Below are 56547 nucleotides of genomic sequence, written 5' to 3' on the forward strand. Positions count from 1 at the left end.
CCGGCACTGGACGCCGCCAAAGTCCGCATGCTGGCGGCACGCAGTAAACGCGCGGGCCTGCAGTCTTCCAGCCTTGCGCTGCGCTTGTCGGCGTTGCGCAGTTTTCTCGACTGGCAGGTTAGCCAGGGCGCGTTGATCGCCAATCCCGCCAAAGGTATCCGAACGCCACGCAGCGGTCGTCATCTGCCGAAAAATATCGATGTCGATGAAATAAACCAGCTGTTGAATATCGATCTCAACGATCCGCTGGCGGTGCGCGATCGCGCCATGCTGGAGGTGATGTACGGCGCCGGGTTGCGTCTGTCGGAGCTGGTGGGGCTGGATTGTCGCCATGTCGATCTGGCCGCCGGTGATATCTGGGTGCTGGGCAAGGGCAGCAAAGAACGCAAACTGCCGATTGGCCGCACCGCCGTTACCTGGCTGGAGCACTGGTTGGCGATGCGTGACCTGTTCGGCCCGGCTGACGACGCGATGTTCCTGTCCAATCAGGGAAAACGCATCTCGACCCGCAACGTGCAAAAGCGTTTTGCCGAGTGGGGCGTCAAGCAGGGCGTCAACAGCCATATTCATCCACACAAGCTGCGCCACTCGTTTGCGACCCATATGCTGGAGTCGAGCGGCGATCTGCGTGCTGTGCAGGAACTGCTCGGCCACGCCAATCTCACCACCACCCAAATCTATACCCACCTCGACTTTCAACATCTGGCGAACGTGTACGATGCTGCGCATCCGCGCGCCAAACGGGGGAAATCCTGATGCATTTTTATCGTCCGCTGCGCCCGCTGGCGGCGCTGACCTTCGATCTGGACGACACGCTGTACGACAACCGCCCGGTGATCAGGCAGACCGAGCTGCAGTCGGTTGCCTTTCTGCAGAACTATCATCCGGGGTTGAATCACTTTCAGTCGGCGGATTTTCACCGCCTGCGTCAGGAGCTGCGCGAGCAGGATCCGGAGATTTATCATGACGTCACCCAGTGGCGCTGGCGTGCCATTCATCTGGCGCTGAGCCGTCAGGGGTTGCGGGATGCCGAGGCTGCCCTCGGCGCCGACGCGGCAATGCAGAACTTTGCGCTGTGGCGCAGCCGCATCGAGGTGCCGGAGGCGACTCACGCCACGTTGAAAGCGCTGGGGGAGCGTTTCCCGCTGGTGGCGATCACCAATGGCAATGCCGATCCGGCGCTGTGCGGGTTGGACGGTTACTTCCAGTTTGTGCTGCGTTCCGGCCCTGATGGCCGCGCCAAACCCTATCAGGACATGTACCGGTTGGCCGCGGAACGGTTAGGGGTCCCCGTCGAACGTATTCTGCACGTTGGCGATGATTTGACCACCGACGTCGCCGGGGCGCTGCGCTCAGGCCTGCAGGCCTGCTGGATCAACGACCGCCAACGCAACCTGATGCAGGTCGCGGACAGCCGCCTGCTGCCACATATTGAGATTTCGCAGTTGGCATCGCTGACAGCATTGTTATAATCCCTGCCAGAACTCTGTATAAATTCCCAGTGGAAAACGCGTCCCAGGCGCGTTTTCCCTTACCAATTAATGGTGCCTATGGACGTTTCCGATCTGCTCGACAGCCTGAATGAAAAACAACGCGAAGCCGTGGCGGCGCCACGCTGCAACCTGTTGGTGTTGGCCGGCGCGGGCAGCGGTAAAACCCGGGTGCTGGTGCATCGCATCGCCTGGTTGCTGTCGGTAGAGAACTGTTCGCCGTATTCGATTATGGCGGTGACGTTCACCAACAAGGCGGCGGCGGAAATGCGCCATCGTATCGAACACCTGATTGGCACCAGCCAGGGCGGCATGTGGATAGGTACTTTCCACGGCCTGGCTCACCGGCTGTTGCGCGCTCACCATATGGACGCCAACCTGCCGCAGGATTTCCAAATCCTCGACAGCGACGACCAGTTTCGCCTGCTGAAGCGCATCGTTAAGGCGCTGAATATAGACGAAAAACAATGGCCGCCGCGTCAGGCGATGTGGTACATCAACGGCAAAAAAGACGAGGGCCTGCGTCCGCAGCACGTTGAAACCTATAACAACCCGGTGGAAGCGACCTGGTTGCGCATCTATCAGGCCTATCAGGAAGCTTGCGACCGCGCCGGGCTGGTGGATTTTGCCGAGCTGTTGTTGCGCGCCCATGAGCTGTGGCTGAACAAGCCGCATATCCTCAATCACTACCGCGAGCGCTTCACCAACGTATTGGTGGACGAGTTCCAGGATACCAACAGCATTCAGTACGCCTGGATCCGCCTGCTGTCCGGCAATAACAGCAACGTGATGATCGTCGGCGACGACGACCAGTCGATCTACGGCTGGCGCGGCGCTCAGGTGGAAAACATCCAGCGTTTCCTGAAGGATTTCCCCGGCGCGCAAACCGTGCGCCTGGAACAGAACTACCGTTCGACCAGCAATATTCTGAAGGCCGCCAATACCCTGATCGCCAACAACGGCGGGCGCATGGGTAAAAACCTGTGGACTGAGGGGGCCGAAGGCGAACCCATCTCCATCTATTGCGCGTTCAACGAGCTCGACGAGTCGCGCTTTGTCGTCGGCCGCATCAAAACCTGGCAGGAAAACGGCGGTGCGCTGAATGACTGCGCGATACTCTACCGCAGCAACGCCCAGTCGCGCGTGCTGGAAGAGGCGCTGTTGCAAACCGCCATGCCGTACCGCATTTATGGCGGGCAGCGCTTCTTCGAACGCCAGGAAATCAAGGATGCGCTGGCCTATTTGCGGCTGATCGCCAACCGTAACGACGACGCGGCGTTTGAGCGCGTGGTGAATACCCCGACGCGCGGCATTGGCGACCGAACGCTGGACGAAGTGCGCCGCACGGCGCGCGATCGCCAACTGACGCTGTGGCAGGCTACCCGTGCGCTGTTGCAGGACAAAGTGCTGGCCGGGCGTGCGGCGTCCGCGCTGCAACGTTTTACCGAATTGGTGGATTCCCTGGCGCACGAAACCGCAGATATGCCGCTGCATGTGCAGACCGACCGGGTGATCCGCGACTCGGGGCTGTTCATCATGTATGAGCAGGAAAAGGGTGAAAAAGGTCAGGCGCGTATCGAAAACCTTGAGGAACTGGTGACGGCAACGCGGCAGTACAGCTATCAGGATGAAGATCAGGATCTGATGCCGCTGCAGGCGTTTTTGTCACATGCCGCGCTGGAAGCGGGCGAGGGGCAGGCCGATGCCTATCAGGATGCGGTGCAACTGATGACCCTGCACTCCGCCAAGGGGCTGGAGTTTCCGCTGGTGTTTATCGTCGGTATGGAAGAGGGGATGTTCCCGAGCCAGATGTCGCTGGACGAAGGCGGCCGGCTGGAAGAAGAGCGCCGGCTGGCCTACGTTGGCCTGACGCGCGCCATGCAGAAATTGACGCTGACCTATGCCGAAACGCGCCGTTTGTACGGCAAAGAGGTTTATCACCGGCCTTCGCGTTTTATCGGCGAACTGCCGGAAGACTGTGTGGAAGAAGTGCGGCTGCGCGCCAGCGTATCGCGGCCGGTGAATCATCGCCGGATGGGCACGCCGATCAGCGAAAACGACACCGGCTACAAGCTTGGCCAGCGGGTGCGCCATCCCAAGTTTGGCGAGGGTACCATCGTCAATCTGGAAGGCAGCGGCGAACACAGCCGGTTGCAAATTGCGTTTCCGGGCGAAGGCATCAAGTGGCTGGTGGCGGCCTACGCCCGGCTGGAGACGGTGTAAGGCCGGCGAGTTGCAGGGGAAAGTCCCCTGCAATCAGCCAAATCAGTGAGCGTAACTGTCGCCGATTTGTGCGGTCGCATACCAGCGCATCACCGCTTCGGTGCCCTCACCGCCTTCCGCCGGCGCCCATGACATGCAGTCTTCTTCCGCCAGCGGCTGATACGGCCCTTGTTTCACTTCAAACACCACGCCGCCCGCATCGACCGACAGCACTGCATGCCAGGTAAACGCCGGCATCTCCAGCACTTTGGTTTCTTCGCCGAGCAGCGTGCGTTGGGTGACGACGCCGTCATCGTTGAACTGCAGCACGACAAAACGGCCGCGCAGCGGCGCCAGCAGCTCCCAGGTTTGCGGATGGCGGTGCGGACGGATATAGGTGCCCGGCTCCATGGCAATCGCCAAGCGCTGTACCGGATCGCTTAACTCTTCGTGTAACGTACGGTGCGCGCGCAGGCGCGCCACTTTGGCAGCCTGTTCGCTCATCGCGGTCAGGTCGTGGGCGGTAATCTGTTTCATCGGCTAAGTCCGCAGGTTTATAGTGGCCTAATCTTAGCAACTTTCCCGGATGCGGTGAGAGATTGCCGCAGACTTTTTCTGCACGCTTTACTTCGGGTTAAGCGCGCTTTTGGTCATTTGTCATGGTGATCAGTTGTTGCGCAATTATCCTGTCTAACGTGTTGACAGGCTTTTTCTTCTCGGCGTAACATGCGCGCACGATTATCAATGAGGACATACGCCTTGGACACACCCAGTAGATACTGGCTCACTGACCTGGACAACAACAGGTACAACTTCTAAGGCTATCCCATTGAGCTGATGGCCTTCGTGGTTGTCGGCGACCCGCAAAGCGTCGCTACGAGTCAGATCCTTCATGGTCTGAAACAAGCTGGTGATGCAACACCCCTCTGTTTCTGTGCTTCCACGCGTTGTCTGCACCTGTCACCGATAGGGAGTTTTGGCACATGCTAAGCGCGTTTAAATTAGATAACAGTCGCCTGTCCCGTCTGGAGTTGGATGACTCGGATGATCTCACCTCGTCACTGTGGGTTGATCTGGTTGAGCCGGAAGAGGGCGAGCGTGAGCGCGTGCAAAACGAGCTGGGCCAAAGCCTGGCGACACGCCCGGAGCTGGACGACATTGAAGCCTCCGCGCGTTTCTTCGAAGACGAAGATGGCCTGCATATTCACTCCTTCTTCTATTTTGAAGATGCGGAAGATCACGCCGGCAACTCGACCGTGGCCTTCACCATTCGCGACGGCCGGTTGTATACCCTGCGTGAACGCGAACTGCCGGCGTTTCGTTTGTACCGCATGCGCGCCCGCAATCTGACGATGGTCGACGGCAATGCCTACGAGCTGTTGCTGGATCTGTTCGAAACCAAGATTGAGCAGTTGGCGGACGAGATCGAAAATATCTATAGCGATCTGGAAAAGCTCAGCCGGGTGATCATGGAAGGCCATCAGGGCGACGAATACGATGAAGCGCTGTCAACCTTGGCGGAACTGGAAGATATCGGCTGGAAAGTGCGCCTGTGTCTGATGGATACCCAACGCGCGCTTAACTTCCTGGTGCGCAAGGCGCGCCTGCCGACCGGCCAGTTGGAACAGGCGCGTGAAGTGCTGCGCGACATCGAATCCCTGTTGCCGCATAACGAATCGCTGTTCCAGAAGGTGAACTTCCTGATGCAAGCGGCGATGGGCTTTATCAATATCGAGCAGAACCGCATCATCAAGATTTTCTCGGTGGTCTCGGTGGTGTTCCTGCCGCCGACGCTGGTGGCTTCCAGCTACGGGATGAACTTTGAGTTCATGCCGGAGCTGAAGTGGTCGTTCGGTTATCCGGGTGCCATCAGCCTGATGATCCTCGCGGGGCTGGCTCCTTACCTGTACTTCAAGCGCAAGAACTGGCTGTAAGCCGGCGGGCGACCCGGTCGTCCGTTATTTCTGCGTTACCTCAACGCTTAGCCTGCTAAATAGGGGTACAATGACGCCTCGTCTCATCTGCCCGTAAGGCGTGAGTTTGATGGAGAAGTTGCCCCGCTGGTCTCAATGGCTGCTCCTGCTGCTGGCTTCGCTGGCGCTGGGGTTTGGCCTGCAAACATTTCATATTCCCGCGGCGCTGTTGCTGGGGCCGATGATCGTCGGCGTGGCGATGGGGCTGTTGGGTGCTACGGTGCGCATTCCCACGCGCCTGTTTATCGTCGCCCAAGCGGTGCTGGGCTGCATGATCGCGCAAAGTCTTTCCCCCGCTATCCTCACGCCGTTACTCGACGACTGGCCACTGGTGCTGCTGGTACTCTTTGCCACGCTGGCGGCCAGCGGCGTTTCCGGCTGGTGTCTGGTGCGTTTCAGCGGGCTGCCGGGGCCGACCGGTGCCTGGGGTTCATCGCCCGGCGGCGCTTCGGCGATGGTGGCGATGGCGGGAGATTTCGGTGCAGATGTCCGGTTAGTGGCATTCATGCAGTACCTGCGGGTGCTGTTTGTCGCCACGGCGGCGGCCATGGTGGCGCGGATTGGGCTGGGGGATGAGGCGGGCCACGGCAGCGCCGCGCTGGAATGGTTCCCCCCGCTGGATTGGCGTTTTCTCGCGACGCTGGGTATCGCCGTTGCCGGCGCCTGGCTGGGCCCCCGGCTGCGCATCCCTTCCGGTGCGCTGCTTTTACCGATGATTATCGGCGCCGCGCTGCACTCCAGCGGCGCGATGGCGTTGCAGGTGCCGGAATGGTTGCTGGCGCTGGCTTATACCCTGATTGGCTGGAGCGTAGGGCTACGTTTTACCCGGCCGATATTTTTGCTGGCGTTGCGTACCTTGCCGCAGATGGTGGCGTCGATAGCGGCGCTAATGCTGTTTTGCGGGCTGCTGGCATGGATGCTGACCCGCTTCCTGCCGGTGGATCTGATGACCGCCTATCTGGCGACCAGCCCGGGCGGGCTGGACACCGTGGCGATCATTGCGGCGGGCAGCCGGGTGGATATGTCCTTTGTGATGGCGATGCAGACGCTGCGGTTGTTCACCATTTTGCTGACCGGCCCGGCGATGGCCCGCTTCATTTCCAATCGGGCCTCGCCTGCGTCAACGTAATTTGCGTTGAGTGTAAAGCGCGTCGAGGATAAACAGCAGCAGCGCCGCCCAGATAAAGCCGAAGGTCACCAGTTTATCCTGGCCGATGGTCTCTCCGTAAAAAGTGACGGCCAGCAGGAACATCAGCGTCGGGCCGAGATACTGGAAAAAGCCGAGTGTCGACAGGCGCAGGCGGGTCGCCGCGGCGGTAAAGAACAGCAGCGGTATGGTGGTGACGACGCCGGCGGCGACCAGCAGCAGGTTCAGCGACCACGGGTTGGCGCTCAGATGGCTGGTCGGGCTGTCGGCGAACAGGAACAGGTACGCCGCCGCTACCGGCAATAACCACAGGGTTTCAATCAGCATGCCGGTCTGCGCGTCGATGGCGATCTTCTTGCGCAGCAGGCCGTAGAAGGCAAAGCTGAACGCCAGCCCCAGGCCGATAATCGGCAGCGAGCCGAATTGCCATAGCTGAATCAACACGCCGGCAAACGCCAACACCACCGCCAACCACTGCATGCGGCGGAAACGCTCGCCCAGGAACAGCATCCCCAACAGCACGTTAACCAGCGGATTAATGAAATAGCCCAGGCTGGCTTCCAGCATGTGGTGGTTATTCACCGCCCAGATAAACAACAGCCAGTTGCCGCCGATCAACACTGCGGTCACCGCCAGCAACAGCAGCCGTTTGCGGTTGCTGCAGGTGGCGCGAACCTGCGGCCAGTTGCGGCCCAGCGTGATCAGCGCCAGCATAAAGAAGAAAGACCAAATGACCCGATGAGTGAGGATCTCATCGGCGGGCACCTGTTGAATCAGTTTGAAATAGGCCGGGGCGATGCCCCAAATAAAATAGGCGGCCAGAGCAAAGAAGATGCCCTGCCGCGTTTGCTGTGCGTCCATGACGATACTCGGATGGGTAAAACGGAGATGCGGTGAGTGTACTTAAGACGCTCACCGCACACAATCACCCGACCAGGTAGGTGGCGGTGGCGCTGGCGATATGCAGGCCATCGTGGTTATGCAGTTCGACGCGGGCGACCGCCACTTTGTTGCCGCTGCGCAATACGCTGGCGGAGGCGACGAAATGCTCGCCGCGGCCGGGGCGCAGGTAGTCAACGCGCAGATCTATGGTTCCCATGCGCGACAGGCGCGAGGCCACTTCCTCTTCGATCAGCGGGTCCAGACGCATCAGCACGCTGCCGGCGCAGGCCAAGCCGGCGGCAACGTCCAGCACTGAAGCGATCACGCCGCCGTGCAGGATCTTCTGGGCGGCGTTGCCCACCAGTTTGGGCTGATTGGTGAAGCTCAGTTCAACGTAGTCATCTTCAAAACGGCGCAGTTCAAGGCCCAGTTCGCGGTTAAACGGCATGTGATAAACAAAGATTTCGCCGATTTTCTGGCGTGCAGCATCGAGTGTCAGTGGTGTAGTGGACATAAATACCCGTTCTTTATTCAATAGAGTGAGGAGGTTATTAACTGGTCAGTCCAGGTTAATCGTTTGTTGATTTTATGCCTATATTTTGTTGCTTGCCAGACTAATCCAATAAATGCACACCGCACTGCTGCAAAACCGCCTTTGTGTGTAAAATGGCCTGTTTTTATTTCAGAGTTTGTCATTTTTGTTGGAGTGGGGAACGTTATGCGCATTTTGTCAGGGATCGTTTTGGCCATGTTGGCGGCACCATTGCTGGTGCAGGCGGAAGAGGCCAAAGAGCAGCAAATTCATGATAAACCCGCGGTGCGCGGCAGCATTATCGCCAACATGCTGCAGGATCACGACAACCCGTTTACGCTATACCCGTACGACACCAACTATGTGTTGTACACCGATACCAGCAATATCAACAAAGAAGCCATCAAGACCTACAACTGGGCCGAGAAGGCGCGCAAGGATGAAGTGAAATACCAGCTCAGCCTGGCCTTCCCGCTGTGGCGTGGCATTCTGGGCGACAACTCGGTGCTCGGCGCCTCTTATACTCAGCGTTCCTGGTGGCAGCTTTCCAACCACGGGGAATCGTCGCCGTTTCGCGAAACCAACTACGAACCGCAGGTATTCCTCGGCTGGGCGACGGATTACCGCTTTGCCGGCTGGACGCTGCGCGACGTTGAAGTGGGCCTCAACCACCAGTCCAACGGGCGTTCGGATCCTACTTCCCGCAGTTGGAACCGCGGTTACGCGCGTTTTATGGCGCAGAACGGCAACTGGCAGGTGGATCTGAAACCCTGGTTCCGCTTCTCGGAAAGCGACAGCAGCGATGACAACCCGGATATCACCAAATACATGGGGTATTACCGTCTGAAAGTCGGTTACGCCTGGGGCGACAGCGTGTTCAGCGTCGACAGCCATTACAACTGGAACAGCGGCTACGGCGGTGCGGAGTTGGGCTGGAGTTATCCAATCTCCAAACACGTGCGTTTCTACACTCAGGTGTTCAGCGGCTACGGCGAATCGCTGATTGATTACAACTTCCGGCAGACACGGGTTGGCGTTGGTGTCATGCTTAACGATATTATGTAATACGGCCGTCATGATGGCGGCGCTATGCAGCAAAAAGTGGGGATGTGTGTGTCAACCGCAGCAGTGATAAACAAAGAGTTGCTGGCAGAGCAGGTATTGCGCGATACCTTTGGCTACCAGCAATTCCGACCGGGTCAACAAACGATTATCAACGCGGCGATCGGCGGGCTGGATTGTCTGGTGGTCATGCCGACCGGCGGCGGTAAATCCTTGTGCTATCAAATCCCGGCGCTGGTGATGGATGGCCTGACGTTAGTGGTTTCCCCGTTGATCTCGCTGATGAAAGATCAGGTCGATCAACTGCTGGCCTACGGCGTTTCCGCTGCCTGCTATAACTCGACGCAGACGCGCGAGCAGCAGTTGGAGGTCATGGCGGGTTGCCGCAGCGGGCAGATCAAAATGCTGTACATCGCCCCCGAGCGGCTGATGATGGACAGCTTCCTCGACTTGCTCGACCACTGTCCGCCGGCGCTATTGGCGGTGGACGAGGCGCATTGCATTTCGCAGTGGGGCCATGATTTCCGTCCTGAATACCGCGCGTTGGGTCAGTTGAAGCAGCGCTTCCCGACGATGCCGGTGATTGCCCTGACCGCTACCGCCGACGAGTCTACCCGTGGCGACATCGTGCGCCTGTTGGCGCTGCACGATCCGCTGGTGCAGATCAGCAGCTTTGACCGCCCAAACATTCGCTATACGCTGGTGGAGAAGTTCAAACCGCTCGATCAGCTGTGGCGCTTCGTGCAGGACCAACGCGGCAAGAGCGGTATCATTTACTGCAACAGCCGCGCCAAGGTGGAAGACACCACCGCGCGTTTGCAGAGCCGCGGGCTGAGCGTGGGCGCCTATCATGCCGGGCTGGACAACGATCGCCGCGCGCAGGTGCAGGAAGCGTTCCAGCGTGACGATTTACAGGTGGTGGTAGCCACCGTCGCCTTCGGCATGGGCATCAACAAACCCAACGTGCGTTTCGTGGTGCACTTTGATATTCCGCGCAATATCGAGTCCTACTATCAGGAAACCGGCCGCGCCGGGCGTGATGGCCTGCCGGCCGAAGCGATCTTGTTGTATGACCCGGCCGACATGGCCTGGCTGCGCCGTTGCCTGGAAGAGAAACCGGCCGGGCAGCAGTTGGATATCGAGCGCCACAAGCTGAACGCCATGGGGGCTTTCGCCGAAGCGCAAACCTGCCGTCGTTTGGTGTTGCTCAACTACTTTGGCGAGGGCAAGCAGCAAAATTGCGGTAACTGCGATATCTGCCTCGATCCCCCCAAGCGCTATGACGGGCTGGAAGATGCACGCAAGGCGCTGTCCTGCGTATATCGCGTCGGCCAGCGGTTCGGCCTGGGTTACATTGTCGAAGTGCTGCGCGGTTCCAATAACCAGCGCATCCGCGAATACGGGCACGACAAGCTGCCGGTGTACGGCATAGGTCGCGAGCAAACGACCGAGCACTGGACCAGCGTACTGCGTCAACTGATCCACCTGGGGTTTATTACCCAGAACATCGCCATGCATTCGGCGCTGCAATTGACCGAGGCCGCGCGCCCGGTACTGCGTGGTGAGCTGGAGCTGCAACTGGCGGTGCCGCGCATTCAAAGCCTGAAGTCGCGTGGCAGCGCCAATCAGAAATCCTACGGCGGCAATTACGATCGCAAGCTGTTTGCCAAACTGCGCAAGCTGCGTAAATCGATTGCCGACGAAGAAAATATCCCGCCTTACGTGGTGTTTAACGATGCCACGCTGTTGGAAATGGCGGAGCAAATGCCGATCAAGGCCGGCGACCTGCTTAGCGTTAACGGCGTTGGCCAGCGCAAACTGGAGCGCTTCGGCGCCCCGTTTATGGCGATGATCCGCGATCACCTCGATAATGACGAAGAATAAGGGCAATAAATCATGTTGATGCTGTTTCTGACCGTGGCGCTGGTGCACTTGATCGCGCTGATGAGCCCGGGGCCGGACTTCTTTTTTGTTTCGCAAACCGCCGCCAGCCGTTCGCGCCGCGAGGCGATGATGGGCGTAGTGGGCATTTCATTGGGTATCGTGGTGTGGGCGGGGGTTGCGCTGATGGGCCTGCACCTGATCTTGCAGAAAATGGCCTGGCTGCACCAGATCATCATGGTCGGCGGTGGGATTTACTTATGCTGGATGGGCTGGCAATTGCTGCGTTCCGCACGCTCCCAGAATGCCCAATCGGTGCCGGCGGACGAAGTGAAAGTGGCGTTGCCAAAGGCCGGACGCAGCTTTATCCGCGGTTTCCTGACCAACCTTTCAAACCCGAAAGCGGTTATCTATTTCGGCAGCGTGTTCTCGCTGTTTGTCGGTGACGACGTGGGCGCCGGCGCGCGCTGGGGCTTGTTCCTGCTGATTATCGCCGAGACCTTTGTCTGGTTCAGCCTGGTGGCGGTAGTGTTTGCGTTGCCGGCAATGCGCCGCGGCTATCAGCGTTTGGCGAAATGGATCGACGGGCTGGCAGGCGTGCTGTTCACCGGTTTCGGGTTGCACCTGATCTTTACCCGTTAATCGCAGGAAGATATCGCGAGGGCCGAACAGTGATGTTCGGCCCTTTTGCATTATGCTTTTCTGGCCGTAGCCAATAACCCGGCCACCAGAATAAACAGCGAACCGAAGATGCGGTTCAGCAACTGCATTTGACGCGGCGTCTTCAGCCAGCCGGCAATGCGGGTCGCCAGTGTGGCGTAGCCAATCATCACCACAATATCCACCGCCACGGTGGTCACGCCGAGTATCAGATACTGCTCGGTCTGCGGCTGGTTAGGTAAAATAAACTGCGGGAACAGCGCGGCCAGAAACACGATGCTCTTCGGGTTGGTCAGATTCACCAGGACGGCACGGCGGAACAAACGGCGGCGCGGCATGGTACCCGCCAGCGTATGCAGATCCAACGAACCGGCAGCGCGCCACTGTTGGATACCGAGCCACACCAGATAAGCGGCGCCGAGCCATTTCAGCAATTCAAACGCCATCAGCGACTGTGAGACCAACGCACCCAGGCCAATGCCCACCAGCACGATATGCAGACTCAACCCGACCTGCAGGCCGGCGATCGATGCCGCCGCACCGCGATACCCGTGGCTGATACCGGTGCTCATGGTGTTGATTGCGCCTGAGCCGGGTGAGAGGCTGAGGATAAGGGTTGTCAGCAGATAGGTTAACCACCAGTCCAAGGTCATCGTAAGGCTCCCTGAAAGTACCAATTTGTGCCAAAATGGGCCCGGTTCTTGTAAGAATTCAATCACAATACGCTAGTATTATTTCTTGTGCCAGAGGCCACATTTTTGCCGCTGGCGGCTCAGGGAAAAGCTCTCAATGACGTCGTTCACCCACAGCACCGATGACTGGTTAATGCGTGAAACGCAGTTCGCTGCTTTCGCCACCGGCCCGCTGCTGGATTTTTGGCGGCTGCGGGAAGAGGGCGAGTTCAGTGGCGTGGGCGGCGTGCCGATCCGCTTCGTGCGTTTTAGCTCATCGCGCCATCAGCGGGTGGTGGTGATAAGCCCCGGGCGCATCGAAAGTTACGTTAAATATCCAGAAGTTGCCTACGATCTATTCCATTGCGGTTTTGATGTGATGATTCTCGATCATCGCGGGCAAGGCCGTTCTGGCCGTTTGCTGGCTGATACGCATCGCGGTCATGTGGTAAACTTTGCCGATTATATTGACGATTTCACCCAGTTTTATCAGCAGCAAGTGGCACCGCGCGGCTACCGACACCACTTTGCGCTGTCGCATTCGATGGGCGGCGCGATACTGGCGCAGTTTCTGGCGCGTCAGCCGCAGGCGTTTGATGCCGCCGCGTTTTGCGCGCCGATGTTCGGCATTCATCTGCCGATGCCGGGCTGGATGGCGGACCGCATCCTTAACTGGGTGGAGAAACACCCGGCGGTGCGCGATTACTATGCGATAGGCACCGGCCAGTGGCGGCCGCTGCCCTACGTGGTCAACGTATTGACCCACAGCCGTGAACGCTATCGCCGCTGTTTGCGTTATTACGCCGATTATCCCGAGTTGCAGGTGGGGGGCCCTACCTATCACTGGGTAAGAGAAAGCATTCAGGCCGGGCGGCAGATTGTCGCGCAGGCGGCTAAAATCACCACACCGCTGTTATTATTGCAGGCCGGTGAGGAACGGGTGGTCGACAACCGTTCCCAGCAGGCTTTTTGTCAGGCACTGTCAGACGCGGGGCACCCTTGCGAAGGGGGGAAACCGCGGGTTATCCAAGGCGCACGCCATGAGATCCTGTTCGAGCGGGACGCGATGCGCGCCGAAGCATTGAACGCAATCCTGCGTTTCTTTGCTCAACACTTAGGTGGCGCCCCTGCCGCCGACCACTCCATCAGAGGTTAGAACATATCCTTATGTATCACGTCGTCGCTTCCGATTTAGATGGCACGCTGCTATCACCTGACCACACCCTGTCGCCTTATGCCAAAGAGACGTTGAAGCTGTTGACCCAGCGTGACGTGCACTTTGTGTTTGCCACTGGCCGGCATCACATCGACGTTTCGCAGATCCGCGATAACCTCGATATCAGCGCCTTTATGATCACCTCCAACGGCGCCCGCGTGCATAACACCGCCGGCGAGCTGATTTTCAGCCACAACCTGGCAGAAGACATTGCCCGCGATCTCTACGGCATGCTGCATGACGATGCGGACATCACCACCAACGTTTATCGCAACGACGACTGGTTCATCAACCGGGAAAGCCCGGAGCAGGAAGAGTTCTTCCGGGAATCGATCTTCCAGTATCAGCTGTTTGAGCCGGGCCTGCTGGAAACCGACGGTGTGTGCAAGGTGTACTTCACCTGTGACGACCATGAAAAGCTGCTGCCGCTGGAAGATGCCATCAATGCGCGCTGGGGCGATCGGGTTAACGTCAGCTTCTCGTTCCCGACCTGTCTGGAAGTGATGGCGGGCGGCGTATCCAAAGGCCATGCGCTGGAAGAAGTGGCCAAAATCATCGGCTATTCGCTGAAAGAGTGCATCGCCTTCGGTGACGGCATGAATGACCTGGAAATGCTGGCGATGGCCGGCAAGGGCTGCATTATGCGCGACGCGCACCAGCGCCTGAAAGACAAGCTGCCGGAGCTGGAAGTGATTGGTTCCAATGCCGACGACGCAGTGCCGCATTACCTGCGCAAGATGTACCTGGGTTGATATGAGCAGGATACCTTCAGACGGCTGACAAAGTCCGTTATTAGGGAGAGCGTGCCGAAGGGGTCGTAGCGGCTTGCCCGCCGACCAATTTGCCTGGAGCAAATTGGAACGACTTCATGTCGGCCCGCAGGGTGGGACACAGGGATGTGTCCCATAATGGCCCCTCGGTGCGCTAGGCCCGGGTATCTCGGGTTTAAAGACAACTTTGTCATCAAATTCAGGGCGCCTTGCGGCGCCCTTGTCCGGGTTACTTGTGCTGGCCCTGCTTTTGCAGGAACTGCACGCCCTTGTCGGGGAAGTCGGTGAACACGCCGTCAACGCCCGCCTGGTTGTAAATCACGTCATACAGCTGATTCACGTCGGTCACGTAGTTTGGCAGCGCATCGGCGCGGATGGTGAACGGATGCACCGCCAGCTTGTTGGCATGGGCTTCTTTCACCATATCGGTCAGCACCACGTGGCCCGGCTTGGATTTCTCCGCTTCCACCAGCATGTGGTAGTCCGGGCCGATACCGTCGGCGTACTGAGCAATCTGCTTCATCGCGCCCGGCTTGAACATCCAGTCATAGTCGTATTCCACCCATTTGCCGTCGGCTTTCTGCTCATAGGTTTCCTGCCACTTGTTGTAGGCGATCAGTTGGATCAGCTTCAGATCCATGCCCATCTTCGGTTCCAGCTCGGTTTTAATGCGTTTCAGTTCATTGGCGTCGAAGCATTGCAGATAAACGTTATCACCCTTGCCGGTATAACCATACTGCTTCAACACCGCCAGCACTTTGCTGGAGATATCCTTGCCTTCCTGCTTGTGGAACCACGGCGCCTTGATTTCCGGGTAAATACCGATGTTTTTGCCGGTCGAATGGTTCAGCCCCTGCACAAACTCGATCTCTTCCTGGAAGGTATGAACGCGGAAGTCCGATTTGCCCATCGGGAAGCGGCCAGGGTAGCCCTGTACCTTTTTGCCGTTTTCGATCTCAAAGCCTTCCGTGAACTTCAGCGATTTGATTTCCGCTAGGGTAAAGTCGATGGCGTAATAACGGCCGTCTTTGCGTGCCCGGCTCGGGAAGCGTTCGGCCACATCGGTGACGCGATCGAGGTAATGGTCATGCAGCACCACCAGCTCGTTGTCCTTGGTCATCACCAGATCCTGCTCGAGGAAGTCTGCACCCTGCGCGTAGGCCATAGCCTTCGCCGGCAGCGTGTGTTCCGGCAAATAGCCGCTGGCGCCACGGTGGGCGATCACCACCTTGTCCGCCGCCTGTGCGGCGCTGACCATTGAGGTGGCCAGGATGATCCCTGTCAGCAGGGCTTTGACGTGAGTCCGCATTTTGTAATTCTCCATGTTATAGGTGCAGGGTAAAAAGTAGTAAAAAGGCCGCAGCGCGGCCTTCAAATAATGCGAAATGTGTATGACGCTTAACCGCGTTTGTTGGCAGCGATTTCCGCGTGGTGCTTTTTCTCGCTCAGCATGGTCAGCAACAGCAGCACTACCGCGCCGATACTGCCGCCAATCATCACCATAAAGCCGCCGTCCCAACCGAAGTAGTCCACGGTGTAACCGACGATGGCGCTGGCCGCAACGGAACCGCCCAGGTAGCCGAACAGACCGGTGAAGCCTGCTGCAGTACCGGCCGCTTTCTTCGGTGCCAGTTCCAGCGCGTGCAGGCCGATCAGCATCACCGGGCCGTAAATCAGGAAGCCGATGGTGATCATGCAGGCCATGTCGATGCCAGGATTGCCGACCGGGTTGAGCCAGTAGACGACGGTAGCGATGGTCACCAGCGTCATAAAGAACACGCCGGTGGCGCCGCGATTGCCTTTGAACACTTTGTCCGACATCCAGCCGCACAGCAGGGTGCCCGGGATACCGGCATATTCGTACAGGAAGTAGGCCCAGGAGGACTTATCCAGCGCGAAGTGTTTCACTTCTTTCAGGTAAGTCGGTGACCAGTCCAGAATGCCGTAACGCAGCAGGTAAACGAACACGTTGGCCACGGCGATGTACCACAGCAGCTTGTTCGGCAGAATATACTGCATGAAGATCTGCTTGGCGGTCAGCTCTTCTTCCGCTTTCTCGCTGTAGTCGTCCGGGTAATCGTTTTTGTATTCTTCGATCGGCGGCAGGCCGCAGGATTGCGGTGTATCGCGCATCAGCGCAAAGGCGATCAGGGCCACCAGAATGGCGCCGAAGGCCGGCATATACAACGCCGCGTGCCAGTCGTTGAACCAGGCCATCCCCAGCAGGAACAACAGCGGCGGCAGGCCGCCACCCACGTTATGGGCGCAGTTCCAGACCGAAACGATACCGCCGCGTTCTTTCTGCGACCACCAGTGCACCATGGTGCGGCCGCAAGGCGGCCAGCCCATGCCCTGGAACCAACCGCACAGGAACAGCAACACGAACATGACCGCGATGCTCGATGTCGCCCAGGGCACGAAGCCCATGAACAACATCACTGCGGCAGCCAGAATCAAGCCGGCGGGCAGGAACACGCGTGGGTTGGAGCGGTCAGAAACCGACCCCATGATGAATTTGGAAAAACCGTAGGCGATGGAAATACCCGACAGCGCGAAACCGAGGTCGCCGCGGCTGAAGCCCTGATCGATCAAATAAGGCATGGCCAGGGTGAAGTTCTTACGCACCAAATAGTAGGCGGCGTAACCGAAGAAAATCCCCATAAATATTTGCCAGCGCAATTTACGGTACAGCGGGTCGACTTTGTCGACCGGCACACGGGAAATGTGTGCTGCCGGCTTAAAAATACTCAACATGAGTGCCTCCGATGGCTTTTAGTTATCACATCAATATGATTTTTTACGTTCATTTGATGATTGAGCGGATATCGAATGTGGTGTTTTTTTGTTCCATAACGAGCGTCATCCTAGTCAAAACAGCCTGGTGTCGCTGTGATGAATGGCGCAAATGTTACACTTTTATGAAACTCAGGCGGATTTTGAGCGATTAGTTAACGATATGAAATAGAAAAACGGTCAAAAATCGTGATTCTGATCACATTCATGGTTTTTTGTGGACATTTTATTTTCGTTTTGAGTTCGTTATTGTTCCTTATCAAACAAAGACCCCAGTAACTGTGGCCCAATAGCATAATAACCACGGATCCTGAGGGAGCGTAATGAGCAGCCATTCACCGGACAGCGAAACGGATGTGATAATCATTGGTGGCGGTGCGACCGGAGCGGGTATTGCCCGTGACTGCGCGCGGCGTGGCCTGCGTTGCATACTGCTGGAGCGCCATGATATCGCCACCGGCGCCACCGGCCGTAACCACGGCTTGCTGCACAGCGGAGCGCGTTATGCGGTGACCGACGGTGAGTCGGCGCGTGAGTGCATAGAAGAGAACCGTATCCTCAAGCGCATCGCGCATCACTGCATCGAGCGTACCGACGGGCTGTTCATTACCCTGCCGCAGGATTCGCTGGCCTACCAACAACAGTTTATTGCTGCCTGTCACGGTGCCGGCATCAACGCCGAAGCCATTGATCCGCAATTGGCGTTGCGCCTGGAGCCGGCGGCTAACCCGGCGCTGATCGGCGCCGTGCGGGTGCCGGATGGCACCGTCGACCCGTTCCGTCTGACCGCCGCCAATATGCTCGATGCCCGTGAGCATGGCGCGCAGATCCTTACCTATCACCAGGTGGTCGGCTTGTTGCGCGTGGGCGATCGCGTGACCGGCGTGCGCGTTTTCGACCATCAAGCTGCGCGCCGCTACGATATCCACGCCGAGGTGGTGGTCAACGCTGTCGGCATCTGGGGCCAGCAGATTGCGGAATACGCCGATCTGCGCATCCGCATGTTCCCGGCCAAGGGCGCATTGCTGATCCTCGGCCACCGCATCAACAACATGGTAATCAACCGTTGCCGCAAACCGGCAGACGCCGACATTTTGGTGCCGGGCGACACCATCTCGCTGATTGGCACCACCTCCACCCACATCGACTACGACCAGATCGACAACATGGTGGTGACGCCGCAGGAAGTGGACATTCTGATCCGCGAAGGTGCGCTGCTGGCGCCGGAACTGGCGCAAACCCGCATTTTGCGTGCCTATGCCGGGGTGCGACCGCTGGTGGCCAGTGACGACGATCCCAGCGGCCGTAACGTCAGCCGCGGCATCGTGCTGCTCGATCACGCCAGCCGCGATGGGCTGGAGGGATTTATCACCATCACCGGCGGCAAGCTAATGACCTATCGCCTGATGGCGCAGTGGGCGACCGATAAAGTGTGTGAAAAGCTTGGGCTGGATAGCCCATGCACTACCGCGGTGGAACCGCTGCCCGGCTCCCGGCAGACGGCGGAGGAAACGGTGCGCAGCGTGGTGGCGTTGCCGGCCAGTATTCGCGGTTCGGCGGTGTATCGCCATGGCGATCGCGCCAGCCTGGTGCCGGCCGGTAATCGGCTGGACAACAGCCTGGTCTGCGAATGCGAGGCGGTTACCGCCGGCGAGGTGCGCTATGCGGTGAACTCTCTCACCGTCAATAATCTGGTGGATCTCCGTCGCCGCACCCGTGTTGGCATGGGCACCTGCCAGGGTGAACTGTGCGCCTGTCGCGCCGCCGGGTTGCTGACGCGCTTTAACGTCGTCACCCCGCAGCAGTCGATCGATCAGTTGTCGCATTTCCTCAACGAACGCTGGAAGGGCGTACGCCCGATCGCCTGGGGCGATGCGCTGCGCGAGAGCGAGTTCACCAGTTGGGTTTATCAGGGATTGTGCGGGCTGGACGCACGGGAGAAACAGGAGGCGGATGATGCGATTTGACGTGGTGGTGATTGGCGGCGGCTTGGCGGGCATGGCTTGCGCCATCGGGTTGGCGGAACAGGGCAAGCGCTGCGCCGTGGTCAGCTCAGGCCAGAGCGCGCTTTATTTCTCCTCCGGCTCGCTTGATTTGCTGGCGCAATTGCCCGACGGCACGCCGGTCGACGCGCCGCTGGCTGCATTGCCGGAACTGGCGCGACAGGCGCCGCGGCACCCTTATTCCTTGATTGGCGCAGAGCGGGTGGCGCCGTTATCTGATCAGGCGGCCCAGCTGTTGCAGCGCTGCGGCCTGAACCTGCAAGGCAGCAATGAAAGGAATCATCTGCGCATTACGCCGCTCGGCACGCGGCGGGCCACCTGGCTCAGCCCACAGGCCATTCCGGTGACGCCGTTGGCCGGTGAATTGCCGTGGGAAAGCGTTGCGGTGATTGGCATCGAGGGCTTTTTGGATTTTCAGCCGCAGCTGGCCGCCGATTCACTTATGCAGGCACTGAGAGTACGCACCGAGGTCAACGGGTTGCATTTACCTGCGCTGGACCGGTTGCGCAACAATCCCAGCGAGTTCCGGGCGGTGAATATCGCCAGAGTGCTGGATTTGCCGGAAAATCGGATGCCGATGGCGGACGAGCTGCGCCGGCTGGCCGGCGATGCCGAGGCGATTTTCCTGCCGGCCTGTCTGGGGCTGGAGGAGGATGCCCCGCTGCTGGCTTTACAGGCGGCGGTGGGCAAGCCGGTACGTCTGTTGCCGACGTTACCGCCTTCGGTGCTGGGCATGCGCTTGCACCAGGCATTGCGCCGGCGCTTGCAACAGTTGGGCGGTGTTTTTATGCCGGGGGACAGCGTGCTGCGGGCGGATATCGACGCCGGGCGTGTTACCGGCCTTTATACCCGCAATCACGGCGATATTCCGCTGCAGGCGCAGCAGGTGGTACTGGCCAGCGGCAGCTTCTTTAGCAATGGGTTGGCGGCGGATTTCGACGGCGTGCGCGAGCCGGTGTTTGGGCTGGACGTAGACAGCCAGGCGGATCGCGCCGACTGGAGCCGCAGCGATCTGTTTGCTCCGCAACCCTATTTGCAGTTCGGCGTGCGCACCGATGGCCGGCTGCGTGCGTTAAGGCGCGGGGAGGCGCTGACCAACCTGTATGCCATCGGCGCGGTAACCGGCGGGTACGATCCGCTACGGCAGGGCTGCGGCGCCGGCGTTTCGCTGATCGGGGCGCTGCACGTCGCGCAACAGATTGCCGCAGAGGAGGAGCGACCATGAGCCTGCAGAAAGACAACAGCTTTGAAAACTGCATCAAATGCACCGTCTGCACCACCTATTGTCCGGTCGCCAAAGTCAACCCGCTCTATCCGGGGCCAAAACAGGCGGGGCCGGACGGCGAACGCCTGCGGTTGAAGGATCCGGCGCTGTACGATGAAGCGCTGAAGTATTGCACCAACTGCAAACGCTGTGAGGTCGCCTGCCCGTCCGACGTCAAAATCGGCGATATCATTCAGCGCGCCCGCGCCGATTACGCTCAGAACAAACCGACGCTGCGCGACGCCATCCTCAGCCATACCGACATCATGGGGTCGCTGTCGACACCCTTTGCGCCCATAGTCAATGCCGCCACCGGTCTGAAACCGGTGCGTGCGCTGCTGGACAAAGCGCTGAAAATTGACCACCGCCGCGAGTTGCCAAAATACTCGTTCGGCACCTTCCGCCGCTGGTATCGCCGTCAGGCGCAGGCCCAGCAGCGCTATGCCGAACAGGTGGCGTTTTTTCACGGCTGCTTCGTCAATTACAACCATCCGCAGTTGGGCAAGGATCTGATCAAGGTCTTTAACGCGATGGATATCGGCGTGCAACTGCTGAAGCGCGAGAAATGTTGCGGCGTGCCTTTGATCGCCAACGGCTTTATCGCCCAGGCCAAAAAGCAGGCCGAAGTGAATGCCGAATCGCTGCATGAGGCGGTGCTGGAACGCGGAATTCCCGTGGTGGCGACCTCGTCGAGCTGTACCTTTACCTTACGTGATGAATATCCGCATCTGTTGGAGGTGGACACTTCGGCGGTGCGCGAGCGGGTAGAACTGGCGACGCGCTATTTGTATCGTCTGATCAACCAGGGCCGCACTCTGCCGCTGAAGCGCACGCCGTTGCGGGTGGCGTATCATACGCCGTGCCATATGGAGAAAATGGGCTGGACCGCCTATACGCTGGAGCTGTTGCGGCAAATTCCGGGGGTGGAGCTGATGGTGCTGGATTCGCAGTGTTGCGGCATTGCCGGCACTTACGGGTTTAAATCGGAGAACTATGCGACTTCGCAGGGGATTGGCGCTTCGCTGTTTCGCCAGATAGAGGAAAGCGGTGCGGATCTGGTGGTGACCGACTGCGAAACCTGCAAGTGGCAAATCGAGATGTCGACCAGTAAAAGCTGCGAACATCCGATCACCCTGCTGGCGCAGGCGTTGGCATAATCGGTGATGGGGTGGCGAAACGGGGCCGGCATGCCGGCCCCCTAAGGTTACTGCTTCAGTTTCAAGGTGCTGATGATGCCTTCGGCTTCACTTTGCGCCTGCTGCTGGTTATCTGCCGGCAGCGTGACCTGAATGGTCAGCATATTGTTATCCAGTGTGCCGATCAGGATCGAAGAGTAGGCTTTCTCGCCGCCGCTGGTGATGATGCTGTCCAGTTGACGCAGAGGGACGCCGTTAACGTCGATGGCTTTATTGGTAATCACCTGCAGATTGGCGTCACGCGAGCGCTGGGTGTCTTCCAGACGCTTGGCCAGCGTTTCCAGGTTGTCGGCTGTCTTGTCGCCGAGGATCACGATCAGCGCGCGCTGGCCGGTGCTGTCGGCGTAAACGTGCATGTTGTTCGCCTGGTTGCCCAGCTTACCGCTTTGGTCCGCCATGCCGACCGGCAGAGTGAACGCCAGTTTTCCGTCCAGTAAACTCACCTGTTGCCCGGCCGGTGCGCTGGCCGCAGCACCGCCCGCCGGCGCCTTGGTGTCTTTGGTGTCGCCGTCACAGGCCGCCAGGCCAAGCACTAACAGGCTGATACCCATCAATTTTGCTACTTTACGCATTGGGCTTCCTTCTTCCTTTCAGGTAGGTTTTTACTGCCGTATCGCAACCTATTCCACGTTGAAATGCAAGGCAGATGTTGTCACAAGGTTTTTTCAAGTAATAGCCGATAATCAGCCACTTCGCCTTTCTTTTCCAGCTGAACAATCTGATAGTGATGGCCGATGAGCATCGTCAACATCGCGCGGAATTGATTGCGTGTTTTCACGGTCAACCGCCGATATCCTTGCGCTCTCGCCCAGCGCTCCTGCTCGGCCAACAGTGCCCGCGCCACGCCGTGGCGGCGAAACGCCGGCAGCACGCCTCCCAGCCAGCTGTAAAATACTTTTTCTTGCGTCTGATAACCCAGTTTGAAACCGGCGGCTTGGCCGTCAACCTCGGCGATCAGCAGGTGGCAGGCGGACGGCCCGACGCGTTGCTGTAAATCGGCCAGGCTATGCAGGCCACCGAATTCGGGGATTTGCCGGTACAGGGCGTGGACTTCGTTGAAGGTAGCGTGGCGGGTGATTACTGTCATTGGCGGCCTCCGTAGGGTGCAGGTCGCCAATGATAACACGGGTCAGTTCGCTTGCAGGCCGCCGTCATTGCGGCGGACGGCAATGCGCTTAAGCAGCATATTCAGCAGTACGCCGTACATCGGCAGGAAGAACAGCAGGCAGATCAAAACTTTGAAGCTGTAATCCACCAGGGCGATCTCCACCCAGTTATTGGCCATAAAGGCATCGCTGCTCTTATAAAACGCAATAAAGAAGAACGACAGGGTATCGCTGATATTGCCGAGGAACATTGCCGCAGCAGGAGCAACCCACCAGGCGCTGCGTTGGCGCAGCCGGTTGAAAACGTGTACGTCGAGGATCTGACCGAGCACGTAAGCCATAAAGCTGGCGATGGCGATACGTGCCACAAACAGGTTAAAGCTGCCCAACGCGGCAAAGCCCTGCCATTCGCCCTGATAGGTCACGGTAGAAATCACGTACGAGATGAACAGCGCCGGGACCATTACCGAAAGAATGATACGCCGTGCCAGCGGGGCACCGAAAATACGCACCGTCAGATCGGTTGCCAGGAAGATGAACGGAAAGGTAAAGGCCCCCCAGGTGGTATGGAAGCCGAAAACGGTAATCGGCAACTGCACCAGGTAGTTACTGGAGGTAATGATGACAATATGGAACAGCGATAGCCAGACCAACGCGGTGAGGCGCTGCTGAGCGGTAAACGAATACATGTTGTAGCCTTTTTAGTCGTGGGGTGAGGGAACCCAGGGTGTCTTGTCGCAACAGCAAAATGCGCTGCGCGGCGGCATGATACGTGTTTGCGCAACCAATGCAATGGCTAAATTTAACGCAAACGTTAACGTATCTTGCGCAGAAAAACTACCGGCGTAAACTAGGCGCCAATGAGATGCGGCGGGCGTTCGCCGATCGCTTTTGATCGAGAAAAATTGCATGACTGACTTATTTGCCCAGGCAGACCAGACGCTTGATGCGCTGGGGCTGCGCTGTCCGGAACCGGTGATGATGGTGCGCAAGACCGTACGCCATATGGATGACGGTCAAACCCTGCTGATTATTGCCGATGATCCGGCCACCACCCGCGATATTCCGGGCTTCTGCCGCTTTATGGAGCACACGTTGGTGGCGCAGGAAACCGACAAGGCACCGTACCGCTACCTGTTACGCAAGGGCGTCTGATCGATGTGAGTTGCACCTCAGGGGGAATTGATTCACCCCTGAGGTATGCCGTTGCCTAGTTGCGTTTCTTCAGCAAGCGCAGTGCGTTGGCGGTGACCAGCGCGGTAGCGCCCGAGTCTGCCAGCACCGCCAGCCACAACCCGGTCATCCCCAGCAGTGTGGTGATCAGGAATATCCCTTTCAACCCCAGCGCAATGGTGATGTTCTGCCGGATATTGGCATGGGTAGCGCGCGAGATGCGGATCATTTCTGCCACACCGAGCAACCGGTTATGGGTCAGCGCCGCGTCGGCGGTTTCCAGCGCCACGTCGGTGCCGCTGCCCATGGCGATACCGATGCTTGAGGCTTTCATCGCCGGCGCATCGTTGATACCGTCGCCGATCATCGCCGTCGGGCGCAGTTCACTCAGTTCGATGACCGCTTTCACTTTATCTTCCGGCAGCAGCCCGGCCCGGTAATCGATCCCCAGTTCTGCGGCAATCGCCGCCGCCGCACGCGGGTTATCGCCGGTCAACATCACCCCGTGGATCCCCAGCGTGTTCAATTCGGCAATGGCCTGTTTAGCGTCGCTGCGCAGCGTATCACGCAGTGCCAGCAGGCCGATCGCTACGCCGTTTTCCAACACCACCACCGCCGTTTTGCCGGCGTTTTCCAGTTTTTCTACCTGGCTTTGCAACAAGGCGTCGAGCTGGCCTGCCACCAGTTTACCCGGTGCGCTGATCAACAGAGTTTTACCGTCAACCACGCCTTCCACCCCAACTCCCGCCAGAGCGCGACGCGCCTGAGCCGGCGGCAGAGGCGCACCATACTGCTCGGCCCGTTTGATAATCGCCTGTGCCAGCGGATGATGGGAGCCGGTTTCTACCGCGGCGGCCAGGGTCAGCAACTGCTGTTCGCTGATGCCGTTGATCGGCAGTACATCCGTGACCCTGGGCTTGCCTTCCGTCAGCGTGCCGGTTTTATCGAAAGCGATGGTTTGCACCTGGCCCAACTGTTCCAGCGCCGCGCCGCCTTTGATCAGGGCGCCGCGCCGAGTGGCCGCCGCCAGCCCGGAGGTAATTGCCGCCGGAGTGGATATGACCAGCGCACAAGGACAACCGATCAGCAGCAGGGTCAGGCCGCGGTAAATCCAGATATCCCAGGGCTGTGACAGCAGCAGCGGCGGCACCAGGATCACCGCAACGGCCAGCAGCATAATCGCTGGCGTGTAGTAACTGCTGAACCGGTCAAGGAAACGTTCGATAGGCGCTCGGCGTTCTTCGGCCTCTTCGATCAACTGCAAAATGCGGTCGATGGCGTTTTTGCCCGGCTCGGAAATCACCTTCATCTGCGCGGCCTGATCGACCGACAGGCTGCCCGCCGCGACTTTCTGGCCCTGCTGACGTTCGACCGGCACCGATTCGCCGGTCAGGGCGCTTTCGTCGAAACTGGCGAACGGGTTGAGCAGTTCGGCATCGGCCGGAAGGCGGGCGCCGGGGGCAATTTCAATCACATCGCCGGGGCGCAGGCTGGCGACCGGCACGCGTTTACGCGCCGAGCCTTGCAGCAGCAGCGCATCTTCCGGCACCAGCTCCATCAGTGCCGTCACGCCACGGCGGGCGCGGTTGGCGGCGTAGGATTCCAGCAGCTCGCCAACCATAAACAGCAGCAGCACCATGGCTGCCTCGGCGGTGGCACCGATAAAGAGCGCGCCTATTGCCGCCACGCTCATCAGCGTTTCAATGGCAAACGGCGTACCGGAGCGGATCAGCCGCAGCGCCTTGGCCGCGACCGGCGCCAAACCGACCAGCGTGGTGGCGATAAACGCAATGCGGCCCAGTTCGGGATTGACCCTATCGAGCACCCAACTGACCACCATCAGCGTGGTAAGCAACAGCAGCGGGCCGAATTCCTTCAGGCGCGATGCCTGGGGCGACTCGGCTTTGGTTGCCTGGGTGCCGAGCAGGGTAAAGCCGGCCTGTTGTACCGCGTCCTGGATGCGCAGGCTGACATCGGATTGGGCGTCGACCACCAGTTTTTCAGTGGCGAACAGCACGCGTGCGTTTTCTACGCCGGGAATGCCCGTAACGGCGTTCTCTATTTTTTTTGCGCAGCTTGGGCAGTCCATGCCGGTGACTTTCCAACTGTAACGTTGGCTGCCGGAAGGAGGGGCGGCAGCCAGACTGTGGCTTTCCTCATCCGGATCCTCATGATCGTCCGTGCTGCAACAGCCGGCGCCATGATCGTGCGAATGAGCATGGCCGGTTTCAACGGTGCCGATTTTTTGTTCGCTGCTGCAACCGTGCTGGGTTTTACCATGGCTGTGATTACAGCCGCAGGTACTTTCTGCAGGGTTATGTTCCTGATGATTATGATTTTTATGGGTATGCATAACGTCCCCCTCCGGGCAGTTAATGATCGACATTGCGCTGACTCTACACCCTGGAGTCAACTCCAGAGTCAAGCGCCGGATGAGAATTATTGTTAACTGTAAGGCTGAGGGGAAATCGGCGTTGCCGGTGAGTGTTAATCGGCGGTGCGACGCAGGGGTCATTAGGCAAAAAAAGAAAATGTTATTCCCGCAGGGACTAAAAAGGCCTGCCGGCTAATAATAAAGAGTTATTAATCTATAACGGTGTAGTTAAATTTAATTATTTTTATAAAAACAGCCAGCATGATTCTCTTGCGTCTGCAGGCCGCATTCTTATTGAAGTTTGTGACTAACTTATGCGTACTTGATTGCCTTTGATTTGTAAATATGATCAAAAAATAGCATAAATATCTTTCGTTATAAAAATATATAGTTGATTATTTTGTGTTCAATTTTAAGTGCCTGCCTATAATTGGAATCGATTACCATTTCTGTTGGTAATATTATTTACTGATATATATGCATTAATTCTATCTAACACACTGCCGTTAACGGCGCATAAACCCCTTCCAGCAAGCCGGTGATTCGTCTGCCGTGGCTTTCTGGCAGGTTATGTCTATCTGCCTGATTGATAACAATCAGCTAATGAGTGGAATCGAACCAATGCAATCAACTAAAAAGGCAATTGAAGTTACTGAATCCAGCCTCGCCGCTACCGGCTCCGGCTATAATGCTGTAGAAGATCTGTTGCATTACCACGAGCGTGGCAACGGGATTCAGGTTAATGGCAAGGATTCATTTTCTACCGAACAAGCTGGGCTGTTTATTACCCGTGAGAATCAAACCTGGAACGGTTATAAGGTTTTTGGTCAACCGGCTAAATTAACTTTCTCTTTCCCGGATTATAAATTCTCTTCTACCAATGTCGCCGGCGATACCGGGCTGAGTAAGTTCAGCGCCGAACAGCAACAGCAAGCTAAACTGTCGCTGCAATCCTGGTCTGATGTGGCCAATATTACCTTCACCGAAGTCGCCCCCAGCCAGAAGGCCAATATCACCTTCGGCAATTACAGCCAGGATCGTCCCGGCCATTACGACTACGACACTCAGGCTTACGCTTTCCTGCCTAACACGATTTATCAGGGGCAGAACCTGGGCGGCCAAACCTGGTACAACGTCAATCAGTCCAATGTTCAACATCCGGCAAGCGAAGATTACGGTCGCCAGACGTTCACTCATGAAATTGGCCACGCGCTGGGCCTGAGCCACCCGGGCGATTATAACGCCGGGGAAGGCAATCCAACCTACAACGACGCCAGCTATGCCGAAGACACTCGCGAGTTCAGCCTGATGAGCTATTGGAGTGAAACCAATACCGGCGGCGACAACGGCGGCCACTATGCCGCGGCACCGTTGCTGGATGACATTTCCGCCATTCAGCATCTGTATGGCGCCAACCTGTCCACCCGCACCGGCGATACCGTGTATGGCTTCAACTCCAATACCGGCCGCGATTTCCTCAGCACCTCCGGCAACGCGCAGAAAGTGATCTTTGCGGCCTGGGATGCGGGCGGCAATGATACCTTCGATTTCTCCGGCTACACGGCCAACCAGCGCATCAATCTGAACGAGAAATCCTTCTCGGACGTAGGCGGGCTGAAAGGTAACGTGTCGATCGCTGCGGGCGTCACCATTGAGAACGCCATTGGCGGTTCAGGCAACGACGTTATCGTCGGTAATGCGGCCAACAACGTGTTGAAAGGCGGCGCGGGCAACGACATTCTGTTCGGCGGCGCAGGTGCCGATGAACTGTGGGGCGGCGCAGGCAAAGATACCTTTGTTTTCGCCGCCGTCAGCGATTCCAAGCCTGGCGCTGCTGACTGGATCCGCGATTTCCAGAAAGGTACCGATAAAATCGACCTGTCGTTCTTTAATCAAGGGGCGCAGGGCGGCGATGCGATCCACTTCGTCGATCATTTCAGCGGTGCGGCGGGTGAAGCATTGTTAACTTACGATAGCTCGAGCAACGTCAGCGATTTGGCGCTGAACATTGGCGGGCATCAGACGCCGGACTTCCTGGTGAAAATTGTCGGGCAGGCGGATGTCGCCACCGACTTTATCGTGTAACAGTGAACATCATAACGCCCGGCGCAATCTGGCCGGGCGTTATGCGGGAGTTAACATGAAAGGTAGTTTAGCGCGCGCCGCCGTGGTGGCGGGGGGCATGATGATGACGGGAACCGTTATGGCCGGCAGTTTGGTTCTTCCCTCCGCGAAGTCGCTGGCGGGGCAATGGTTGATCGCCGATGCCGAACGACAGTGCCAGATTGAATTTTTGGCTAGCGAACAAAGCGAAATCAACGGTTATCAGTTGGTGGACAGTCAGCACTGTCTGAAAAAGGTGTTTACGGCAGAAGTGGTCGGCTGGCGCCCGGCGCCGGATGGCATCGCTCTGTTGCAGGCCGATGGCAGTACGCTGGCGTTCTTTTCGCGCGACGGCGAGAGTTACCGTAATCAACTCGGGGCGGATGACGGCCTGACTCTGAAGGCGCTGGCGTAATAAAACGGGTTCGGTTGCCCGAACCCGCCCTGGATATTTACAGGTACAACGAGCGTACGATCAGGAAATGGCCGGAGAAGTAGCAGAACGCCACCAGCGCGTCCGCCGCCCGGAAACTAAAACGGTAGCGGTTAATCAGCCATACCACGTTGGCCAGCAGCAGCAATGAGGTGCCCGCCAACAGCGAGAAACTGAAATCGGTGCTGCGCATAAAGTAATGCTCACCCGCCAGCCACACCATCAGCAATGTCATCGCCACGTAGGTGGCAATTGGCCAGCGCATCTCTTCCAGCCGGGTCCAGATAGTCGCTAGCAGCAACGCGCCGATAATCAGCAGCGCCAGCGGCAGCGGCCAAAACAGGCTGAAGCTCATCTGGCTGGCGAAGCTCAGGGTGTAAAGCAGGTGCGAAAGGAAAAATGCGCCGATGGCGTACAGCACACGCTCACGCGGCAGCAGCAGCAGGGCGTCGGCGATCAACGTCGCCACCAGGCCGAGGACAATCAGATACCCTGCGGCGCCCAGCACCGGCGCTTGCCAGGCCAGCAACAACAGCAGCAGCAGAGTAAGCGGTTTAAACACCCAACGCTGCCAGCGTGGCCCGCGATAGGAGGCGTCTACGAACAACCAACCGGAAAAGAATACGGCAAGGAACGGCCAACTCATTGTGTCTTCCTTATTCATTATGGGAGCCGCAGAGTCCGGCTCCAAATTGTCACCAGTGTCACTTCCTATGTGCAGTGTAGGCAGCACACCTGCAATCGACAATGCTTTCTTGAGAATGCTATGTTTACGCTGATTTAGCCGCGAAGGGAATGGGAAGAAAGATGAGTAAGCCGCCGCTGTTTTTTGTCGCCGTGATTGCGTTGATCGCCGTGCTGGCGACGCACCGTTACTTCAACCAGCGCCGGGCTGAGGCGGAAAATGACCGCGCGCCGGTGCGCAGCTTGCAGGTCAAGGTTAGCGACAAGCGCGAATTTCCCGTGGCTACCACCCGTTCGCGCCAGCGCGAACAGATGGTCAATGAGCCGATGCATTATGAGGTGGTGTTCAGCCCGTTGCGCGGCGGCGAGGACATTCGGCTACGGCTGAAACAGTGGCAGTACAACCCGATCGAAAAGGGCACGCAGGGCACGTTGAGCATGCAGGGCACGCGCTTCGTCTCCTTTACCGCCCAATAACCTATTTCCTTTTGATCGGCGGCTGTTTTTTCTGCCATGCCAGCAGCTCGAAGACGCCAAAGACGAAGATCTTGGCTTCCTGCCAGTAGCTTATCGGCTGATCTTTCGGCTGGGTAGACTTCAGCAACACCAGTTGCAGCCCGTGCATCACCACCATAAAGAACAGCGCCACGTCGATGAAATATTTCAGCGGCTTGGGAAAAGGGTGGAACAGATTGGAGAGCAGAAAGCCCCATACGCACAGCATCAGCAGGCGGCCCAGATTAATCAGCATTGTTGGTTTTCTCTTGCGAACGAACATAAAGCCGGTAAGCCACCTGACCGGCGACTTTTTCCCGGTGTAATTGCCAGTTGGCCGGCACGTCAGCCGCAGCGCTTTCCGCTTCGGCCTCTACGTAAATCCAGGCCTCATCGGCCAGCCAACCTTGCTGTTCCAGCAGGGTGACGGTTTCTGCCAGCAGCCCTTTGCGGAACGGCGGATCGAGAAACACCACGTCGAACGGCTGGCCGTTGCCTGCCAACCAGCTCAGCGTGTTGGTGTTGACCACCGTGCCTTTACCCTGCAGCAATGCCAGGTTTTTCTCCAGTTGCTGCGCTACCGGGCGTTCAAACTCCAGCAGCGTGGCGCTGCCGGCATAGCGTGACAGCGCCTCCAGCCCCAATGCGCCGCTGCCGGCAAAACAGTCAAGGCAGCGTGCGCCCTGAATGACCGGTGCCAGCCAGTTGAACAGGGTTTCGCGGACGCGATCGGTGGTCGGGCGCAGCCCTGGGCTGTTCGGCACCGGCAGTTTACGCCCGCGCCATTGGCCGCCGATAATGCGGATCTGCCCGGCTGCGGCCTGGGGCGGTTTTTTGGCCGACGCCCGTGGCGTTAGTCTTGTCATAGGTTTGCTTTATTTCTTTCTCTGGCCGCGAGGCCGCACGAGTTAACGAAAAGTTGCACCTATTCTACCGGTGAGAGGCGCCGGGGGGAACGGTAAAACTTTGTTGCCTGATTTCACAGTGGAAAGCATACCGGATGCGTGTTGCTGCGCGAGGGAAAGTGATAGACTCGGCGGATTATTGTCAGCATAAGCAAGCCTTAGGTACGGAGTAGAGTCATCACATGGCAAAAGATAAGAAACGTGGGTTTTTCTCCTGGCTGGGCTTCGGCCAGAAGGAAGAAGAGCAACAGCAACCTGAACCGTCGGTAGAGCAGACGGAAAATCAGGCCGTGGAGACACCGGCTGAACCGGTTGCCGCCCCGCTGGACGACAAGCTCCCCACCCAGGAATCTGAACCTGCCGCCTCCGTTGATACCCCAGGGGAATGGGACGGCAGCCTGACCGGCGAGCATATCGCCGAAAGCGTACCTGTCGCCGCTGAGCATTCCACCCCGGCGCAAGCGTTGGCGGAAGAGGTTGTCACCCTCACCGAGCAGGTGGCGGCGCAGCAGCCGGTTGTTGAAGCGATCGCCGAGCCGGTTGCGATTATGGCCCCTGAGCCAGTCGTTGAACCTGAACCCATCGCATCAGCGCCTGCCGTTGAGCCTGAGCCGATCGTTGAGCCTGAGCCGGAAGTGGTTGAAACTGTGGTTGAGCCAGAGCCAGAGCCAGAGCCAGAGCCAGAGCCAGAGCCTCTGCCGGCCAACGTTGCGCTGGAGCCGGTTATCATCGCCCCGGCCGCGGTTGAAATAATAGAAGAGCAAGAACCCGAATCGACGGAAGCGGACTTGCCGGCCCCGGCGGTAAATCAAGAGCAGGAACGCCCGACCAAAGAAGGCTTCTTCGCCCGCCTGAAGCGCAGCCTGGTGAAAACCAAGCAGAACCTGGGTTCCGGTTTTATCGGCCTGTTCCGTGGCAAGAAAATCGACGACGATCTGTTTGAAGAGCTGGAAGAACAGCTGTTGATTGCCGACGTCGGCGTGGAAACCACCAGTAAAATCATTACCTCCCTGACCCAGCACGCCAGCCGTAAGCAGTTGAAAGACGCCGAGGCGCTGTACGGCAAGCTGAAGGAGGAAATGTCTGAAATTCTGACTAAAGTTGAACAGCCGCTGGATGTTGGCGGCAAAAATCCCTACGTCATACTGATGGTTGGGGTGAACGGCGTGGGCAAAACCACCACCATCGGCAAGCTGGCTCGTCAGTTCCAGGCGGAAGGCAAATCGGTGATGCTGGCGGCGGGGGATACCTTCCGTGCCGCGGCGGTGGAGCAACTGCAGGTGTGGGGCGAGCGCAACCGTATTCCGGTGGTGGCGCAGCATACCGGCGCAGACTCCGCTTCGGTGATCTACGACGCGGTGCAGGCCGCCAAAGCGCGTGGCATTGACGTGCTGCTCGCAGATACCGCCGGCCGCTTGCAGAACAAGGCGCACCTGATGGAAGAGCTGAAGAAGATCGTCCGCGTCATGAAAAAACTGGACGACCAGGCCCCCCATGAGGTTATGCTGACTCTGGATGCCAGCACCGGACAGAATGCTGTCAGCCAGGCGAAATTATTTAATGAAGCCGTGGGCTTAACCGGTATCACGCTGACTAAACTGGACGGTACCGCCAAGGGCGGGGTGATCTTCGCCATTGCCGATCAGTTCGAAATCCCGATTCGCTATATTGGCGTTGGGGAAGGTATCGAAGATTTGCGGCCATTTAAGGCTGACGATTTTATTGAGGCACTTTTTGCCCGAGAGGATTAATACGGATGATTCGCTTTGAACAGGTCAGTAAAGCTTATCTGGGCGGACGGCAAGCGCTGCAGGGGGTAGATTTCCATCTGCGCCCGGCGGAGATGGCGTTTCTGACCGGCCATTCCGGCGCGGGGAAGAGTACCCTGCTGAAACTGATTTGTGGTATCGAACGACCAAGCGCCGGCCATATCTGGTTTGGTGGCCACGACATCAGCCGGTTGAAAAACAGTGAGGTGCCGTTCCTGCGTCGTCAGATCGGCATGATTTTCCAGGATCACCATCTGTTGCTGGATCGCACGGTCTACGACAACGTGGCGATGCCGCTGATCATCGCCGGCGCCAGCACCGAAGACATCCGCCGCCGCGTTTCCGCCGCGCTGGACAAGGTCGGGCTGCTGGATAAAGCGAAAAACTTCCCGATTCAGCTGTCCGGCGGTGAGCAACAGCGCGTGGGCATCGCCCGGGCGGTGGTGAACAAACCGGCGGTGCTGCTGGCGGACGAACCTACCGGTAACCTGGATGATGCGTTGTCGGAGGGCATTTTGCGCCTGTTCGAAGAATTTAACCGTGTTGGCGTTACCGTGCTGATGGCCACTCACGACACCGGGCTTATCGCCCGTCGCAATTACCGCATTCTGAGCCTGAGCCAGGGCCGTATGGCTGGAGGAGCGCATCATGGCGAATAATGCAAAAAACGCCAAGAGCAAGGCGCTGCGCGGCGGCTGGCGTGAGCAATGGCGCTATGCCTGGATGAACGCCATCAAGGATATGCTGCGTCAACCGTTGGCGACGCTGCTGACGGTGATGGTGATCGCCATCTCCCTGACGCTGCCGAGCGTGTGTTATATCGTCTGGAAAAACGTCAGCACCGCGGCCACCCAGTGGTATCCGACGCCGCAGCTGACGGTGTATCTGGACAAATCTCTCGATGATGACGCCGCAGTGAAAGTGCTCGATGCCATCAAGGCGGAAGCCGGCGTAGAGAAGGTGAATTACCTGTCGCGCGAAGAGGCCCGGGGCGAATTCCGCAACTGGTCCGGTTTCGGCGGTGCGCTGGATATGCTGGAAGAGAACCCGTTGCCGGCCGTGGCCATCATCACGCCGAAGATGAGCTTCCAGAGTTCGGAAACCCTCAATACCCTGCGCGATCGCGTGGCGGCGGTTCAGGGGGTGGACGAAGTGCGGATGGATGACAGTTGGTTTGCCCGCCTGGCGGCACTCACCGGGCTGGTTGGCCAGGTGGCGGCGATGATCGGCGTTCTGATGATTGTGGCGGTCTTCCTGGTGATCGGCAACAGCGTGCGTCTGAGCATCTTCAGCCGCCGTGACACCATCAATGTGATGAAGCTTATCGGCGCGACCGACGGCTTCATCCTGCGGCCGTTCCTGAACGGCGGGGCGATGCTCGGCTTTTTCGGCGCGCTGCTGTCGCTGCTGCTCTCCGGGGCGCTGGTGTGGAAACTGGAGTCGGTGGTGACCGGCGTGGCGAAAGTGTTCGGCACCACCTTTACCCTGCATGGGTTGGGGTGGGATGAGGCGCTGTTGCTGCTGATTATCTCCGCGATGATCGGCTGGATCGCCGCCTGGCTGGCGACGGTGCAACATTTACGCCGATTTACACCACAATAAAGTTTTTTTGGTATACTCTTCTTCTGCTGCTCCGAGCGTGTTGCGGGAGAAGAGTTACCGGCAGTAAAGCAAGCACCATCCAGTCTCTTCTTAGCGCACAAATTCCCTATCGGTCTCAACCTTCGTCACGTATTGTCATGTGCAATGCGATCGAAAAACAGTGAACTTATAGGGCGGAACACGGTCAAAATTTGCAGCAAAATGTTAGGGTGCACGGCGTGTGGACCGCTTTTGCAACAGCAACTGCCGTAAAATCAATCTTTTCCCCGCCGTGAATCATCACCTGCATGACCTGTTTTCTCAAGAGAGGGTTTGAATGACCAAAGAAATGCAAACTTTAGCTTTAGTGCCCCAGGGCAGTTTGGAAGCCTATATCCGGGCCGCCAACACCTATCCGATGCTGACGGCAGAGGAAGAGAGGGAGCTGGCTGAACGGCTGCATTATCAGGGCGATCTGGAAGCCGCTAAGCAGCTGATCCTGTCTCACCTGCGCTTTGTCGCTCATATTGCCCGTAATTACTCTGGTTACGGCCTGCCGCAGGCAGACCTGATTCAGGAAGGTAATATCGGCCTGATGAAAGCTGTACGCCGCTTCAATCCGGAAGTGGGTGTGCGTCTGGTGTCCTTTGCGGTGCATTGGATCAAGGCAGAAATTCACGAATACGTGCTGCGCAACTGGCGTATCGTCAAGGTTGCCACCACCAAAGCACAGCGCAAGCTGTTCTTTAACCTGCGTAAAACCAAGCAGCGTCTGGGCTGGTTCAATCAAGACGAGGTGGAGCTGGTGGCTCGCGAGTTGGGCGTGACCAGTAAAGACGTGCGTGAGATGGAGTCGCGTATGGCTGCGCAGGATATGACCTTCGATCCTACGCCGGACGACGATGCGCGCGACGGTCAGTCGATGGCGCCGGTTCTGTACCTGCAAGACAAAAGCTCGGACTTCGCCGAAGGCATCGAGGAAGATAACTGGGAAAGCAACGCCGCAGACAAACTGGCCTACGCGCTGGAAGGTCTGGACGAGCGCAGCCAGCATATCATCCGTGCCCGTTGGTTGGATGATGACAACAAATCCACGTTGCAGGAACTGGCCGATCAGTACGGCGTTTCCGCCGAGCGTGTGCGCCAGTTGGAAAAGAACGCCATGAAGAAACTGAAAATGGCGATCGAAGCCTGATCCCGCGTCAGCGTTAAAAAACCCGTTCATTGCTGAACGGGTTTTTTTGTGCCTGAAATTCGGCGTTACTGGCCTGCCGCGGCAAAATCCGGTGCAGGGCAGTCGTAGCCAAACTTGCTGGCCCAGGAATAACGGGTGCCGGTGTTGATATAGCGCTGATACAGCGCCTGGCCGGTTTTCGCGTCGCGTTTAATAACCCAGCCGGCGGCATTGCACAGCACGGCAGCATACGCCTGGCTTTTGGGCGGCAACAAGTCGGCGGCCTGCTGGGCAAGGTCGACGGCCTGCCAGCGATAATGCAGGAAGCGATTGTCTTGTGCCGGTAGCGCCGCTTTGGCCCGCGCTGCCTCGGCGCTGCTGATCCAACTCTTGTGTTTCAGCTCGCGGGTATCAAAGGCATCCCCCAGGTACGAATAACCCGCGTCATAAATGGCGTAATCCGGCGTCATCTCATAGCCGGTGAACGTCAGCCCCTGTGTACGCAGCAGCGTCGCCGCCTGATAATAAGCTTTGGCTCGCACCAGTTTGTCGGCGGTTTTGTCCTGCGCGGTTTTCAGCGTATCGGCATACCCTTGCGCCACCTGGCGGTAGTTCGGAATATCAAAGTAACCCATCGCCTCCTGGGCCCGCCCGGCGCGCATCAGCCGCCGTGCCAGCAGTTCCCGCAATTGGATATCCGGCGTGATTTGCTGGCCGTTGTACTCATCGGGATTGACGGGTTTCAGCGGCGTTGCCGGCGCCGGCGCATGTTTGTCAACGAAGCCTTTCAGTTCGTCGATCGTCAGCACCCGCTCGGCCACGTCGGCGACATCTGCCCAATAAATCTCTTTGCCGCGATACAGAAAATCCATCGCCTGCAGGTAGTCGCCGCGATCCAAGGCAAGGATCGCCTGTTCCCCGGCTACCCGGCATTCGGGCACGATGGTTTCCGGCGTAAAGTCCGCATTGCGCTGCTCGCCCCAGCTTTCACTGGAGGGGAAGGCTGCCGCCGCTTTGGCATAGGCGGCTGTAGCGGCTTTAACATCCCCGTCGCGCAGCGCCATCTTGGCGCGCAGCCACCACGCCAGCCCGCTGTCACCGGCATGTTTTAACAGGCTGGCCGCCATGGGGTATTGCCCGGCGCGATAAGCCAGTGCCGCTAGCCGATCACTGCCGCTGAAACCGCTTTTCACCGAGGCGTTCAGCAGCGTCAGAATTTGGCTGACTATCTGTTTCGAACGGGTGCCGGTGGCATCGGTATCCGACATTTGCAAATTGCTGCTGCGCGCAAACAGTTCGATGGTCACCAACTGTTGGATCACCGGATCGTTAATGGCCTGCTTCAGCGCTGCAAAGTGATCAGGATTGACCAGATAGCTGGAGACGTACTGCAACGACAACCCACCGTTTTGATCGCCCTGCGCCGCCTGCTGGGCGTACAGTTGCGCCGCCGGGGCGATATTGCCCAGCCACAGTTGGATGCGCGCTTGCTGCCCGAGGCTGCTCAGCGCCAGTTGATCAGGATCGGCCGCGCCGGCTTTAACCCGGTCAATCACCTGCTGGAAAGTCGCCTGCGCCTGCTCTAACTGTGGTTTCGCAGGGCGTTTAACCGCCGTAGCCGGCGTATCGGACTCATTTTCCGGCGTGCCGTGGTCGTCCATCAGAACCCGTCCGAGCGAATACTGCGCCCGCAGTCCCCAGTCGCCCTGTTGTGCTGCGGGCAGGGCCAGGACCTGCTGGAAATACTCAGCGGCACGCGGATCAGAACCGGCAAAGGCCACGGCACCCAGTTGATAAAGGCGTGCGGCGTCTGACAACCCCTGAGAATTAACCGCATCGGCCTCCTCGACGGTCTTGGCGGCGCGCATTTTGCCGATAATGATCGTTTCCGGTGACAGCGGCATCGGTTTCGGCGGTGTCGCCGGTGGTGGCGCTTTCCACAACGGCAGTTGGTTATCTACCGCGACCAGGCGGCTGGCCTCAAAAGCAAAATTACCTTCCGGCATATACAGCAGGGTACCGTTGCGATCGGTCAGCAAACGGTTGGGAAAGTCCGGCCCGCAGGCGAAACCGTTAATGGGCATCGCCAGCGCTGAGCCGATCAGGGCGGCGAGTGGGAGATACCGGCCGTGGCGGTTGCGCACCGCGTGTGCATCAGGGTATGACAAGAGTGCCTCCTGGCGTCAATTGTTGGCAGCGCAACCAGCCCAGCGGCCGGGATTGCCCGGCGCGCAGCTGATCGCCGCTGATGAGGACAAAGCGCTGGCGCTGAGGCCCGCTTTCCAGCCGATAGTTGCCCGCCGCGTCCGCCGCCAGACAGTCCGTGGCGGCGACGGTGATTTCACGAGGCAGCGGGGCATCAACCGGCCCGTTATTATGAATTATCAGATCATACAGCCCATTTTGCTGTGGCTGAGGGCTAAATTTTACCTGCCAACTGACGCTGAGCGGCTGTTGTTCGATCACCGCCCGTAGCGTATTGAGCGACCAGGCGCGGCGATCGCCCGCCAGCGGCAGCCGGAACCAGATAATGCCGCGCAGATGCGGTGTGGCCTGAACCTTCAACTGTTGCAGAAAATCGGCCACCTGTTGCGGCGCTACCGTCAGTTCGCGGGGATTGCCCGCCACGCGCAGTGAGGTTTCGCTCTCGACCTGTGCGCCCTGCGCATCAACACTCAGCAGGCCCATACCGTAGGCCGGCAGCGCCACCCTGAAAGGTTTGGACGTGATGTTTGCGTACTGTTTTACCCAGCGCAGCGCCAGCGGGGCAGCGAACAGCCCCTGCTGCGGCGAGAGCACCGCATGCACCTGCAACACCGAGCTGTCTGCCTGTTGCAACACGCCGGGCAGTGCCGGTGAGCCGATCCAGGCCGGTAATGCGGTAATGCCGAGTTGTAAGGAGGAAGGCAGTTGTCGGCGCAGCTGTTGCAAGAAATGGTGATAGTCAGGCAGGCGAGCGGTGGCGGCGTCATGATCTATTTCGACGCCGATCACCTGCAACCCGGCGGCCTGCCATTGCTGAACCTGTTTTACCAGGCGTTGGCGAATAGCCGGTGCATCGAGTTGCGCCAGTTGCCCATCCAAACGGGCCACCAGCCACAGCGGGCGGCCATCCTGTTGCAACTGCGACAGATTGACCGGGATTTCGCGCCAGCCTTCACGCGGATGCGCTTGCGCACCCAATACACGCAGGGTAGAGAACAGGTCACGGCTTTGCGCCAGCGCAGTGGCGTGTTGCGGCGTCCAGACCCGTTGCCAGATATAAACCTGGTTGTCCTGGGGCTGTGGTAGCCGCAGCGCCTGGTGACGGCCACCGAACCAGGCCGTTAACGCCAGCGTCAACAGCAGCAACGCCATCAGCCCGCGTGTCATTTTTGCCAGAGATCGCCTTGCTGGGTGAAACCGCAGGCGCGCATAAAGTTATCCACTTCACCGCGTTCGCGCGGCGTCAGGCCGGCGGTAGAAAGCTGCCAGTGCGCGACTTGCGGCAGTTGGCGCTGCGCATCCTGGACCAGATACAGCCCGACGCCACGACGGCGCGTGACTTCACGCACCAGCAAATCCTGCAGTTGGGCGTTATCGCCATCCAGCGCAATTTTCACTGCACCCAGCAGCCGTTCGTTGAAGCGCGCGGCGAACAGGGCTTTATCGCCGTCCAGCCAGCTCTGCCATTGCTGCGGCTGTTGTTGCGGCCAGATTTTACCGAGGTCGATAAGGTCTTGCGGGGACAGCGTGGTTAATCGCTCAATAGTCAGTTTCATGCAGAATTTCCGAACGGCTAATCGATGCCGACAGTGTAATAGATCTTGCACAGAGCGTTGTGTAAGTTTTTCTGTACGATTACTGCGCAAAATGTTTTTTGCAGGACGCATTTTCCGAGTAAATAGATTGTTAATGGATCAATAACCAGCATAACGCGCTGCGCCTGATGCAAAACGGCGCAGATTTAATCCGGATTTTATCCTGTTTACACCGCTTGTTTCTGATTGTTCGAGTTGATTTGCAGCAGAAAATTCCTGTTTAATGGTATGAAAAATAAAGTCTTATTAGAAAATATTGCCACGAAAACACCTAAATCATTATTACTTATGAATAAAAGCAGTAAATAAGGGTTCAGGTGCAGGCAAACACAACAGGTACGTTCACAACGACAGATGGGGATTTGCGAATGAAATTAACAAAAGGTAAGGCGCTGTTGGCGGGTTGTATCGCGATGGCTATCGGTCATTCGGCAATGGCGAAAGACATCAAGGTGGCGATTGTGGGCGCGATGTCCGGCCCGGTCGCGCAGTATGGCGATATGGAGTTCACCGGTGCCCGTCAGGCGATTGCCGATATCAACGCCAAGGGCGGCATCAAGGGCGATAAGCTGGTCGGCGTGGAATACGATGACGCCTGTGACCCTAAACAGGCGGTTGCGGTTGCCAACAAGGTGATTAACGACGGTATTCGCTATGTGATCGGCCACCTGTGCTCGTCCTCGACTCAACCGGCCTCCGATATCTATGAAGACGAAGGCGTGATCATGATTACCCCGGCGGCCACCAACGCCGATCTGACCACCCGTGGTTACAAGATGATCATGCGCACCACCGGGCTGGATTCCGATCAGGGCCCGACCGCGGCGAAATACATCCTCAGCGAGATCAAGCCGAAACGCATTGCCGTGGTTCACGACAAGCAACAGTATGGCGAAGGCCTGGCGCGCTCGGTACGCGACAGCCTGAAAAAACAGGGTACCGACGTGGTGATGTTTGAAGGCATCACCGCAGGCGATAAAGATTTCTCCACTCTGGTGGCGCGCCTGAAGAAAGAAAACGTCGATTTCGTTTACTTCGGCGGCTACTACCCGGAAATGGGGCAGATCCTGCGCCAGGCAAAACAGGCCGGCCTGACTACCCGCTTTATGGGGCCAGAGGGCGTGGGCAACTCCTCGCTGTCCAACATTGCCGGTGCCGCCTCGGAAGGCATGCTGGTGACCTTGCCGAAACGCTATGACCAGGTACCTGCCAACAAACCTATCGTGGATGCACTGAAAGCCAAGAAGCAGGATCCGACCGGGCCGTTCGTTTGGACCACTTACGCAGCGCTGCAATCTTTGACTACCGGAATGGAGCGCAGCGGCAGCCAGGAGCCGGCCGACATCGTCAAGGATCTGAAAACCGGCAAGCCGGTGGACACCGTGATGGGGCCGCTGAGCTGGGACGAGAAGGGCGATCTGAAAGGTTTCGAGTTCGGCGTGTTTGAGTGGCATGCAGACGGCACATCAACACCGATTAAATAAGCCATAATAATCAGGGTAGGGCGCAGCATGCTGCGCCCGCGGGCCGGTAAGCCGGCCCGTCCCCCTTTACCTGAGTTTTTTCAGGTTTGCTATACAGCGCAGCCAAGGGTTCGAGTATGTCAGAGCAGGTTCTCTATTTTCTGCAGCAGATGTTCAACGGCGTCACGTTGGGCAGCACCTATGCATTGATCGCCATCGGTTACACCATGGTCTACGGCATTATCGGCATGATCAACTTCGCCCACGGCGAGGTGTATATGATCGGCAGCTATGTCTCCTTTATTGTTATCGCCGCCCTGATGATGCTTGGCATCGACGTCGGCTGGCTGCTGATTGGCGCCGCGTTTTTGGTGTCGATCGTGATCGCCAGCGCCTACGGCTGGAGCATCGAGCGGGTGGCCTACAAGCCGGTGCGCAACTCCAAGCGCCTGATAGCGCTGATTTCCGCCATCGGCATGTCGATATTCCTGCAAAACTACGTCAGCCTGACGCAGGGCTCGCGCGATCTGGCGTTGCCAAGCCTGGTAACCGGCCAGTGGGTGCTGGGTGAAAGCAATGGCTTCGCCGCTACCATCAGTACCATGCAGCTGATTATCTGGGTCGTCACCTTCCTGGCGATGCTGGCGTTGACGTTGTTCATCCGTTATTCCCGTATGGGCCGTGCTTGCCGCGCCTGCGCGGAAGATTTGAAGATGGCCAGCCTGTTGGGCATCAATACCGACCGGGTGATTTCACTGACCTTCGTGATCGGCGCCGTGATGGCGGCGGTGGCCGGCGTGCTGCTTGGCCAGTTCTACGGCGTAATCAACCCGTACATCGGCTTTATGGCCGGCATGAAAGCCTTTACTGCGGCGGTGCTGGGCGGTATCGGCAGCATTCCCGGCGCGATGATCGGCGGCCTGGTGCTGGGGGTGGCAGAAGCGCTGACCTCGGCCTACCTGAGCACCGAATATAAGGACGTGGTGTCCTTTGCGCTGCTGATCGTGGTGTTGTTGATCATGCCAACCGGCATTCTTGGGCGCCCGGAGGTTGAGAAGGTATGAAACTCAATCTGCTTAACGCGCTGATAGCCTCGGTGGTGCTGTTTGTGATGGCGTCGTTCCTGATGGGGATGCAACTGAGCCTGGACGGTACCAAGCTGGTGGTCCACGGTGCGGCGGAAGTGCGCTGGATGTGGATCGGCATCGGCTGCGTCATCGTTTTCTTCTTCCAACTGTTGCGCCCGCTGATGCAGCAGGGGCTGAAAAAACTCTCTGGCCCCTCTTTTGTATTACCGAGTTTTGACGGCACCACCCCACGCCAGAAACTGCTGGCGGCGGCGATTATTGTTGCCGCGATCGCCTGGCCATTTCTGGTGTCGCGCGGTACGGTGGATATCGCCACCCTGACGTTGATCTACGTGATGCTCGGTCTGGGCCTGAACGTGGTGGTTGGGCTGTCCGGCCTGCTGGTGCTGGGTTACGGCGGCTTCTACGCCATCGGCGCCTATACCTACGCGTTGCTGAATCACTATTACGGCCTCGGCTTCTGGGAAAGCCTGCCGCTGGCGGGCATCGTCACCGCCATCTTCGGTTTCCTGCTCGGTTTCCCGGTGCTGCGTTTACGCGGTGATTATCTGGCGATTGTGACGCTGGGCTTCGGCGAGATAGTGCGTATCTTGTTGTTGAACAACACCGAGATCACCGGCGGGCCGAACGGTATCAGCCAGATCCCGAAACCGACCTTTTTCGGGCTGGAGTTCAACCGCAGCGCGCGTGACGGCGGTTGGGATACCTTCCATAACTTCTTTGGCCTGAAATACGATCCCAGCGATCGCATCGTGTTCCTGTATCTGGTGGCGCTGCTGCTGGTGGTGCTGACGCTGTTTGTGATCAATCGCCTGCTGCGCATGCCATTGGGCCGTGCCTGGGAAGCGCTGCGTGAAGATGAAATCGCTTGTCGCTCGCTGGGGCTGAGCCCGACCAAAATCAAACTGACCGCTTTTACCATCAGCGCCGCCTTCGCCGGTTTTGCCGGCACGCTGTTCGCCGCGCGCCAGGGCTTCGTGAGCCCGGAGTCCTTCACTTTCGTCGAGTCGGCCTTCGTGCTGGCGATTGTGGTGTTGGGCGGCATGGGGTCGCAGTTCGCGGTGATCCTGGCGGCTATCCTGCTGGTGGTGTCGCGCGAGATGATGCGTGATCTGAACGAATACAGCATGCTGCTGCTCGGTGCGTTGATGGTGTTGATGATGATTTGGCGGCCGCAAGGGTTGCTGCCGATGAAGCGCCCGCAACTGAAGTTGAAAACGGCCGGCAAGGAGGAACAGGCATGAGCTCGCAACCTCTGTTGAAAGTTGAAGGGCTGTCGATGCGTTTCGGCGGCTTGCTGGCGGTGAATAACGTGGCGCTCGAGCTGAACGAAGGCGAAATTGTTTCGCTGATCGGCCCGAACGGCGCGGGAAAAACCACGGTGTTTAACTGCCTGACCGGCTTCTACCGCCCCACTGGCGGCACCATCAAACTGCGCGATCGCCATCTGGAAGGGTTGCCTGGCCAGACGATTGCCCGCATGGGCGTGGTGCGCACTTTCCAGCATGTGCGGCTGTTCCGCGAAATGACGGTGATCGAGAACCTGCTGGTCGCCCAGCATCAACACCTGAAAAGCGGCGTATTCGCCGGGCTGCTGAAAACCCCGGCCTTCCGCCGCGCCGAAGCCGATGCGCTGGAACGAGCCTCCGTGTGGCTGCAACGCGTTGGGCTGCTTGAGATGGCTAACCGTTCGGCGGGCAATCTGGCCTACGGCCAGCAGCGGCGGCTGGAGATTGCGCGCTGTATGGTGACCCGCCCGGAACTGCTGATGCTGGACGAACCCGCTGCGGGCCTGAACCCGAAGGAAACCGACGAGCTGGACCACTTGATCGTCGAGCTGCGCAACCAGCATAAAGTGTCGGTGTTGCTGATCGAGCACGACATGAAGCTGGTGATGGGCATTTCCGATCGTATCTACGTGGTGAATCAGGGCACGCCGTTGGCGCAGGGCACCCCGGCAGAAATTCGTAACAACCCGGACGTTATCCGGGCCTATCTGGGCGAATAATTATGTTGTCATTTAATCAGGTTTCCGCCCATTACGGCAAAATCCAGGCGCTGCATCAGGTTAGCCTGAACATCAAGCAGGGCGAGATCGTCACCCTGATCGGCGCCAACGGTGCCGGTAAAACCACGCTGCTCGGCACGCTGTGCGGTGAGCCGCGCGCCACCGAAGGCAGCGTTACCTTCCTCGATCAGGACATTACCCAGTGGCAGACCTCGCGCATTATGCGTGAGGCGGTGGCGATAGTGCCGGAAGGGCGCCGGGTGTTCTCGCGCATGACGGTGGAAGAGAATCTGGCGATGGGCGGTTTTTTTGCCGATCGTCACCAGTACCAGCAGCGTATCGAGCGGGTGTTCGGCCTGTTCCCGCGCCTGCTGGAACGCCGCAACCAGCGCTCCGGCACCATGTCCGGCGGTGAACAGCAGATGCTGGCTATCGGCCGCGCGCTGATGAGCCAGCCGAAGCTGTTGTTGCTCGACGAGCCGTCTCTCGGGCTGGCGCCGATCATCATCCAGCAGATTTTCGACATTATTCAGCAACTGCGCGAAGAGGGCATGACCATCTTCCTGGTGGAGCAAAACGCCAATCAGGCGCTGAAATTGGCGGATCGCGGTTATGTACTGGAAAACGGGCGCGTGGTGTTGGAAGATACGGGAGCCGCATTGTTAGCAAACGAAGCAGTAAGATCGGCGTATCTGGGCGGCTAAATACCCGTCGTCTTTCAGGCTACAGCGTTGTTGGCTGCACTCACTTCCCTGTGGGGGCGAATAGGGTCGCCCGAGTCACTTGGTCGCCGTGTACCCTGCCCCTACAAAATTTATAACGATTACGAGAATAAGAAATGAAGACAGAAGGGTTACTCGCACAGCGCATCGTCAACGTAAAAAGCTCGGCAATCCGTGAATTGCTCAAGCACAGTAAGATGGAAAACGTCATTTCGCTGGCGGGCGGCATCCCCTCTGATGCCCTGTTTGATTTTGAAGGGCTGAGCATTGCCACCCACCAGGCGATCACCGAACAGCCGAAAAGCGCCTTCCAGTATGGCCTGACCGAAGGCAGCCCGTTGCTCCGTGAACGCATTTGCGAGCTGTGCGCCGAGCGCGGCGTCGTCGCCACGGCAGAAGAAGTGATGGTGACCGCCGGTTCCCAGCAGGCGCTGGATCTGGTGATGCGCGCTATCGTCAATCCAGGCGACGTGTTTGTGGTGGAGCGTCCGACCTATCTGGCGGCGCTGCAGACGCTGGAACTGGCGGAAGCCAACATCATGTCGGTGTCATCCGACAGCGACGGCATGGTGGTTGAAGAGCTTGCCGAGCTGCTGAAAACTCAGCGTATCAAGGGCGTGTACGTAGTGCCGAATTTTGGCAACCCCAGCGGTCTCACGCTGAGCGCACCGCGCCGCGAACTGCTGGTGAAATTGGCTGCCGAGCACAACTTCCTGATTATCGAAGATGATCCGTACGGCGAGCTGCGTTTTACCGAAGAGCGCAATGCCACGTTGCATCAGGTTTCGCAGCGGGTGCTGGGCCATACCGATAACATTATCTACACCTCGACCTTCTCCAAGATCCTGGCGCCGGGCTTGCGTCTGGGCTGGGCTATTCTGCCTGAGTTCCTGCTGCATAAAGTGGCGATCATCAAGCAGGCGGCGGATCTACACGCCAGCGCGCTGTCGCAGAGCATCGTCGAATGCTACCTGGGCTTGGATCGCCTGCCGGGGCAGATCGAAAAGATCCGCGCCGCCTACAAGCAAAAGGGCGAGATCCTGGCTGCGCTGGTGGAGAAAGAGCTGGGTGATCACATCACCTTTGATATGCCGAAGGGGGGGATGTTCCTGTGGGCGCGTTTCCGTCAACCGTTCAACGCCACCGAATGGCTGAAAACCACCCTGCAACAGGGCGTGGTGTTTGTGCCGGGGGAATATTTCTTCTCCGATAACCCGGATCGCTCAACCTTCCGCCTGTCGTTTGCCACCGCCACTGAGCAACAGATGCAAGAAGCGGTCGCCCGCCTGCGTCGTTCCCTGTAATCCCCGCGGCGGCGGGGGAAATTTCCTCGTCGCCGACATCAAACCGCAACCTGCACTTCACCTTTTGGTCACATGGCTGTCATCTGACGGTTATTTTTCTGTCATCCGAGCATGGCATGTTAGCTTCCGAACAAAAAACTGATTCTTTTCGCTCACGCGCTTATTACACCAGCTTTTTCAGGAGTTAGGCATGCTCACCTACGCTATTCGCAAAACTACGCTGTGCGTCGCGTTGACCCTGGCGGTCAGCACTCAGGCACTGGCGGCGACCGAGATCCCGTTCTGGCATTCGATGGAAGGTGAACTGGGGAAAGAAGTGGACTCCCTGGCGGACCGCTTTAACCAGTCGCACAGCGACGTCAAAATCGTTCCGGTTTATAAAGGCAACTACGAACAGAGCCTGGCGGCGGGCATTGCGGCTTACCGCTCCGGCAAGGCGCCGGCGATTTTGCAAGTTTACGAAGTGGGCACCGCCACCATGATGGCGAGCAAAGCGATCAAACCGGTGTATCAGGTGTTTAAAGACGCCGGCATCAACTTTGACGAATCGGTGTTCGTGCCGACGGTGGCCGGTTACTATACCGACAACAAGAGCGGCCATCTGCTGTCCCAGCCGTTCAACAGCTCCACCCCGGTGCTGTATTACAACAAAGATGCCTTCAAAAAAGCCGGCCTGAACCCGGATCAGCCGCCAAAAACCTGGCAAGAGCTGGCGGCGGACACCGCCAAACTGCGTGAGGCCGGCATGAAGTGCGGCTACGCCAGCGGCTGGCAGGGCTGGATCCAACTCGAGAACTTCAGCGCCTGGCACGGTGTGCCTTTCGCTACCGAAAACAACGGTTTCGGCGGTGCGAATGCCAAGCTGGAGTTCAACAAAGCGTTGCAGGTCAAGCATATCCAACTGCTGGCGGACATGAACAAGAAGGGTGATTTCACCTATTTCGGTCGTAAGGACGAATCGACCGAGAAGTTCTACAGCGGCGACTGCGCCATCACAACCGCCTCTTCCGGTTCGCTGGCGGACATCAAACACTATGCCAAATTCAACTACGGTGTGGGCATGATGCCTTACGACGCCGACGCCAAGAATGCGCCGCAGAACGCCATCATCGGCGGTGCCAGCCTGTGGGTGATGAACGGCAAAGATACCGCCACCTACAAGGGCGTAGCCGAGTTCCTGCAATATCTGGCGCAGCCGGAAATTGCCGCCGAATGGCATCAGAAAACCGGTTACCTGCCCATTACCACCGCCGCGTACGATCTGACCAAGCAACAGGGCTTCTATGACAAGAACCCGGGTGCCGACGTTGCGACGCGTCAGATGCTGAACAAGCCGCCGTTGCCGTTCACCAAGGGCCTGCGCCTGGGCAATATGCCGCAGATCCGCAGCGTGGTGGATGAAGAACTGGAAGGCGTGTGGACCGGCAAGAAAACGCCACAGCAGGCGCTGGACGCTGCCGTACAACGCGGTGATGTGTTGCTGCGTCGCTTCGAGTCCCAGACCAAGTAATAACGGTTACTGCGCTTAGCCAGTCTGGGATTGGGCAATGCTCGCTCTCCTCATGGACTTTGTGTCCGCTCCGGGAGCCGTGCGCTGTCCGCACCCAGGCCGGCTTTGCTTGCGAACCCACCCGTCTTTCGTCTTCATGAGTCCCTATTATGAGCTCACATCGTCCCGGTTTCGGCTGCAGCTGGCTGCCCTATGCGCTGGTGCTGCCGCAGTTGCTGATAACCGCAATATTCTTCCTGTGGCCCGCCGGCGAGGCGCTGTGGTATTCGGTCCAGAGCCTCGATCCCTTTGGCCTGTCCAGCCAGTTCGTCGGGTTGGATAACTTTAGCCAACTGTTCCAGGATCCGTACTACCTCGATTCTTTTTACACCACGCTGGTTTTCAGCTTCCTGGTAGCGGGGATCGGGCTGGTGGTGTCGCTGTTCTTCGCCGCGTTGGTGGATTACGTGCTGCGCGGCAGCCGGATTTACCAGACGCTGATGATCTTGCCCTACGCCGTGGCCCCCGCTGTGGCGGCGGTATTGTGGATCTTCCTGTTTAACCCCGGCCTGGGGCTGATCACCCATTTCCTTGGCGGACTGGGCTACAACTGGAACCACGCGCAGAACAGCGGGCAGGCGATGTTCCTGGTGGTGCTGGCTTCGGTGTGGCAGCAAATCAGCTATAACTTCCTGTTTTTCCTGGCGGCGCTGCAATCGATCCCGCGTTCGCTGGTGGAAGCGGCGGCTATCGACGGCGCCGGCCCGGTACGGCGTTTCTTCAACCTGGTGTTGCCGTTGATCACCCCGGTGAGCTTCTTCCTGCTGGTGGTTAATCTGGTGTACGCCTTCTTCGATACTTTCCCGGTGATTGATGCCGCCACCGGCGGTGGCCCGGTACAGTCCACCACCACACTGATCTACAAGATCTACCGCGAAGGCTTTGCCGGTCTGGATCTGTCCAGCTCAGCGGCGCAGTCGGTGATCCTGATGCTGCTGGTGATTGGCCTGACGGTGATCCAGTTTCGCTTCGTCGAACGTAAGGTGCGCTACCAATGATTGAGAACCGACGCGGGCTGGATATCTTCAGCCACGTAATGCTGATTATCGGCGTGCTGGTGGTGCTGTTCCCGCTGTACGTGGCCTTTGTCGCCGCTACGCTGGACGATAAGCAGGTGTTTCAGGTGCCGATGACCCTGATACCGGGCGGCCATCTGTGGGAAAACATCCGCAATATCTGGCAGGGTGGCGTGGGCAACCTCAAGGTGCCGTTCTCGCTGCTGTTGCTGAACAGCGTGATCATGGCGCTGGCGATTACCTTCGGCAAAATTGTGGTGTCGGTGTTGTCGGCTTACGCCATCGTGTATTTCCGTTTCCCGCTGCGCAGCCTGTTTTTCTGGCTGATTTTCCTCACTCTGATGCTGCCGGTAGAAGTGCGTATTTTCCCGACGGTGGAGGTGATCTCCACCCTGAACCTGCTGGACAGCTACACCGGTCTGACGCTGCCGTTGATGGCCTCGGCGACCGCGACCTTCCTGCTGCGCCAGTTCTTCATGACGCTGCCGGATGAGCTGCTGGAAGCAGCGCGCATCGATGGTGCCGGGCCGATGCGCTTTTTCTGGGACATCGTGCTGCCGCTGTCGAAAACCAATCTGGCGGCGCTGTTTGTCATCACCTTTATCTACGGCTGGAACCAGTACCTGTGGCCGATCCTGATCACCAGCGACGCCTCGATGGGGACCGCGGTGGCGGGCATCAAGAGCATGATCTCCACCTCCGGCGCGCCGACCCAGTGGAATCAGGTAATGGCGGCGATGATTCTGACCTTAATTCCACCGCTGACGGTGGTTCTTCTGATGCAGCGCTGGTTTGTGCGCGGTCTCGTCGACAGCGAGAAGTAACGAGAGAAATGTTCACATGGCAGGTTTAAAACTACAGGCAGTCACCAAATCCTACGACGGTAAAACGCCGGTGATTAAGCAAATCGATCTCGACGTGGCGGACGGCGAGTTTATCGTGATGGTCGGCCCTTCAGGCTGCGGAAAATCGACGCTGCTGCGCATGGTGGCCGGGCTGGAACGCACCACCAGTGGCGATATCTATATCGACAGCCAGCGCGTGACCGATATGGAACCGAAAGATCGCGGCATCGCGATGGTGTTTCAGAACTACGCACTGTATCCGCACATGAGCGTGTACGACAACATGGCCTATGGCCTGAAAATTCGCGGTTTCGGCAAACAGCATATCCAGCAGCGGGTGGAAGAAGCCGCGCGCATTCTGGAGTTGGAGCCGCTGTTGCAGCGCAAGCCGCGCGAGCTTTCCGGCGGGCAACGCCAGCGGGTGGCGATGGGGCGCGCCATCGTGCGTGAACCGGCGGTATTCCTGTTCGATGAACCTTTGTCCAACCTGGATGCCAAGCTGCGCGTGCAGATGCGCCTGGAATTGCAGCAGCTGCATCGCCGGCTGAAAACCACCAGCCTGTACGTCACGCACGATCAGGTTGAGGCGATGACGTTGGCGCAGCGGGTGATTGTGATGAACAAGGGCGTAGCGGAACAGATTGGCACCCCGAGCGAGGTTTACCAGCGCCCGGCGTCGCTGTTTGTCGCCAGCTTTATCGGCTCTCCGGCGATGAACCTGCTGCCCGGCACGTTGAGCGCCGACGGCAGCCAACTGTTGCTGGCCGGCGGGATGACGCTGAATTTACCTCAGCCCAAAACACAGTGGGGCGGTCGTCCGTTGACGCTCGGCATCCGCCCGGAGCATATTCAACTGACCACCCTTGAACAAGGCGGCGTGCCGCTGGAGCTGCAAACGCTGGAATTGCTGGGCGCGGATAATCTGGCGCACGGGCAATGGGGCGGCCACGGCGTGATTGCGCGGTTGTCGCATGAAACTATGCCGACGGCGGGCAGCACGCTATATTTGCAACTGCCTGCACAGGCGCTGCACTTTTTTGATTCAAACAGCGGATTACGGATGGAACAATGACCACAGCCTGGCCTTATCCTCATATCGTCGCCCACCGCGGCGGCGGTTCCCTGGCGCCGGAAAATACCCTGGCGGCGATCGACGTTGGCGCGCGACACGGCCACAAAATGATTGAGTTCGACGTCAAGCTGGCGCAGGACGGGCAGATCTTTTTGTTGCATGACGATACCCTCGATCGCACCAGCGACGGTTGGGGCGTGGCGGGCGAATTGCCCTGGGACAAACTGGTGCAGCTGGATGCCGGCAACTGGTACAACTCCGCCTACAAGGGCGAGCGTCTGCCGTTGTTGTTGGAGGTCGCAGAGCGCTGCCGGCAACACGGCATGATGGCGAATATCGAAATCAAACCCACCACCGGCACCGACGATGAAACCGGCCGCGTGGTGGCGCTGGCAGCACGGCTGTTGTGGCAAGGCCAGACCGAACCGCTGCTTTCTTCGTTCTCGGTTGAAGCGCTTGAGGCGGCACAGCGTACGGTGCCGGACCTGCCGCGCGGCCTGTTGCTGGATGAATGGGATGACAACTGGCAGGCGCTGACAGAGCGGTTGGGCTGTGTGTCGTTGCATATCAACCATAAAGAGCTGACCGCTGAGCGGGTCGCGGCGCTGAAGGCGGCCGGCCTGCGCATTCTGGTGTATACCGTTAACCAACCGGCGCGTGCGCGCCTGTTGTTGAACTGGGGCGTTGACTGTATTTGTACCGACCGGATAGATTTGATCGGCCCGGATTTTCCCAACGAATAACCCCCGTTGCTACGGGCGCAGTCTGCTGCGCCCGTGAATTCGCCGGTGCCTGTTGATTCTTGCGACGTCAGCCCCTTGCCGCCGCGCTAACGGAAGGGATGTGATGTCTGTTTTTATTGTTTCTCTGTGGCACCAGATAGCGCTGTCTTTGCCGCTATTTGTTCTGATCGTGCTGGGGTATGGCCTTATCCGCTGGGGTAAGTGGCCGGCTACCATCACTGACGGTTTGACCCGCTTCGTCTTCTCCCTGGCGCTGCCCGCCATGTTATTTCGCATGATGTGCGATTTCTCGCAACGCCCGGCGGTGGATGCCCGCTTGCTGATCGCTTTTTTCGGCAGTTGCCTGATCGTGTTCGTGATGGGCCGCATCACCGCGCGCCGGGTGTTTAAACTGGATGGGGTCTCCGGTTCGGTGTTCGCGCTGGGGGGGATTTTCTCCAATAACGTGATGCTGGGCCTGCCGATCGCCAGCGTGATGTTGGGGGAGGCGGCAATCCCTTCGGTTGCCCTGGTGCTGGTATTCAACGGGCTGATCCTCTGGACGCTGGTAACCATCTCGATCGAATGGGCGCGCAACGGCTCGCCCACCCTGCACGGCTTTATAAAAACCGCGCGCAGCGTGCTCACCAATCCCCTGATCATCGGCATTCTCTCCGGCACGCTGTTCAGCCTGACCGGGTTGCCGTTGCCGACGTTTGTCGATCAGCCGGTCAGTATGCTTGGCCAGGTGGCGGCGCCGCTGTCGCTGGTGGTGCTGGGAATGGGGTTGGCGGAATATCGTATCAGCGAGGGGTGGCAACTGAGCAGCGCCATTTGTTTCTTCAAGCTGATCGTCCAACCGCTGATCGTCTGGCTGCTGGCCTGGATGATGGACCTGCCGCCAATGGAAACCCGCGTGGTGGTGCTGCTGGGTTCAATGGCGGTCGGGGTCAATGTTTACCTGATGTCACGCCAGTTCAACGTGCTTACCGGCCCGGCCGCCACCAGTCTGGTGATGTCCACCGCGCTGGCGGCAGTCACTACGCCGCTGATCCTCACCATTATGGGCGTGCGGGTGTAACCGGCATCTGCGTTTGCGGCACCGTCGGCGACGTGCGGTTAAACGGATTGCGCGGTTGGTTGCCGTTTGGCAGCAATTGACCGCCGTTTGGCGCATTTCGCAGCAACTTTTGCTGATTTTCGTCGAATTGCCGCTGTTGTTGCAGGCGGCGTTGATCCAGCTGTTGGTTATTCAGCATGCGCTGTTGCTGCGTCTGCTGATTGCGCTGGTTAAGGAACTGCTGTTGCGAACTGAGCTCGGTTACGCCATTGGCCGCGGTTGCCAGCCCGGACAGCAACAGCAGGCCGTACAGAATGCGATAACTCTTCATGATATTTATCCTCGCTTTTAATTAAGCCTAACCCACCGGCGAAAAATTGCCGAAAAGTTTATATTTTGCACAGCTGTAAACCGCCTTTTCATCACGCGGCATTTCGCCTTCCGTTACAATCGCCTTTTCTGATTGTTTAGGGTGAACCCGACGTGCTGCTTCTGGTGATTACTACCGTCTTATGGGCGTTCTCTTTCAGCCTGATTGGCGAATATCTGGCGGGCCAGGTCGACAGCTGGTTCTCGGTGCTGATGCGTATCGGGTTGGCGGCGTTGGTCTTCCTGCCTTTCCTGCGCTGGCGCAATATCAAACCGAAAGTGATCCTGATGTACATGTTGGTGGGTGCCTGCCAACTGGGCATCATGTACCTGTTCAGCTTCCGTGCCTACATGTACCTGACGGTACCGGAATTCCTGCTGTTTACCGTGCTTACGCCGCTGTACGTCACGCTGATCTACGACCTGATCAGCGGTCAACGCCTGCGTTGGGCCTATGTGTTCAGTGCGTTGCTGGCGGTACTGGGCGCGGCGATCATCCGTTACCATCAATTGAGCGAGCATTTCTGGTGGGGGCTGTTGCTGGTGCAGGCGGCGAATATCAGCTTCGCCATCGGCATGGTCGGTTACAAGCGCCTGATGGAAGTGCACCCGCTGCCGCAACATACGGCGTTTTCCTGGTTCTACCTCGGAGCGTTGGTGGTCGCGGTGGTCGCCTGGTGTCTGTGGGGTAATCCGCAACAGTTGCCGACCACTAATCTGCAATGGGGCATTCTGGTTTGGCTGGGCGTGGTGGCTTCCGGGCTGGGTTATTTCATGTGGAACTACGGTGCAACGCAGGTGGATGCCGGGACGCTCGGCATCATGAACAACATGCACGTGCCCGCCGGGTTGCTGGTGAATTTGGCTATCTGGCAGCAGCAACCGCACTGGCCGAGTTTTATTATCGGCGGGGCGGTGATTGTCGCTTCGCTGTGGGTGCACCGCCGCTGGGTGGCGCCAAAGCCGACTAATTGAGACCACGGGCTACCCAAGCGCAGGCAGCCCGCAAAATCAGGCTTGTGAAGACAGCGGCTTGATGCTGGCGGCGAGGGTGCCCGGGCGCGCAGCGTCGCGTACGAACGGCAGGTGATTGCAGGCGTGTTGACGCGCCGAGCGGATAAAGGCTTCGGTCACCGCCTGGCGCTGCTCGCCGTCGCGTACCGCGGCATACAGGCGGCTCCACAGGCCATCGCCCAGGGTTTTTGTCACTACCAGTCCCTGGCGTTCGAAACTTTCGACTACCCAATGCGGCAGCGCCGCAATCCCCATCCGTGCCGACACCATCTGGATCAGCAGCAAGGTGTTATCGACGTTTTTCAGCGCCGGGCTGACGCCGGCCGGTTGCAGGAAATTCCGCCATATATCCAGCCGTTGGCGCTGCACCGGATAAATCATCAGCGTCTCATCGCTCAAATCTTCCGGTTCAATCTGCAGTTTGCCGGCCAGCGGGTGATCCGGCGCCAGCACCAGACGCACCTCGAAATCAAACATCGGCGAATAGTGCAGGCCGCTGCGCGGCAAAATGTCTGAGGTCAGCACCAGATCCAATTCCCCCTGCTGCAGCGCCGGTTGCGGATCAAAAGTGACGCCGGACTTAAAGTCCATCACCACCTGCGGGAAGCTCTGGCGGAAGTTGTCCAACGCGGGCGTCAGCCACTGAATGCAACTGTGGCATTCGATGGCGATGCGCAGCGTGGCCTGATGCGGTTCGTGGCATGCCTGCAACGCCTGCTGGATTTGCGGCAGTACTTGTTCTGCCAGCTGTAACAGGATTTCTCCCTGCACGGTAAAGCGCAGCGGTTGGCTTTTTCGAACGAACAGTTTGAAGCCCAGACGCTGCTCCAGATCGCTGAACTGATGCGACAGGGCCGATTGCGTCTGATGAAGTTGGGCCGCGGCGGCCGCCAGAGAGCCGGTGTTGCGCAGAGCCTGCAGCGTCCGTAAGTGTTTCAGTTCGATCATGAGAGTCCTTCACAGTGACAGTGAATAAATTGCGCTTGTGGTTAATACAGTACCTGCGGATTATGGATGTGTAAACATCTGGACGGCTAAATGGGGAATATGACGATGGCAATTCTAAATCACACACTGGGTTTTCCGCGCGTTGGGCTGCGACGTGAACTGAAAAAAGCTCAGGAAAGTTACTGGGCAGGCAATTCAACGCAGGAAGAACTGCTGGCGGTTGGCCGCGAGCTGCGCGCTCGCCATTGGCAACAGCAACAGCAGGCCGGGGTGGATTTGGTGCCGGTCGGCGATTTCGCCTGGTATGACCATGTTTTGACCACCAGCTTGCTGCTGGGCAACGTGCCGGCACGTCATCAAAATGCGGATGGCTCAATCGATCTGGACCAGCTGTTCCGTCTGGGCCGTGGCCGCGCACCGACCGGTGAACCGGCGGCGGCGGCAGAAATGACCAAGTGGTTTAACACCAACTACCACTACATGGTGCCTGAATTCCAAAAGGGCCAGCAGTTCAAACTGGGTTGGACTCAATTGCTGGATGAAGTTGACGAAGCGCTGGCGCTGGGCCACAAAATCAAGCCTGTGCTGCTGGGGCCGGTCACTTACCTGTGGTTGGGTAAAGTGAAGGGCGAGCAGTTTGATCGACTGTCGTTGCTGAAGGACATTCTGCCGGTTTACCGGCAGGTTCTGGCCGAACTGGCGAAGCGCGGCGTAGAGTGGGTGCAGATCGACGAACCTGCACTGGTGCTGGAGCTGCCGCAGGTATGGCTCGACGCTTTCAAACCGGCTTACGACGCGTTGCAGGGCCAGGTAAAACTGCTGTTGACCACCTATTTCGACAGCGTCGGTCACAACCTCGACACTATCCGCGCATTGCCGGTACAGGGTCTGCATGTCGATCTGGTGGCCGGTCACGACGATATCGCCGTATTGCACAAGGCATTGCCAAAAGAGTGGTTGCTGTCGCTGGGCGTCATCAATGGCCGTAACGTCTGGCGTGCCGACCTGAGCCGTTGGTTCGACCGCCTGCAACCGCTGGTTAACAGCCGTCCACTGTGGATTGGCACCTCTTGTTCCCTGCTGCACAGCCCCATCGATCTGAGCGTGGAAACCCGCCTGGATGAAGAGGTGAAGAGCTGGTTCGCCTTCGCTCTGCAAAAATGCGCCGAAGTGGCTTTGCTAAGCGCAGCGCTGAACGCGCCTGGGGCAGAAAAGCAGGCAGAACTGGACGCATACAGCACACCAATCCGCGCTCGTCGTCAGTCCAGCCGCGTACATAATGCGCAGGTAGGCCAGCGTCTGGCCGCCATTACCGCACAAGACAGCGAGCGCCACAGCCCTTACGCTCAGCGCGCTCAGGCGCAACGCGATCGCTTCAACCTGCCGGCCTGGCCGACCACCACTATCGGCTCATTCCCGCAGACCACCGAAATCCGCGGCCTGCGCCTGGATTTCAAACAGGGGCGTCTGGACGGCAACAATTACCGAACCAGCATTAGCGAGCACATCAAACAGGCGATCGTTGAACAAGAACGTCTGGGCCTGGACGTGCTGGTGCACGGCGAAGCCGAGCGTAATGACATGGTGGAATACTTCGGCGAGAACCTCGACGGCTTCGTCTTCACCCAAAATGGCTGGGTACAGAGCTACGGTTCCCGCTGCGTAAAACCGCCGGTCATCATTGGTGACATCAGCCGTCCTGAAGCCATTACCGTGGAGTGGGCGAAGTATGCGCAATCGCTGACCGACAAGCCGGTAAAAGGCATGTTGACCGGACCGGTGACCATCCTTTGCTGGTCGTTCCCGCGTGAAGACGTAACCCGTGAAGTGATCGCCAAGCAGATCGCCCTGGCGCTGCGCGACGAAGTGGAAGATCTGGAAAAAGCCGGTATCGGCATCATCCAGATTGACGAACCGGCACTGCGTGAAGGGTTGCCGCTGCGTCAATCCGACTGGGCCGCTTACCTGGACTGGGCAGTGGATGCCTTCAAACTGAACGCCGCCGTGGCGCAGGACGATACGCAGATC

At 58.4% G+C, this 56547-nt stretch carries 53 protein-coding genes (2 of these 53 running past the window's edge); 35 read left to right on the plus strand and 18 right to left on the minus strand.

Annotated elements, in window-relative coordinates:
* The 3 genes from xerC to uvrD all read left to right on the plus strand — a co-directional run.
* Nucleotides 1-756 carry the 3' portion of a tyrosine recombinase XerC gene (gene xerC, locus ACTJJ1_RS23260; protein WP_440835529.1) on the plus strand. Its footprint begins 156 nt before the window's first position, so the window shows 756 of its 912 coding nt (coding positions 157-912); its start codon lies beyond the left edge, outside the window; it ends in the stop codon at nt 754-756.
* Entirely contained in the window at nt 756-1472 is a 717-nt protein-coding gene (yigB, locus tag ACTJJ1_RS23265; protein ID WP_110605939.1) for a 5-amino-6-(5-phospho-D-ribitylamino)uracil phosphatase YigB, read from the plus strand. The genes xerC and yigB overlap by 1 nt, the downstream gene beginning before the upstream one ends.
* A 78-nt stretch (nt 1473-1550) precedes the next feature.
* On the plus strand, nt 1551-3713 hold the full coding sequence (uvrD, locus tag ACTJJ1_RS23270; RefSeq protein ID WP_006318315.1) for a DNA helicase II: 2163 nt from the start codon (nt 1551-1553) through the stop codon (nt 3711-3713).
* Nucleotides 3714-3755: 42 nt separating this feature from the next.
* Here the strand turns inward: uvrD and ACTJJ1_RS23275 are convergent, their stop codons facing one another.
* The gene (locus ACTJJ1_RS23275) at nt 3756-4229 is read right to left on the minus strand and encodes a WbuC family cupin fold metalloprotein (protein WP_004950924.1); all 474 of its coding nucleotides are present in this window, start codon (nt 4227-4229) and stop codon (nt 3756-3758) included.
* Between the two features lie 446 nt (nt 4230-4675).
* Between ACTJJ1_RS23275 and corA the strand changes: the two genes are divergently transcribed.
* Together corA and ACTJJ1_RS23285 are read left to right on the plus strand one after the other, a co-directional pair.
* Nucleotides 4676-5626, plus strand: a complete 951-nt coding sequence (corA, locus tag ACTJJ1_RS23280; RefSeq protein WP_004950926.1) for a magnesium/cobalt transporter CorA — start codon at nt 4676-4678, stop codon at nt 5624-5626.
* Between the two features lie 109 nt (nt 5627-5735).
* On the plus strand, nt 5736-6794 hold the full coding sequence (locus ACTJJ1_RS23285) for an AbrB family transcriptional regulator (RefSeq protein WP_020438293.1): 1059 nt from the start codon (nt 5736-5738) through the stop codon (nt 6792-6794).
* Here the strand turns inward: ACTJJ1_RS23285 and rarD are convergent.
* Together rarD and ACTJJ1_RS23295 are read right to left on the minus strand one after the other, a co-directional pair.
* Nucleotides 6786-7673: an EamA family transporter RarD gene (rarD, locus tag ACTJJ1_RS23290; protein WP_006323028.1), complete on the minus strand. Its 888-nt coding sequence runs from the start codon at nt 7671-7673 to the stop codon at nt 6786-6788. The genes ACTJJ1_RS23285 and rarD overlap by 9 nt on opposite strands.
* A gap of 64 nt (nt 7674-7737) precedes the next feature.
* Nucleotides 7738-8208 (minus strand): thioesterase family protein, encoded by a 471-nt coding sequence (locus ACTJJ1_RS23295; RefSeq protein WP_004950929.1) that lies wholly within the window; start codon nt 8206-8208, stop codon nt 7738-7740.
* Nucleotides 8209-8412: 204 nt separating this feature from the next.
* Here ACTJJ1_RS23295 and pldA point away from each other — a divergent pair, with 204 nt between their 5' ends.
* The 3 genes from pldA to rhtC are packed head-to-tail and all read left to right on the plus strand — an operon-like array spanning nt 8413 to nt 11811.
* Nucleotides 8413-9291, plus strand: coding sequence for a phospholipase A (gene pldA, locus ACTJJ1_RS23300; protein WP_004950930.1), 879 nt, complete (start codon nt 8413-8415; stop codon nt 9289-9291).
* A gap of 48 nt (nt 9292-9339) precedes the next feature.
* Nucleotides 9340-11172 (plus strand): ATP-dependent DNA helicase RecQ, encoded by a 1833-nt coding sequence (recQ, locus tag ACTJJ1_RS23305; protein WP_037433859.1) that lies wholly within the window; start codon nt 9340-9342, stop codon nt 11170-11172.
* 12 nt (nt 11173-11184) lie between these two features.
* Entirely contained in the window at nt 11185-11811 is a 627-nt protein-coding gene (rhtC, locus tag ACTJJ1_RS23310; protein WP_004950932.1) for a threonine export protein RhtC, read from the plus strand.
* A 50-nt stretch (nt 11812-11861) separates the two neighbouring features.
* Here the strand turns inward: rhtC and rhtB are convergent, their stop codons facing one another.
* The gene (gene rhtB, locus ACTJJ1_RS23315) at nt 11862-12482 is read right to left on the minus strand and encodes a homoserine/homoserine lactone efflux protein (RefSeq protein WP_004950933.1); all 621 of its coding nucleotides are present in this window, start codon (nt 12480-12482) and stop codon (nt 11862-11864) included.
* 136 nt (nt 12483-12618) lie between these two features.
* On the opposite strand from rhtB, the gene pldB reads away from it, so the two are divergent.
* Together pldB and yigL are read left to right on the plus strand one after the other, a co-directional pair.
* Complete coding sequence (gene pldB / locus ACTJJ1_RS23320; RefSeq protein ID WP_440835535.1) at nt 12619-13656, plus strand: lysophospholipase L2; 1038 nt, start codon at nt 12619-12621, stop codon at nt 13654-13656.
* An 11-nt stretch (nt 13657-13667) separates the two neighbouring features.
* Entirely contained in the window at nt 13668-14468 is an 801-nt protein-coding gene (gene yigL / locus ACTJJ1_RS23325) for a sugar/pyridoxal phosphate phosphatase YigL (protein ID WP_004950937.1), read from the plus strand.
* Between the two features lie 247 nt (nt 14469-14715).
* Here yigL and glpQ read toward each other — a convergent pair whose 3' ends face one another.
* Entirely contained in the window at nt 14716-15795 is a 1080-nt protein-coding gene (gene glpQ / locus ACTJJ1_RS23330) for a glycerophosphodiester phosphodiesterase (protein WP_004950938.1), read from the minus strand.
* An 89-nt stretch (nt 15796-15884) separates the two neighbouring features.
* Nucleotides 15885-17240, minus strand: a complete 1356-nt coding sequence (gene glpT / locus ACTJJ1_RS23335) for a glycerol-3-phosphate transporter (RefSeq protein WP_004950940.1) — start codon at nt 17238-17240, stop codon at nt 15885-15887.
* 362 nt (nt 17241-17602) lie between these two features.
* Here glpT and glpA point away from each other — a divergent pair, with 362 nt between their 5' ends.
* Genes glpA through glpC form a run of 3 tightly spaced genes read left to right on the plus strand, consistent with a single transcriptional unit; the run spans nt 17603 to nt 21703 of the window.
* Nucleotides 17603-19246 (plus strand): anaerobic glycerol-3-phosphate dehydrogenase subunit A, encoded by a 1644-nt coding sequence (glpA, locus tag ACTJJ1_RS23340; protein WP_440835538.1) that lies wholly within the window; start codon nt 17603-17605, stop codon nt 19244-19246.
* A complete protein-coding gene (gene glpB / locus ACTJJ1_RS23345; RefSeq protein ID WP_409443941.1) occupies nt 19236-20507 on the plus strand; it encodes a glycerol-3-phosphate dehydrogenase subunit GlpB in 1272 nt (423 codons plus the stop codon). The genes glpA and glpB overlap by 11 nt, the downstream gene beginning before the upstream one ends.
* Nucleotides 20504-21703 (plus strand): anaerobic glycerol-3-phosphate dehydrogenase subunit GlpC, encoded by a 1200-nt coding sequence (glpC, locus tag ACTJJ1_RS23350; RefSeq protein WP_004950947.1) that lies wholly within the window; start codon nt 20504-20506, stop codon nt 21701-21703. The genes glpB and glpC overlap by 4 nt, the downstream gene beginning before the upstream one ends.
* A gap of 47 nt (nt 21704-21750) precedes the next feature.
* Here the strand turns inward: glpC and ACTJJ1_RS23355 are convergent, their stop codons facing one another.
* The 3 genes from ACTJJ1_RS23355 to ACTJJ1_RS23365 all read right to left on the minus strand — a co-directional run bounded on the left by ACTJJ1_RS23355 (nt 21751) and on the right by ACTJJ1_RS23365 (nt 23537).
* The gene (locus ACTJJ1_RS23355; protein ID WP_004950949.1) at nt 21751-22314 is read right to left on the minus strand and encodes a DcrB family lipoprotein; all 564 of its coding nucleotides are present in this window, start codon (nt 22312-22314) and stop codon (nt 21751-21753) included.
* An 80-nt stretch (nt 22315-22394) separates the two neighbouring features.
* On the minus strand, nt 22395-22829 hold the full coding sequence (locus ACTJJ1_RS23360; protein ID WP_122289685.1) for a GNAT family N-acetyltransferase: 435 nt from the start codon (nt 22827-22829) through the stop codon (nt 22395-22397).
* Nucleotides 22830-22871: 42 nt separating this feature from the next.
* Nucleotides 22872-23537 carry a 7-cyano-7-deazaguanine/7-aminomethyl-7-deazaguanine transporter gene (locus tag ACTJJ1_RS23365; RefSeq protein ID WP_004950952.1) on the minus strand — a complete coding sequence of 222 codons (666 nt, stop codon included), beginning with the start codon at nt 23535-23537 and terminating at the stop codon, nt 22872-22874.
* Nucleotides 23538-23757: 220 nt separating this feature from the next.
* On the opposite strand from ACTJJ1_RS23365, the gene tusA reads away from it, so the two are divergent.
* Nucleotides 23758-24003 carry a sulfurtransferase TusA gene (gene tusA, locus ACTJJ1_RS23370; RefSeq protein WP_004950955.1) on the plus strand — a complete coding sequence of 82 codons (246 nt, stop codon included), beginning with the start codon at nt 23758-23760 and terminating at the stop codon, nt 24001-24003.
* A 55-nt stretch (nt 24004-24058) separates the two neighbouring features.
* Here the strand turns inward: tusA and ACTJJ1_RS23375 are convergent, their stop codons facing one another.
* The gene (locus tag ACTJJ1_RS23375) at nt 24059-26374 is read right to left on the minus strand and encodes a zinc/cadmium/mercury/lead-transporting ATPase (protein WP_440835541.1); all 2316 of its coding nucleotides are present in this window, start codon (nt 26372-26374) and stop codon (nt 24059-24061) included.
* A gap of 642 nt (nt 26375-27016) precedes the next feature.
* On the opposite strand from ACTJJ1_RS23375, the gene ACTJJ1_RS23380 reads away from it, so the two are divergent.
* Both ACTJJ1_RS23380 and ACTJJ1_RS23385 read left to right on the plus strand, forming a co-directional pair.
* On the plus strand, nt 27017-28480 hold the full coding sequence (locus ACTJJ1_RS23380) for a serralysin family metalloprotease (RefSeq protein WP_020438298.1): 1464 nt from the start codon (nt 27017-27019) through the stop codon (nt 28478-28480).
* 55 nt (nt 28481-28535) lie between these two features.
* Nucleotides 28536-28913: an AprI/Inh family metalloprotease inhibitor gene (locus ACTJJ1_RS23385; RefSeq protein ID WP_440835544.1), complete on the plus strand. Its 378-nt coding sequence runs from the start codon at nt 28536-28538 to the stop codon at nt 28911-28913.
* Between the two features lie 37 nt (nt 28914-28950).
* Here the strand turns inward: ACTJJ1_RS23385 and ACTJJ1_RS23390 are convergent, their stop codons facing one another.
* On the minus strand, nt 28951-29577 hold the full coding sequence (locus ACTJJ1_RS23390) for a lysoplasmalogenase (RefSeq protein ID WP_004950964.1): 627 nt from the start codon (nt 29575-29577) through the stop codon (nt 28951-28953).
* 161 nt (nt 29578-29738) lie between these two features.
* Between ACTJJ1_RS23390 and ACTJJ1_RS23395 the strand changes: the two genes are divergently transcribed.
* Nucleotides 29739-30092 (plus strand): DUF2500 domain-containing protein, encoded by a 354-nt coding sequence (locus ACTJJ1_RS23395; RefSeq protein ID WP_006323061.1) that lies wholly within the window; start codon nt 29739-29741, stop codon nt 30090-30092.
* Between the two features lies 1 nt (nt 30093).
* Here ACTJJ1_RS23395 and ACTJJ1_RS23400 read toward each other — a convergent pair whose 3' ends face one another.
* Nucleotides 30094-30366 (minus strand): DUF1145 family protein, encoded by a 273-nt coding sequence (locus ACTJJ1_RS23400; RefSeq protein WP_006323063.1) that lies wholly within the window; start codon nt 30364-30366, stop codon nt 30094-30096.
* Nucleotides 30356-30976, minus strand: coding sequence for a 16S rRNA (guanine(966)-N(2))-methyltransferase (gene rsmD, locus ACTJJ1_RS23405; RefSeq protein WP_062791193.1), 621 nt, complete (start codon nt 30974-30976; stop codon nt 30356-30358). Before rsmD ends, ACTJJ1_RS23400 begins: the two co-directional genes overlap by 11 nt.
* Nucleotides 30977-31197: 221 nt before the next feature.
* Between rsmD and ftsY the strand changes: the two genes are divergently transcribed.
* From ftsY to rpoH, 4 genes are all read left to right on the plus strand, one after another.
* Nucleotides 31198-32766 (plus strand): signal recognition particle-docking protein FtsY, encoded by a 1569-nt coding sequence (gene ftsY, locus ACTJJ1_RS23410; protein ID WP_440835547.1) that lies wholly within the window; start codon nt 31198-31200, stop codon nt 32764-32766.
* A 5-nt stretch (nt 32767-32771) separates the two neighbouring features.
* Nucleotides 32772-33443, plus strand: coding sequence for a cell division ATP-binding protein FtsE (ftsE, locus tag ACTJJ1_RS23415; RefSeq protein WP_004950974.1), 672 nt, complete (start codon nt 32772-32774; stop codon nt 33441-33443).
* The gene (ftsX, locus tag ACTJJ1_RS23420) at nt 33433-34386 is read left to right on the plus strand and encodes a permease-like cell division protein FtsX (RefSeq protein WP_006323072.1); all 954 of its coding nucleotides are present in this window, start codon (nt 33433-33435) and stop codon (nt 34384-34386) included. Before ftsE ends, ftsX begins: the two co-directional genes overlap by 11 nt.
* A 316-nt stretch (nt 34387-34702) precedes the next feature.
* A complete protein-coding gene (rpoH, locus tag ACTJJ1_RS23425) occupies nt 34703-35560 on the plus strand; it encodes an RNA polymerase sigma factor RpoH (RefSeq protein ID WP_004950979.1) in 858 nt (285 codons plus the stop codon).
* A gap of 65 nt (nt 35561-35625) precedes the next feature.
* Here the strand turns inward: rpoH and ACTJJ1_RS23430 are convergent, their stop codons facing one another.
* Genes ACTJJ1_RS23430 through panM form a run of 3 tightly spaced genes read right to left on the minus strand, consistent with a single transcriptional unit; the run spans nt 35626 to nt 39300 of the window.
* Nucleotides 35626-37707, minus strand: coding sequence for a hypothetical protein (locus tag ACTJJ1_RS23430; RefSeq protein ID WP_440835550.1), 2082 nt, complete (start codon nt 37705-37707; stop codon nt 35626-35628).
* Nucleotides 37694-38911: a DUF3142 domain-containing protein gene (locus ACTJJ1_RS23435; RefSeq protein ID WP_440835552.1), complete on the minus strand. Its 1218-nt coding sequence runs from the start codon at nt 38909-38911 to the stop codon at nt 37694-37696. The genes ACTJJ1_RS23430 and ACTJJ1_RS23435 overlap by 14 nt, the downstream gene beginning before the upstream one ends.
* A complete protein-coding gene (gene panM / locus ACTJJ1_RS23440) occupies nt 38908-39300 on the minus strand; it encodes an aspartate 1-decarboxylase autocleavage activator PanM (RefSeq protein WP_006323076.1) in 393 nt (130 codons plus the stop codon). The genes ACTJJ1_RS23435 and panM overlap by 4 nt, the downstream gene beginning before the upstream one ends.
* 407 nt (nt 39301-39707) lie before the next feature.
* Here panM and ACTJJ1_RS23445 point away from each other — a divergent pair, with 407 nt between their 5' ends.
* The 12 genes from ACTJJ1_RS23445 to ACTJJ1_RS23500 all read left to right on the plus strand — a co-directional run bounded on the left by ACTJJ1_RS23445 (nt 39708) and on the right by ACTJJ1_RS23500 (nt 52209).
* Entirely contained in the window at nt 39708-40823 is a 1116-nt protein-coding gene (locus ACTJJ1_RS23445) for a branched-chain amino acid ABC transporter substrate-binding protein (protein ID WP_440835554.1), read from the plus strand.
* Nucleotides 40824-40939: 116 nt separating this feature from the next.
* Entirely contained in the window at nt 40940-41866 is a 927-nt protein-coding gene (livH, locus tag ACTJJ1_RS23450; protein WP_004950984.1) for a high-affinity branched-chain amino acid ABC transporter permease LivH, read from the plus strand.
* Nucleotides 41863-43134 carry a high-affinity branched-chain amino acid ABC transporter permease LivM gene (locus ACTJJ1_RS23455; protein WP_004950987.1) on the plus strand — a complete coding sequence of 424 codons (1272 nt, stop codon included), beginning with the start codon at nt 41863-41865 and terminating at the stop codon, nt 43132-43134. Before livH ends, ACTJJ1_RS23455 begins: the two co-directional genes overlap by 4 nt.
* On the plus strand, nt 43131-43898 hold the full coding sequence (livG, locus tag ACTJJ1_RS23460) for a high-affinity branched-chain amino acid ABC transporter ATP-binding protein LivG (protein WP_004950989.1): 768 nt from the start codon (nt 43131-43133) through the stop codon (nt 43896-43898). The genes ACTJJ1_RS23455 and livG overlap by 4 nt, the downstream gene beginning before the upstream one ends.
* A 2-nt stretch (nt 43899-43900) precedes the next feature.
* Nucleotides 43901-44602 carry a high-affinity branched-chain amino acid ABC transporter ATP-binding protein LivF gene (gene livF / locus ACTJJ1_RS23465; protein WP_004950991.1) on the plus strand — a complete coding sequence of 234 codons (702 nt, stop codon included), beginning with the start codon at nt 43901-43903 and terminating at the stop codon, nt 44600-44602.
* Between the two features lie 134 nt (nt 44603-44736).
* On the plus strand, nt 44737-45924 hold the full coding sequence (locus tag ACTJJ1_RS23470; protein ID WP_004950993.1) for an aminotransferase-like domain-containing protein: 1188 nt from the start codon (nt 44737-44739) through the stop codon (nt 45922-45924).
* A 190-nt stretch (nt 45925-46114) separates the two neighbouring features.
* Complete coding sequence (gene ugpB, locus ACTJJ1_RS23475; RefSeq protein ID WP_004950997.1) at nt 46115-47434, plus strand: sn-glycerol-3-phosphate ABC transporter substrate-binding protein UgpB; 1320 nt, start codon at nt 46115-46117, stop codon at nt 47432-47434.
* A gap of 149 nt (nt 47435-47583) precedes the next feature.
* Nucleotides 47584-48471: a sn-glycerol-3-phosphate ABC transporter permease UgpA gene (gene ugpA / locus ACTJJ1_RS23480; RefSeq protein WP_004950999.1), complete on the plus strand. Its 888-nt coding sequence runs from the start codon at nt 47584-47586 to the stop codon at nt 48469-48471.
* A complete protein-coding gene (gene ugpE, locus ACTJJ1_RS23485) occupies nt 48468-49313 on the plus strand; it encodes a sn-glycerol-3-phosphate ABC transporter permease UgpE (RefSeq protein ID WP_006323078.1) in 846 nt (281 codons plus the stop codon). The genes ugpA and ugpE overlap by 4 nt, the downstream gene beginning before the upstream one ends.
* Nucleotides 49314-49329: 16 nt before the next feature.
* Nucleotides 49330-50406: a sn-glycerol-3-phosphate import ATP-binding protein UgpC gene (locus tag ACTJJ1_RS23490; protein ID WP_020438302.1), complete on the plus strand. Its 1077-nt coding sequence runs from the start codon at nt 49330-49332 to the stop codon at nt 50404-50406.
* Nucleotides 50403-51149, plus strand: coding sequence for a glycerophosphodiester phosphodiesterase (ugpQ, locus tag ACTJJ1_RS23495; protein ID WP_004951006.1), 747 nt, complete (start codon nt 50403-50405; stop codon nt 51147-51149). The genes ACTJJ1_RS23490 and ugpQ overlap by 4 nt, the downstream gene beginning before the upstream one ends.
* Before the next feature lie 103 nt (nt 51150-51252).
* The gene (locus ACTJJ1_RS23500) at nt 51253-52209 is read left to right on the plus strand and encodes an AEC family transporter (protein WP_004951009.1); all 957 of its coding nucleotides are present in this window, start codon (nt 51253-51255) and stop codon (nt 52207-52209) included.
* Here the strand turns inward: ACTJJ1_RS23500 and ACTJJ1_RS23505 are convergent.
* The gene (locus ACTJJ1_RS23505) at nt 52190-52519 is read right to left on the minus strand and encodes a hypothetical protein (RefSeq protein WP_004951010.1); all 330 of its coding nucleotides are present in this window, start codon (nt 52517-52519) and stop codon (nt 52190-52192) included. The two genes, ACTJJ1_RS23500 and ACTJJ1_RS23505, sit on opposite strands and share 20 nt — an antisense overlap.
* A gap of 152 nt (nt 52520-52671) precedes the next feature.
* Here ACTJJ1_RS23505 and ACTJJ1_RS23510 point away from each other — a divergent pair, with 152 nt between their 5' ends.
* Nucleotides 52672-53532 carry a carboxylate/amino acid/amine transporter gene (locus tag ACTJJ1_RS23510; RefSeq protein ID WP_004951012.1) on the plus strand — a complete coding sequence of 287 codons (861 nt, stop codon included), beginning with the start codon at nt 52672-52674 and terminating at the stop codon, nt 53530-53532.
* Nucleotides 53533-53568: 36 nt separating this feature from the next.
* Here the strand turns inward: ACTJJ1_RS23510 and metR are convergent, their stop codons facing one another.
* Nucleotides 53569-54519, minus strand: coding sequence for an HTH-type transcriptional regulator MetR (metR, locus tag ACTJJ1_RS23515; protein WP_004951014.1), 951 nt, complete (start codon nt 54517-54519; stop codon nt 53569-53571).
* Nucleotides 54520-54624: 105 nt separating this feature from the next.
* On the opposite strand from metR, the gene metE reads away from it, so the two are divergent.
* A protein-coding gene (metE, locus tag ACTJJ1_RS23520) for a 5-methyltetrahydropteroyltriglutamate--homocysteine S-methyltransferase (RefSeq protein WP_440835561.1) crosses the window boundary here: on the plus strand, nt 54625-56547 show its 5' portion. Its footprint extends 354 nt past the window's final position; 1923 of the gene's 2277 nt are visible here — the first part of the coding sequence; it begins with the start codon at nt 54625-54627; its stop codon lies beyond the right edge, outside the window.

The organism is Serratia sp. 22264, from assembly GCF_052045345.1.
GTDB classification, from domain to species: Bacteria; Pseudomonadota; Gammaproteobacteria; order Enterobacterales; family Enterobacteriaceae; genus Serratia; species Serratia plymuthica.

Coding starts and splice junctions, on each gene's coding strand:
- ACTJJ1_RS23275 (WP_004950924.1), bottom strand. CDS start 4,229: ATGAAACAGATTACCGCCCACGACCTGACCGCGATGAGCGAACAGGCT.
- ugpA (WP_004950999.1), top strand. CDS start 47,584: ATGAGCTCACATCGTCCCGGTTTCGGCTGCAGCTGGCTGCCCTATGCG.
- ugpE (WP_006323078.1), top strand. CDS start 48,468: ATGATTGAGAACCGACGCGGGCTGGATATCTTCAGCCACGTAATGCTG.
- pldA (WP_004950930.1), top strand. CDS start 8,413: ATGCGCATTTTGTCAGGGATCGTTTTGGCCATGTTGGCGGCACCATTG.
- pldB (WP_440835535.1), top strand. CDS start 12,619: ATGACGTCGTTCACCCACAGCACCGATGACTGGTTAATGCGTGAAACG.
- ACTJJ1_RS23375 (WP_440835541.1), bottom strand. CDS start 26,374: ATGCATACCCATAAAAATCATAATCATCAGGAACATAACCCTGCAGAA.
- livF (WP_004950991.1), top strand. CDS start 43,901: ATGTTGTCATTTAATCAGGTTTCCGCCCATTACGGCAAAATCCAGGCG.
- ftsE (WP_004950974.1), top strand. CDS start 32,772: ATGATTCGCTTTGAACAGGTCAGTAAAGCTTATCTGGGCGGACGGCAA.
- ACTJJ1_RS23455 (WP_004950987.1), top strand. CDS start 41,863: ATGAAACTCAATCTGCTTAACGCGCTGATAGCCTCGGTGGTGCTGTTT.
- rhtB (WP_004950933.1), bottom strand. CDS start 12,482: ATGACCTTGGACTGGTGGTTAACCTATCTGCTGACAACCCTTATCCTC.
- ACTJJ1_RS23360 (WP_122289685.1), bottom strand. CDS start 22,829: ATGACAGTAATCACCCGCCACGCTACCTTCAACGAAGTCCACGCCCTG.
- ACTJJ1_RS23400 (WP_006323063.1), bottom strand. CDS start 30,366: ATGCTGATTAATCTGGGCCGCCTGCTGATGCTGTGCGTATGGGGCTTT.
- corA (WP_004950926.1), top strand. CDS start 4,676: ATGCTAAGCGCGTTTAAATTAGATAACAGTCGCCTGTCCCGTCTGGAG.
- glpT (WP_004950940.1), bottom strand. CDS start 17,240: ATGTTGAGTATTTTTAAGCCGGCAGCACACATTTCCCGTGTGCCGGTC.
- ACTJJ1_RS23505 (WP_004951010.1), bottom strand. CDS start 52,519: ATGAAGAGTTATCGCATTCTGTACGGCCTGCTGTTGCTGTCCGGGCTG.
- ftsX (WP_006323072.1), top strand. CDS start 33,433: ATGGCGAATAATGCAAAAAACGCCAAGAGCAAGGCGCTGCGCGGCGGC.
- ugpB (WP_004950997.1), top strand. CDS start 46,115: ATGCTCACCTACGCTATTCGCAAAACTACGCTGTGCGTCGCGTTGACC.
- ACTJJ1_RS23385 (WP_440835544.1), top strand. CDS start 28,536: ATGAAAGGTAGTTTAGCGCGCGCCGCCGTGGTGGCGGGGGGCATGATG.
- glpQ (WP_004950938.1), bottom strand. CDS start 15,795: ATGCGGACTCACGTCAAAGCCCTGCTGACAGGGATCATCCTGGCCACC.
- ACTJJ1_RS23500 (WP_004951009.1), top strand. CDS start 51,253: ATGTCTGTTTTTATTGTTTCTCTGTGGCACCAGATAGCGCTGTCTTTG.
- ACTJJ1_RS23470 (WP_004950993.1), top strand. CDS start 44,737: ATGAAGACAGAAGGGTTACTCGCACAGCGCATCGTCAACGTAAAAAGC.
- uvrD (WP_006318315.1), top strand. CDS start 1,551: ATGGACGTTTCCGATCTGCTCGACAGCCTGAATGAAAAACAACGCGAA.
- tusA (WP_004950955.1), top strand. CDS start 23,758: ATGACTGACTTATTTGCCCAGGCAGACCAGACGCTTGATGCGCTGGGG.
- ACTJJ1_RS23355 (WP_004950949.1), bottom strand. CDS start 22,314: ATGCGTAAAGTAGCAAAATTGATGGGTATCAGCCTGTTAGTGCTTGGC.
- rsmD (WP_062791193.1), bottom strand. CDS start 30,976: ATGACAAGACTAACGCCACGGGCGTCGGCCAAAAAACCGCCCCAGGCC.
- ACTJJ1_RS23435 (WP_440835552.1), bottom strand. CDS start 38,911: ATGACACGCGGGCTGATGGCGTTGCTGCTGTTGACGCTGGCGTTAACG.
- yigL (WP_004950937.1), top strand. CDS start 13,668: ATGTATCACGTCGTCGCTTCCGATTTAGATGGCACGCTGCTATCACCT.
- rhtC (WP_004950932.1), top strand. CDS start 11,185: ATGTTGATGCTGTTTCTGACCGTGGCGCTGGTGCACTTGATCGCGCTG.
- livG (WP_004950989.1), top strand. CDS start 43,131: ATGAGCTCGCAACCTCTGTTGAAAGTTGAAGGGCTGTCGATGCGTTTC.
- ACTJJ1_RS23390 (WP_004950964.1), bottom strand. CDS start 29,577: ATGAGTTGGCCGTTCCTTGCCGTATTCTTTTCCGGTTGGTTGTTCGTA.
- ftsY (WP_440835547.1), top strand. CDS start 31,198: ATGGCAAAAGATAAGAAACGTGGGTTTTTCTCCTGGCTGGGCTTCGGC.
- ACTJJ1_RS23380 (WP_020438298.1), top strand. CDS start 27,017: ATGCAATCAACTAAAAAGGCAATTGAAGTTACTGAATCCAGCCTCGCC.
- glpA (WP_440835538.1), top strand. CDS start 17,603: ATGAGCAGCCATTCACCGGACAGCGAAACGGATGTGATAATCATTGGT.
- ACTJJ1_RS23490 (WP_020438302.1), top strand. CDS start 49,330: ATGGCAGGTTTAAAACTACAGGCAGTCACCAAATCCTACGACGGTAAA.
- rpoH (WP_004950979.1), top strand. CDS start 34,703: ATGACCAAAGAAATGCAAACTTTAGCTTTAGTGCCCCAGGGCAGTTTG.
- panM (WP_006323076.1), bottom strand. CDS start 39,300: ATGAAACTGACTATTGAGCGATTAACCACGCTGTCCCCGCAAGACCTT.
- ACTJJ1_RS23445 (WP_440835554.1), top strand. CDS start 39,708: ATGAAATTAACAAAAGGTAAGGCGCTGTTGGCGGGTTGTATCGCGATG.
- metR (WP_004951014.1), bottom strand. CDS start 54,519: ATGATCGAACTGAAACACTTACGGACGCTGCAGGCTCTGCGCAACACC.
- ACTJJ1_RS23295 (WP_004950929.1), bottom strand. CDS start 8,208: ATGTCCACTACACCACTGACACTCGATGCTGCACGCCAGAAAATCGGC.
- yigB (WP_110605939.1), top strand. CDS start 756: ATGCATTTTTATCGTCCGCTGCGCCCGCTGGCGGCGCTGACCTTCGAT.
- glpB (WP_409443941.1), top strand. CDS start 19,236: ATGCGATTTGACGTGGTGGTGATTGGCGGCGGCTTGGCGGGCATGGCT.
- glpC (WP_004950947.1), top strand. CDS start 20,504: ATGAGCCTGCAGAAAGACAACAGCTTTGAAAACTGCATCAAATGCACC.
- ACTJJ1_RS23365 (WP_004950952.1), bottom strand. CDS start 23,537: ATGTATTCGTTTACCGCTCAGCAGCGCCTCACCGCGTTGGTCTGGCTA.
- ACTJJ1_RS23395 (WP_006323061.1), top strand. CDS start 29,739: ATGAGTAAGCCGCCGCTGTTTTTTGTCGCCGTGATTGCGTTGATCGCC.
- ugpQ (WP_004951006.1), top strand. CDS start 50,403: ATGACCACAGCCTGGCCTTATCCTCATATCGTCGCCCACCGCGGCGGC.
- ACTJJ1_RS23285 (WP_020438293.1), top strand. CDS start 5,736: ATGGAGAAGTTGCCCCGCTGGTCTCAATGGCTGCTCCTGCTGCTGGCT.
- rarD (WP_006323028.1), bottom strand. CDS start 7,673: ATGGACGCACAGCAAACGCGGCAGGGCATCTTCTTTGCTCTGGCCGCC.
- livH (WP_004950984.1), top strand. CDS start 40,940: ATGTCAGAGCAGGTTCTCTATTTTCTGCAGCAGATGTTCAACGGCGTC.